This window comes from Streptomyces griseus, assembly GCF_001715295.1.
GTDB lineage: Bacteria > Actinomycetota > Actinomycetes > Streptomycetales > Streptomycetaceae > Streptomyces > Streptomyces griseus_G.
Window position 1 is genome coordinate 233,323 of record NZ_MDKB01000005.1, and the last position, 57,671, is coordinate 290,993.

36 protein-coding genes and 4 pseudogenes (2 of these 40 only partly in view) are annotated in these 57,671 nt (G+C 72.6%); 19 read left to right on the top strand and 21 right to left on the bottom strand.

The genetic code is table 11. The features are described 5' to 3' along the window. The 4 genes and pseudogenes from BA175_RS25895 to BA175_RS25910 form a co-directional block, all read left to right on the top strand. Positions 1-1,501, top strand: partial view of an FAD-dependent oxidoreductase gene (locus tag BA175_RS25895; protein WP_069173934.1) — the 3' portion only. 149 nt of this gene lie to the left of the window's left edge; the window shows 1,501 of its 1,650 coding nt (coding positions 150-1,650); its start codon lies off the left edge, out of view; it ends in the stop codon at positions 1,499-1,501. A gap of 202 nt (positions 1,502-1,703) precedes the next feature. Further along, a pseudogene (locus BA175_RS25900) lies at positions 1,704-2,461 on the top strand (ZIP family metal transporter). Positions 2,462-2,641: 180 nt separating this feature from the next. Continuing rightward, entirely contained in the window at positions 2,642-4,087 is a 1,446-nt protein-coding gene (locus BA175_RS25905) for a glyceraldehyde-3-phosphate dehydrogenase (RefSeq protein ID WP_069173935.1), read from the top strand. 229 nt (positions 4,088-4,316) lie between these two features. Then, positions 4,317-4,829 carry a hypothetical protein gene (locus BA175_RS25910; protein ID WP_069173936.1) on the top strand — a complete coding sequence of 171 codons (513 nt, stop codon included), beginning with the start codon at positions 4,317-4,319 and terminating at the stop codon, positions 4,827-4,829. 446 nt (positions 4,830-5,275) lie between these two features. On the opposite strand, the gene BA175_RS25915 is transcribed toward BA175_RS25910, so the two are convergent. After that, a complete protein-coding gene (locus BA175_RS25915; protein WP_069173937.1) occupies positions 5,276-5,758 on the bottom strand; it encodes an MSMEG_6728 family protein in 483 nt (160 codons plus the stop codon). Positions 5,759-5,862: 104 nt separating this feature from the next. On the opposite strand from BA175_RS25915, the gene argG reads away from it, so the two are divergent. Continuing rightward, a complete protein-coding gene (gene argG / locus BA175_RS25920) occupies positions 5,863-7,314 on the top strand; it encodes an argininosuccinate synthase (protein ID WP_069173938.1) in 1,452 nt (483 codons plus the stop codon). 114 nt (positions 7,315-7,428) lie between these two features. Here argG and ppk2 read toward each other — a convergent pair whose 3' ends face one another. After that, positions 7,429-8,379: a polyphosphate kinase 2 gene (gene ppk2 / locus BA175_RS25925; protein WP_069173939.1), complete on the bottom strand. Its 951-nt coding sequence runs from the start codon at positions 8,377-8,379 to the stop codon at positions 7,429-7,431. Positions 8,380-8,605: 226 nt separating this feature from the next. Here ppk2 and BA175_RS25930 point away from each other — a divergent pair, with 226 nt between their 5' ends. From BA175_RS25930 to argB, 7 genes are all read left to right on the top strand, one after another. After that, positions 8,606-10,816: a HelD family protein gene (locus BA175_RS25930; RefSeq protein ID WP_069174270.1), complete on the top strand. Its 2,211-nt coding sequence runs from the start codon at positions 8,606-8,608 to the stop codon at positions 10,814-10,816. Positions 10,817-10,997: 181 nt separating this feature from the next. Then, the gene (locus BA175_RS25935) at positions 10,998-11,537 is read left to right on the top strand and encodes a tellurite resistance TerB family protein (RefSeq protein WP_069173940.1); all 540 of its coding nucleotides are present in this window, start codon (positions 10,998-11,000) and stop codon (positions 11,535-11,537) included. Positions 11,538-11,815: 278 nt separating this feature from the next. Then, complete coding sequence (locus BA175_RS25940) at positions 11,816-13,411, top strand: alkaline phosphatase D family protein (protein WP_069174271.1); 1,596 nt, start codon at positions 11,816-11,818, stop codon at positions 13,409-13,411. An 11-nt stretch (positions 13,412-13,422) separates the two neighbouring features. Then, positions 13,423-14,310: a galactose-binding domain-containing protein gene (locus tag BA175_RS25945; RefSeq protein ID WP_069173941.1), complete on the top strand. Its 888-nt coding sequence runs from the start codon at positions 13,423-13,425 to the stop codon at positions 14,308-14,310. 549 nt (positions 14,311-14,859) lie between these two features. Continuing rightward, positions 14,860-16,299, top strand: coding sequence for a glycosyltransferase (locus BA175_RS25950; protein ID WP_069173942.1), 1,440 nt, complete (start codon positions 14,860-14,862; stop codon positions 16,297-16,299). Between the two features lie 45 nt (positions 16,300-16,344). Then, the gene (locus tag BA175_RS25955) at positions 16,345-17,889 is read left to right on the top strand and encodes a DUF6056 family protein (protein ID WP_069173943.1); all 1,545 of its coding nucleotides are present in this window, start codon (positions 16,345-16,347) and stop codon (positions 17,887-17,889) included. A 197-nt stretch (positions 17,890-18,086) separates the two neighbouring features. Continuing rightward, positions 18,087-18,995 (top strand): acetylglutamate kinase, encoded by a 909-nt coding sequence (gene argB / locus BA175_RS25960; protein WP_079159813.1) that lies wholly within the window; start codon positions 18,087-18,089, stop codon positions 18,993-18,995. Positions 18,996-19,076: 81 nt separating this feature from the next. On the opposite strand, the gene BA175_RS25965 is transcribed toward argB, so the two are convergent. Beyond that, positions 19,077-19,592 (bottom strand): GNAT family N-acetyltransferase, encoded by a 516-nt coding sequence (locus tag BA175_RS25965; protein ID WP_069173944.1) that lies wholly within the window; start codon positions 19,590-19,592, stop codon positions 19,077-19,079. A 99-nt stretch (positions 19,593-19,691) separates the two neighbouring features. Further along, a complete protein-coding gene (locus BA175_RS25970; protein WP_069173945.1) occupies positions 19,692-19,904 on the bottom strand; it encodes an MbtH family protein in 213 nt (70 codons plus the stop codon). A gap of 245 nt (positions 19,905-20,149) precedes the next feature. Here BA175_RS25970 and BA175_RS25975 point away from each other — a divergent pair, with 245 nt between their 5' ends. Next, positions 20,150-21,262, top strand: coding sequence for an alpha/beta hydrolase-fold protein (locus BA175_RS25975; RefSeq protein ID WP_069173946.1), 1,113 nt, complete (start codon positions 20,150-20,152; stop codon positions 21,260-21,262). 157 nt (positions 21,263-21,419) lie between these two features. Here the strand turns inward: BA175_RS25975 and BA175_RS25980 are convergent, their stop codons facing one another. The 8 genes from BA175_RS25980 to BA175_RS26015 form a co-directional block, all read right to left on the bottom strand. Continuing rightward, the gene (locus tag BA175_RS25980) at positions 21,420-23,117 is read right to left on the bottom strand and encodes an ABC transporter ATP-binding protein (RefSeq protein ID WP_069174273.1); all 1,698 of its coding nucleotides are present in this window, start codon (positions 23,115-23,117) and stop codon (positions 21,420-21,422) included. Beyond that, positions 23,107-34,038 carry a non-ribosomal peptide synthetase gene (locus tag BA175_RS25985; protein ID WP_069173947.1) on the bottom strand — a complete coding sequence of 3,644 codons (10,932 nt, stop codon included), beginning with the start codon at positions 34,036-34,038 and terminating at the stop codon, positions 23,107-23,109. The genes BA175_RS25980 and BA175_RS25985 overlap by 11 nt, the downstream gene beginning before the upstream one ends. Positions 34,039-34,094: 56 nt before the next feature. Further along, positions 34,095-35,882, bottom strand: coding sequence for an ABC transporter ATP-binding protein (locus BA175_RS25990; RefSeq protein WP_069173948.1), 1,788 nt, complete (start codon positions 35,880-35,882; stop codon positions 34,095-34,097). Positions 35,883-35,919: 37 nt separating this feature from the next. Further along, entirely contained in the window at positions 35,920-36,966 is a 1,047-nt protein-coding gene (locus BA175_RS25995; RefSeq protein WP_069173949.1) for an iron-siderophore ABC transporter substrate-binding protein, read from the bottom strand. Between the two features lie 97 nt (positions 36,967-37,063). Next, positions 37,064-37,921: an ABC transporter ATP-binding protein gene (locus BA175_RS26000; protein ID WP_069173950.1), complete on the bottom strand. Its 858-nt coding sequence runs from the start codon at positions 37,919-37,921 to the stop codon at positions 37,064-37,066. Positions 37,922-37,961: 40 nt separating this feature from the next. Then, entirely contained in the window at positions 37,962-39,023 is a 1,062-nt protein-coding gene (locus BA175_RS26005; RefSeq protein WP_069173951.1) for a FecCD family ABC transporter permease, read from the bottom strand. Continuing rightward, on the bottom strand, positions 39,020-40,078 hold the full coding sequence (locus BA175_RS26010) for a FecCD family ABC transporter permease (protein WP_069173952.1): 1,059 nt from the start codon (positions 40,076-40,078) through the stop codon (positions 39,020-39,022). The genes BA175_RS26005 and BA175_RS26010 overlap by 4 nt, the downstream gene beginning before the upstream one ends. A 54-nt stretch (positions 40,079-40,132) precedes the next feature. After that, the gene (locus BA175_RS26015; protein ID WP_069173953.1) at positions 40,133-41,530 is read right to left on the bottom strand and encodes a lysine N(6)-hydroxylase/L-ornithine N(5)-oxygenase family protein; all 1,398 of its coding nucleotides are present in this window, start codon (positions 41,528-41,530) and stop codon (positions 40,133-40,135) included. A 251-nt stretch (positions 41,531-41,781) separates the two neighbouring features. On the opposite strand from BA175_RS26015, the gene BA175_RS26020 reads away from it, so the two are divergent. After that, on the top strand, positions 41,782-42,729 hold the full coding sequence (locus tag BA175_RS26020; protein WP_069173954.1) for a methionyl-tRNA formyltransferase: 948 nt from the start codon (positions 41,782-41,784) through the stop codon (positions 42,727-42,729). Between the two features lie 608 nt (positions 42,730-43,337). Here the strand turns inward: BA175_RS26020 and BA175_RS26025 are convergent. Both BA175_RS26025 and BA175_RS26030 read right to left on the bottom strand, forming a co-directional pair. Next, positions 43,338-44,177 (bottom strand): NAD(P)H-binding protein, encoded by an 840-nt coding sequence (locus BA175_RS26025; RefSeq protein ID WP_069173955.1) that lies wholly within the window; start codon positions 44,175-44,177, stop codon positions 43,338-43,340. Continuing rightward, positions 44,174-44,599, bottom strand: a complete 426-nt coding sequence (locus tag BA175_RS26030; RefSeq protein ID WP_069173956.1) for a nuclear transport factor 2 family protein — start codon at positions 44,597-44,599, stop codon at positions 44,174-44,176. The genes BA175_RS26025 and BA175_RS26030 overlap by 4 nt, the downstream gene beginning before the upstream one ends. Before the next feature lie 85 nt (positions 44,600-44,684). Here BA175_RS26030 and BA175_RS26035 point away from each other — a divergent pair, with 85 nt between their 5' ends. Next, positions 44,685-45,317, top strand: a complete 633-nt coding sequence (locus BA175_RS26035) for a TetR/AcrR family transcriptional regulator (protein ID WP_069173957.1) — start codon at positions 44,685-44,687, stop codon at positions 45,315-45,317. A 73-nt stretch (positions 45,318-45,390) separates the two neighbouring features. Here BA175_RS26035 and BA175_RS32030 read toward each other — a convergent pair. Then, positions 45,391-45,516, bottom strand: a pseudogene (locus tag BA175_RS32030) (IS256 family transposase); the annotation flags it as partial. Positions 45,517-45,677: 161 nt separating this feature from the next. Here BA175_RS32030 and BA175_RS30200 point away from each other — a divergent pair. Beyond that, positions 45,678-45,803, top strand: a pseudogene (locus tag BA175_RS30200) (IS5 family transposase); the annotation flags it as partial. Here the strand turns inward: BA175_RS30200 and BA175_RS32035 are convergent. The 3 genes and pseudogenes from BA175_RS32035 to BA175_RS26050 all read right to left on the bottom strand — a co-directional run. Next, positions 45,787-45,933: pseudogene (locus BA175_RS32035) on the bottom strand (GNAT family N-acetyltransferase); the annotation flags it as partial. The pseudogenes BA175_RS30200 and BA175_RS32035 sit on opposite strands and share 17 nt — an antisense overlap. A 193-nt stretch (positions 45,934-46,126) precedes the next feature. Beyond that, positions 46,127-47,392 (bottom strand): glycoside hydrolase family 16 protein, encoded by a 1,266-nt coding sequence (locus BA175_RS26045; protein ID WP_069173959.1) that lies wholly within the window; start codon positions 47,390-47,392, stop codon positions 46,127-46,129. A gap of 507 nt (positions 47,393-47,899) precedes the next feature. Further along, positions 47,900-48,433, bottom strand: a complete 534-nt coding sequence (locus tag BA175_RS26050) for a DoxX family protein (RefSeq protein ID WP_069173960.1) — start codon at positions 48,431-48,433, stop codon at positions 47,900-47,902. Between the two features lie 412 nt (positions 48,434-48,845). Here BA175_RS26050 and BA175_RS26055 point away from each other — a divergent pair, with 412 nt between their 5' ends. From BA175_RS26055 to BA175_RS26065, 3 genes are all read left to right on the top strand, one after another. Beyond that, the gene (locus tag BA175_RS26055; protein WP_069173961.1) at positions 48,846-49,640 is read left to right on the top strand and encodes a PP2C family protein-serine/threonine phosphatase; all 795 of its coding nucleotides are present in this window, start codon (positions 48,846-48,848) and stop codon (positions 49,638-49,640) included. After that, positions 49,640-50,749 carry a CapA family protein gene (locus BA175_RS26060; protein WP_079159840.1) on the top strand — a complete coding sequence of 370 codons (1,110 nt, stop codon included), beginning with the start codon at positions 49,640-49,642 and terminating at the stop codon, positions 50,747-50,749. The genes BA175_RS26055 and BA175_RS26060 overlap by 1 nt, the downstream gene beginning before the upstream one ends. Positions 50,750-50,846: 97 nt before the next feature. Beyond that, positions 50,847-51,377, top strand: coding sequence for a GNAT family N-acetyltransferase (locus tag BA175_RS26065; RefSeq protein ID WP_069173962.1), 531 nt, complete (start codon positions 50,847-50,849; stop codon positions 51,375-51,377). Between the two features lie 63 nt (positions 51,378-51,440). Here BA175_RS26065 and BA175_RS26070 read toward each other — a convergent pair whose 3' ends face one another. The 3 genes from BA175_RS26070 to BA175_RS26080 all read right to left on the bottom strand — a co-directional run. Then, positions 51,441-53,567 carry a heavy metal translocating P-type ATPase gene (locus BA175_RS26070; RefSeq protein ID WP_069174275.1) on the bottom strand — a complete coding sequence of 709 codons (2,127 nt, stop codon included), beginning with the start codon at positions 53,565-53,567 and terminating at the stop codon, positions 51,441-51,443. Positions 53,568-54,023: 456 nt separating this feature from the next. Next, positions 54,024-55,055: an alcohol dehydrogenase catalytic domain-containing protein gene (locus BA175_RS26075; RefSeq protein WP_069174276.1), complete on the bottom strand. Its 1,032-nt coding sequence runs from the start codon at positions 55,053-55,055 to the stop codon at positions 54,024-54,026. A gap of 5 nt (positions 55,056-55,060) precedes the next feature. Further along, positions 55,061-57,671: the 3' portion of a cation-translocating P-type ATPase gene (locus BA175_RS26080; protein WP_069173963.1), read on the bottom strand. It continues 95 nt past the right edge of the window; 2,611 of the gene's 2,706 nt are visible here — the last part of the coding sequence; its start codon lies beyond the right edge, outside the window; it ends in the stop codon at positions 55,061-55,063.

A 57,671-nucleotide genomic window follows, 5' to 3' on the forward strand; every position in this document is an offset into this window, starting at 1 on the left:
GGCCTGCGCCGACGCCTGCCCGGTCGACGCGGTCTTCCCCGTGGACACGCTGTCCGGGGCGCAGAAGGAGTACGGGCCGATCAACGCGGCGTACTTCGCCGGCCGGGAGCCCGCACCGGTCGACGAGGGCCCGAACTTCCACGCCTGGGGCGCACCCGCCTTCGCCCGCAGCCTCCCCTCCGACTTCCCGCCGATCCGGGTCGCGGTGGTCGGTACGGGCCCGGCCGGGATGTACGCCGCGGAGGACCTGCTGCTGCACACCGGTGCCGAGGTGACGCTGATCGACCGGCTGCCCGTCGCGGGCGGGCTCCTGCGCTACGGCGTGGCGCCCGACCACCTGTCGACCAAGAAGGCGGGCGACGCCTTCGCCAGGTTCCACACCCATCCGCGCGTGCGCATGTACCTCGGCCTCGACGTGGGAGAGGACATCACGCCGGAGGAACTCGCCGAGCACCACGACGCGGTCGTCTACGCCGTCGGCGCCTCCACCGGTCGCCGGCTCGGGATCCCGGGCGAGGACCTGGCCGGCAGCCTCTGCGCGACGACGTTCGTGTCCTGGTACAACGCCCACCCCGAGACCCCTGCGGACACCGTCGCTCCCGCCACGGACCGGGTGGTCGTGGTCGGTAACGGCAACGTCGCCCTGGACGCGGCCCGCATCCTGGTGTCGGACCCGGACGCGCTGGCCGGCAGCGACATCGCCGACCACGCACTCGACGCCCTGCGCTCCGGCGGGGTGCGCGAGGTGGTGGTGCTCGGCCGGCGGGGCCCGCAGGACGCGGCGTACACCCGCTCGGAACTGCTGGCCCTCACACACCTGCCGGGCGTCGAGCTGGTCGTCGACGACCACGACCCGCGGATCGGCGCGGCCGTCGACGCGGCCGGCGAGGACGACAAGGCGGCGGTCCTGCGGGGAGTCACCCGCGAGCAGGTGGACTGGTCGCTCGCCCCGGGGGCGGGCCGGCGCATCGTGTTCCGCTTCCACTCGGAGGCGGTGGAGATGCTGGGCGAGGACGGCGTGCGTGCCGTACGGGTCACGGGCGGCCCCGACGGCCCGGAGATCGCGGCGGGAATGGTGCTGCGGGCCGTCGGCTACCGCGGGGTACCGGTCGCGGGGCTGCCGTTCGACGAGTCGACGGGCACCGTCCCGCACGAGGGCGGCCGCGTGGCGGGCCGGCCCGGCACGTACGTCGTGGGATGGATCAAGCGGGGCCCCTCCGGCGGGATCGGCGCCAACCGGGTCTGCGCGGCCGAGACCGTCGGCACGCTGCTGGCCGACGCGGTGGAGGGCGCGCTGCCCGCGCCCCGGCACGCACCGAGGGCCTTCCGGCGGCTGGTGCGGGGTCGCACGCGCGCGGTCGTCGACGCCCGTGGGCTGGCGGAGATCGACCGGGCCGAGCTGGCCAGGGGGCGCCTGGAAGGACGGCCCCGGGTGAAGTTCGCGACGGTGGCGGAGCTGGTGGCGGCGTCGAAGCGCGGCCGCTTGCGACTCACCCGCTGACGGCCTGATCCGGCTCCGGCCCGCCGCCCCGACCGGCTGAACGCGGCGGGCGCGCCGGGCCGGCGCCCGGGGAGTTCCGGGCCCGAGCAGAAGCGGACAGCCCCTCCTCCCGCGGCGGACGATTGCGGGGCACCGCGCCGGCCGTGCGGCCGGGACCTGCCGGCCGGGCTGTGATCACGGCCGTCCGGGGTACGGGGACTGCGTGGACGAAGTGGCACAGGCAGGTCTGTGGGGGCTGGTGGCCGGTTCGGCACTGCTCCTCGGCGCGGCGGCCGGTTACGGCGTGCGGGTACCGCAGCGGGTGATCGCGACCGTCATGGCCTTCGGCGCGGGGGTCCTGATCTCCGCCGTCTCCTTCGAACTGGTCGGGGAGGCGTACGACCAGGCAGGGCTGGCACCCGCCGCCGTGGGGACGCTCGGCGGGGCCGTCGCCTACACGGTGGGGAACCTGTGGCCGGCCCGCCGCGGGGCGCGGCACCGCAAGAGGTCCGGGTAGGGGCAGGTTCAGCCGTCCGAGGCCGAGCAGGGCGGTTCCGGGCTGGCGCTCGCCCGGGGGGGGCGCTGCTCGACGGCGTGCCGGAGTCCGCGGTCATCGGGGTGAGCCTCCTCGACGGCGGTGCGGTGAGTCTGGTGACGGTGGCTGCCGTGTTCATCAGCAACGTCCCGGAGGGATTGTCGAGCGCGGCGGGTATGCGGAAGGCCGGCCGCGGCAAGACGTACGTCTTCGGCGTCTGGGGGGCGATCGCCGCGACGTGCGCCGTGTCCGCGGTCCTCGGCTACACCGTCGTCGGCGGTTTCTCACCGGCCGTGATCGCCGCGGTCACCGCCGTCGCCGCAGGCGCCGTACTCGCCATGATCGCGGACACGATGATCCCCGAGGCCTTCGAGGACACGCACCTCGCCATGGGTCTGATCATCGTCAGCGGCTTCCTGGTGTCCTTCGCGCTCTCCCACGCCTGACCTGTCCGTTCCCGCCCGCCCTGCGGCGCGGCCGACTCGCGTGACCCCTGCCCCGCCCGGCTCCGGATCCCGCTCCGGGCGCCCTCGGCCGGGCAGGGGAACCGCTCGGCGGGACCGTCCGGATGATCAGAAAATCGAGGGGCTAACATATGAGCACCGCCTAGCTCGAAAGATGGACCTGTGACTGTCAACGAAGACGCGTTCACGAACTGGAAGACCCGCGAGGAGATCGCGGAGTCGATGATCCCGATCATCGGGAAGCTGCACCGGGAGCGGGACGTCACGGTCCTCCTCCACAGCCGCTCCCTGGTGAACAGGTCGGTGGTCAGCCTCCTGAAGATCCACCGGTTCGCCCGCCAGATAGCCGGCGAGGAACTCTCGGTCACGGAGACGATGCCTTTCCTGCAGGCGCTCACCACCCTGGACCTCGGCCCGGCCCAGATCGACATCGGCATGCTCGCCGCCACCTACCGGTCCGACGGTCACGGCCTGTCCGTCGCCGAGTTCACCGCCGAGGCGGTCGCCGGCGCGACGGGCGCCAACAAGATCGAGCGCCGCGAGCCGCGCGATGTCGTGCTCTACGGATTCGGCCGCATCGGCCGCCTCGTCGCCCGTCTGCTGATCGAGAAGGCCGGTTCCGGCAACGGCCTGCGGCTGCGTGCCATCGTCGTCCGCAGGGCGGCCGGACAGGACCTGGTCAAGCGCGCCTCGCTGCTGCGGCGCGACTCCATCCACGGCCAGTTCCAGGGGACGATCACGGTCGACGAGGCGAACAGCCGGATCGTCGCCAACGGCAACGAGATCAAGGTGATCTACTCCGACGACCCGGCCTCGCTGGACTACACGGAGCACGGGATCAAGGACGCCATCCTCATCGACAACACCGGCCGGTGGCGCGACCGCGAGGGCCTGTCCCAGCACCTGCGTCCCGGGATCGCCAAGGTCGTCCTCACCGCGCCGGGCAAGGGCGACGTCCCCAACATCGTGCACGGTGTCAACCACGACACGATCAAGCCGGACGAGCAGATCCTGTCCTGCGCGTCCTGCACGACCAATGCCATCGTGCCGCCGCTGAAGGCGATGGACGACGAGTACGGCGTCCTGCGGGGCCACGTGGAGACCGTCCACTCGTTCACCAACGACCAGAACCTGCTGGACAATTACCACGCGTCCGACCGCCGGGGCCGTTCGGCACCGCTGAACATGGTCATCACCGAGACCGGCGCCGCCTCCGCCGTCGCGAAGGCGCTGCCCGACCTCGACGCGAAGATCACCGGCAGCTCCATCCGCGTACCCGTGCCGGACGTCTCGATCGCGATCCTCAATCTGCAGCTCGGCCGGGAGACCACCCGCGAGGACGTCCTCGACTACCTGCGCAACGTGTCCCTGACCTCGCCGCTCAAGCGGCAGATCGACTTCATCAGCGCCCCCGACGCCGTGTCGAGCGACTTCATCGGCTCGCGCCACGCCTCGATCGTCGACGCCGGCGCCACCAAGGTCGAGGGTGACAACGCGATCCTGTACCTCTGGTACGACAACGAGTTCGGCTACTCCTGCCAGGTCATCCGGGTCGTCCAGCACGTCTCGGGCGTCGAGTACCCCACCTACCCGGCGCCCGCTCCCTGAGCCCGCTCGCGGACCTTGCCGGCCCGGTGGTCGGCCGGCAGGGTCCGCGTGCCGCCGTGCGGTGTGGGCTCCCTGCTGTCACCTCGTCAGCGGCCACTGCCGGACCGCACAGCGGTCCGGCAGTGGCGTACGACACCGCTCGTCTGTGGTCTGCGTCATGCGGGGTACGGACGTCCCGGGCGTAGCGTCGGCCCCCCTGACTCCGTGGCGACTAAACGGGTGGCCGGCAGTGCACGTTGATCTCTCCCCGCTGATTTCCGCGACGACGCAGTGGCTCACGCGTGCCTACCCGGCCCGCGGGGCCTTCTCCTCGGCGCTGTCGCAGGCGCAGGCGCGGCAGGCCGTCACGGTCGCCGCGTGGCTGCGGTACCCGAGCGCGATGGACGCCGCTCTGGTCGCCCTGGCCGGGCCGGGCGGCTCCGCCCGGCTCGACCGGGTGACCGGTGCTCCGGGCCCGGAAGAGGCCCACCCGTGGTGTTCCTGGGTGGACGAGGTCGTGGCCAGCTGGGCCGCCTGCCTGCTCGCCCGTCCGGCGCTGGCCGAGACCGCGGTGGCGGCGCTCGCCGACGGCGAGCACACGGGCGGCGGGCCGGTGGACTTCCGGCGCCTGGTCTCACCGGACGTCCACGACCTCGAAGCGGCGGCCCTGCTGCGCCACCCCGATCTTCTGCAGCCGATAGCGGCCCTCCACGGGGCCGGCCTCCTCGACCGGCTCGGCCAGGACTCCGGCGTCGCCCACTGACCCGCACCGCCCGAGCCGGACCGGGGCGGCCACGCGTGGCGCGCCCGCCCGTCCCCGGTGGACCGGCGCCGGACCCGCAACCCGCCACCGCCAGGACCCCCGCGATCGCCAGCGGCCCGCACCGTCCCCCGGAGATCGTTCGCGGGCCTTTCCGGTGGTCGCCCGGCAGCGTGAACGCGGGGAACGGGTGTCGGCCGAATTGCCCGCACCACCCGCGAGGACGGGTGTGCGGAGCCCGAGGCGTCACCGGCCGGGCCGGGAGTCCGGACAGCGGGTGGTCGCGAGGCCCGGAAACAGGCCCCGGTGACTCGAAGGAGCCGGTACGCGGACCGGGCGGGGTCCATGACGACCCGGGCACCGCGTTCCGCCCCTTTACCGGGCGTCGGCCCTTCGGCGGGGTGGGATGTCCGGCCGCACGGGAGCACCTTCCCCCTCACGGGTACGGGTCAGCCGGGTCCCTGCTCGGGGTCGCGGTCCGATCCGGGCCAGACGTAGGGCATGTCGTCGGGGACGTCGGGAAAGCGGCCGCGGTAGAAGTCCGGGTCCTTCCGCAGCAGTGCCGACCGGTGACTGCGATGGAACTCCGGGAGGCCGAGCCAGGGCGGGAGCTCCCCCGCCGTGGCCAGCTCCTCCTGACTCCGGACGGCCGCGCCCGGGCGCCAGGCGCCGTAGTCCCGGGTCAGGGTGGCCGCACAGGTGTCGGAGCGCCCCTCCCCCGTCCACGCCGCACAGATGTCCAGCCCGTACCGCACGAGCGCTTCCTCGTAGCCGGTCCACATGCGCACGGCCGGGTGCCTGCGCCAGCCGTATCCCGGGACGGTCAGCCCGCGCAGCACCTGGAGCGCCTCCACCCGCTGCTTGCCGAGCCGTCGCGGGTCCAGGGTCACCGCCGATTCCGCGAAGCACGCGAAGGGGAGGAAAGTCTGCATATGACCTTCCTACCCCTGCGCGCCCCGTCCGCAGACGCCCTTCGGCCCGCACCGCCGCACGAGGCGACTTTGCATGATCATGCGATCTGGCGCATACTCTTCCTATGTCTAAGGTTCTCACCTCCCTGCCCACCGGCGAGCGCGTCGGCATCGCTTTCTCCGGCGGCCTCGACACCTCCGTCGCGGTCGCGTGGATGCGCGACAAGGGCGCCGTCCCGTGCACCTACACCGCCGACATCGGCCAGTACGACGAGCCCGACATCGCGTCGGTGCCCGGCCGCGCGACGGCGTACGGAGCCGAGATCGCGCGCCTGGTCGACTGCCGCACGGCGCTCGTCGAGGAGGGCCTGGCCGCGCTCACCTGCGGCGCGTTCCACATCCGCTCGGGCGGACGCGCGTACTTCAACACGACTCCGCTGGGCCGGGCCGTCACGGGCACCCTGCTGGTGCGGGCCATGCTCGAGGACGACGTGCAGATCTGGGGTGACGGATCGACGTTCAAGGGCAACGACATCGAGCGGTTCTACCGCTACGGGCTGCTCGCCAACCCGCACCTGCGCATCTACAAGCCGTGGCTCGACGCCGACTTCGTCTCCGAACTCGGTGGCCGCAAGGAGATGTCGGAGTGGCTGCTCGCCCACGGCCTCCCCTACCGGGACAGCACGGAGAAGGCGTACTCCACCGACGCCAACATCTGGGGCGCCACGCACGAGGCGAAGACGCTGGAGCACCTCGACACCGGCGTCGAGACGGTCGACCCGATCATGGGAGTGCGGTTCTGGGACCCCTCGGTCGAGATCGCCGCCGAGGACGTGACGATCGGCTTCGACCAGGGCCGCCCGGTCACCATCAACGGCAAGGAGTTCGCCACGCCGGTCGACCTGGTGATGGAGGCCAACGCCATCGGCGGCCGGCACGGCATGGGCATGTCCGACCAGATCGAGAACCGGATCATCGAGGCCAAGAGCCGCGGCATCTACGAGGCACCGGGCATGGCACTGCTGCACGCCGTGTACGAGCGCCTCGTCAACGCCATCCACAACGAGGACACGGTCGCGCAGTACCACAACGAGGGCCGGCGCCTCGGCCGGCTCATGTACGAGGGCCGCTGGCTCGACCCGCAGGCCCTGATGGTCCGCGAGTCGCTGCAGCGGTGGGTGGGCGCGGCCGTCACCGGGGAGGTGACGCTGCGCCTGCGGCGCGGTGAGGACTACTCGGTCATGAACACCTCCGGCCCGGCGTTCAGCTACCACCCGGACAAGCTGTCCATGGAGCGGACCGACAACTCGGCCTTCGGGCCGGTCGACCGGATCGGCCAGCTCACCATGCGCAACCTCGACATCGCCGACTCCCGGGCGAAGCTGGAGCAGTACGCCGGTCTCGGCATCGTCGGCACCACCCACGCGGCGCTTCTCGGTGCCGCCAAGACCGACTCGACGAAGCTGATCGGCGAGATGCCGGAAGGCGGCGCCGAGGTCATCGCCTCGCGCGGCCCGGCCGAGGGCGACGCCGACCAGATGCTCGACCGCGCCGCGATGGAGTTCGGCACCGACTGACCCGGTCCGGCGTCCCGTACGCCCTCGGGGAACCGAGGGCGACGCCGACCACACCCGGCATGAGGGCGCCCGGTGGCCGTACGGCCACCGGGCGCCCTCATGCCGGGACAAGGCTCAGGGGTGCTCGCCCGGGCCCTCGGCATGGGAGGCGAGGCGGGTCGGCGAGAGCGCGGTGTCCTCCTCCCCCGGCTCCAGCAGCGTGGCGGCGGCCCCCACGATCAGCGGGTCCGGCCTGCCGACCGCCTCCGGATCCTTCGCCGCGTAGTCGATCCGGGCGAGGATGCTGCGCATCGCTTCGAGACGGGCACGGCGCTTGTCGTTGCTCTTCACCACCGTCCACGGCGCGTGCGGGGTGTCGGTGGCGCGGAACATGTCGATCTTCGCCGTGGTGTAGTCGTCCCAGCGGTCGAGGGAGTCGATGTCGGTCGGCGAGAGTTTCCACTGACGTACCGGATCGACCTGGCGGATGGCGAAGCGGGTGCGCTGCTCGGCCCGGGAGACGGAGAACCAGAACTTCACCAGGATGATGCCGTCGTCGACGAGCATCTGCTCGAAGTCAGGCGCCTGACGGAGGAACAGTTCGTACTCGGCCTGGGTGCAGAACCCCATCACGCGTTCGACACCGGCCCGGTTGTACCAGGAGCGGTCGAAGAAGACTATCTCGCCCGGCGCCGGAAGATGGGAGACGTAACGCTGGAAGTACCACTGGCCGCGCTCGCGGTCCGTGGGCTTGTCCAGGGCCACGATGCGGGCGCCGCGCGGGTTGAGGCGTTCCGTGAACCGCTGGATGGTGCCGCCCTTGCCGGCCGCGTCCCGCCCCTCGCACACCACGACGATCCGCGCGCCGGTGTCCTTCGTCCAGCGCTGCAGCTTGAGCATCTCGATCTGGAGCACGCGCTTGACCCGCTCGTACTCCCTGCGGCCGACCTTGCGCGCGTAGGGGTAGTTCTCACGCCAGGTCTTGATCGGCCTGCCCGCCTCGTCGAGGAGGATCGGCTGCTCCGGTCTGCTCGTGTCGACGGTCAGACCGTCCAGCAGCTGCTTGCCCACCTGATCACGGTCCACGGAGGGGAGCCTTTCACTCGTTCGCCCGGTGCGCCACCCGGCGTGCGGCGTCGAACACGCGACCGCGCCGGACAGCGGAAATCCCCGGTCCGCAATTGCGGGTCGGGGATTTCCTCGCGTATATTTGTTGTTTCTGTGCGCACACAAATATACCCCCATAACGGGGGTCAACAAGGTTTACAATATCGGTCAGGGAGCCACTTTGTCAACCCGCGAAAATGCCGACCTGCAGGCGGAGCAGGAATTCGTCCGGCGGCTCCACGATCGCGTGGACGTGCTGCGCGGTGCCGCCGCGCAGCACGTCCAGGACGCGTTGGCACCGGTCGGGACCGGTGCGCAGGCGCGCCTGGAACGCGATGTGCTCGTCGCCGAACGTTCGGGGCTGCTGGCCGCGCTCGACGCGGTGGACGGCTCGTTGTGTTTCGGCCGGATCGACCTCTCCGACGGCACCACGCACCATATCGGCAGGGTGGGAATTCGGGAGGACGACACCGCGCACACGCCTCTTCTGATCGACTGGCGGGCGCCGGTCGCCCGCCCCTTCTATCTCGCGACCGGGTACACGCCCATGGGTCTGCGCCGGCGTCGGCACATCACCACCGAGGGCCGTCGGGTGACCGAGTTGCACGACGAGATCCTCGACCTCGGTGACCGCGAGCGCAGCGGCTTCGAGGACCCGAGCGGCGACGCCGTCCTGCTCGCCGCGCTCGGCGCCGCCCGCACGGGCCGCATGGGCGATATCGTGCGCACCATCCAGGCGGAGCAGGACCGCGTCATCCGCGCCCCGCACCGCGGTGTGCTCGTCGTCGAGGGCGGCCCCGGCACGGGCAAGACGGCCGTGGCGCTCCACCGTGCCGCCTTCCTGCTCTACGAGCACCGTGAACTGCTCGCCAAGCGTGCCGTCCTGGTGGTGGGCCCCAACCCGGCCTTCCTGCGCTACATCGGCGAGGTCCTGCCGTCGCTCGGCGAGACCGGCGTCATGCTGGCCACACAGGCCGAGCTCTTCCCCGGGGTCCACGCCCGCGGCACCGACACGCCCCGCGCCGCCGCCGTCAAGGGCGGCGCGCACATGGCGGAGGCCCTCGCCCTCGCCGTACGCGACCGGCAGCGGCTGCCCGAGCCCGGTGCCCCGCTGGTCGTCCCGCACGACGACGGGGATCTCGTCCTGGACTGGGAGATCGCCTACGAGGCCCGGCAGGCGGCCCGCGACACGCACCTGCCGCACAACCTCGCCCGCCCGTACTTCGCCTTCCACGTCATCGACGCCCTCACCGCGCAGCTCGCCGAGCGCATCGGGGCCGACCCGTACGGGGGCCCCAACTTCCTCGGCCCCGACGACATCGCCCAGCTGGGCAAGGCCGTCGCCGCGAGCGAGGAGGTGCATGCCTGTGTCGCCGACCTGTGGCCCACGCTCACCCCGGAGGGATTCCTCGGCGACTACCTGGCCGAGCCCGTGTACGTACCGGAGGAGGACGCCGCCGCGATCCGGCGCACGGCCGGGGACACCCGGTGGACCCCCGCCGACGTGCCGCTCCTCGACGAGGTGGCCGAACTGCTCGGCGTGGACGACAGCGCCGAACGGGCGGCCGCCGAGGCCGAGCGCCAGGAGCGGATCGCCTACGCGCAGGGGGTGCTGGAGCTGTCGCGGGGGTCGGAGACGTACGAGTTCGAGGACGAGGAGTCCGAGATCCTCTCCGCCCACGACATCGTCGACGCGGAACGGATGGCGGAGCGGCACGAGGAGGCCGATCACCGCAGCGCGGCCGAGCGCGCCGCCGCCGACCGGACGTGGGCCTTCGGGCACATCATCGTCGACGAGGCCCAGGAGCTGTCCCCGATGGCGTGGCGGCTGCTGATGCGCCGGTCGCCCACCCGCTCGCTGACCCTGGTCGGCGACCCCGCGCAGACCTCCGAGGAGGCCGGTGTCGGCTCGTGGGAGCGCATCCTGGAGCCGTACGTCGGTGACCGCTTCGAGCACGTCCGGCTCGCGGTCAACTACCGCACACCCGCCGAGATCATGGAACTGGCCGCGAAGGTCGTCCGGGCCGCCGATCCCTCCTTCGAGCCGCCGGGCTCGGTGCGGTCCACCGGCGAGGTGCCGTGGACGCGGGACGCGGGAGCGGACCTGGCGGACGCGGTGGCGCGCGCGGTCGAGGAGCTGACGCCCGGGGAGGGGCGCCTCGCGGTGATCGCCCCGCGCGCCCTCCACGAGGAGATCGCCGCCCCGCTCGCCGGCGTCACGGCCGGGGCCGCGCCGGACCTCACCCTGCCGGTGGTGCTGCTCGACCCGCGCGAGGCCAAGGGGCTGGAGTTCGACAACGTGCTCGTCGTGGAGCCGGCCCGGTACGGGACAAGCGACCTGTACGTGGCGCTGACCCGGGCCACACAGCGTCTCGGCATCGTCCACCGGGAGCCGCTGCCCGAAGCACTGCGCTGACGGGGCGCGAAGCCCGCCGCCTCCCCGGCGGCCGTCCCCGCCGGGGAGGGGCCGGTGAGCCGGAAGGGCGCCTGCGACGGCTCCCGGCTTTGCGGAACCTTTACCCGGAGCGGGCCGTTGGACGGATGCGGACGCGCGGACGCGCGACCGGTGTACCGGACGACTACCGAGGTGACGTCACATGGCGGTGTGGGACCGGCTCAAGGACCAGGCCAGGACGCTGCAGCAGTCCTCCCGGGGCGAAAGCGGGCGGAGCGGGGCGCCGGGCTCGGGCGGTGGTTCGCGCGCCCAGCTCGTGAGCACGCTGAAGACACAGCTCGGTTCCCTCAAGACCGAGCTGAAGAGCGGTGCGTACCGGGACGCGAGCATGGCGATGTGCGCGCTGGTGGCGGCGGCCGACGGGCAGGTGGACCCGGCCGAGCGGCAGCACGTCGAGTCCCTGATCGTCAGCAACGACGTGCTGCGGAACTTCCCGCCCGAGCAGTTGCGTCAGCGCTTCGACAAGCACGTGGACGCACTGACGCGCGACTTCCCGCAGGGGAAGGCCGAGGCGATGCAGGACATCGCGAAGACCCTCAAGAAGCCGACGGAGGCACGGGCGGTGATCCAGACGGGCATCGTCATCGCCGGCGCGGACGGGGACTTCTCCCCCGCCGAGCAGTCGGTCCTGCGGGAGGTGTGCGTGGCACTCAACCTCTCCCCGGGGGAATTCCAGCTCTGATCTCCGCTCACCTGCCGGGCGGCGGCCCGGCGTGCGTGCGCCCCGGCACCCGGGCGGCCACCGCCCCGGCCGTCCGGGAGGCGGCCGTCGCGCACCGAGGGCGCGCGGAACGAAGGCCGGCGGCCCCGCGGGACCGGACCGGATCGCTTCCTCGATGCGCCGGCCCGGGCCACGGGGATACCGGGAGGCCCTCGGGGTGGCACGGACGTTGTCCAGCCGCCCGCCCGCGGATCGGTGTGGTACGCCCTTCGTTCATCGCCCTTTGATTCTGTGTGCGGGTGACTTCCAGACCCGCTCCGCCCCCAGCGTTCACGGCAGCCACACGCCGACGGTTCCTGACCGTCACGGGCGCTGCCGCCGCCCTCGCCCTCTCCGGCGCCCTGCCCGGAACCGGACCGGCCTCCGCCCTGACCACGGCACGCCCCGTGGACGACCCGTTCACCCTCGGCGTCGCCTCCGGTGACCCGCTCCCCGACGGTGTCGTCCTGTGGACGCGCCTGGCTCCCGACCCCCTGGACCCGTTCGGCGGGATGGACCGGCGGACGTACCCGGTGCAGTGGGAAGTGGCCACCGACGAGCGGTTCGGCAGGGTCGTCAGGCGCGGCACGACCCGGGTCGGCCCCGAGTTCGGGCACACCGCCCATGTGGACGTCCGCGGTCTGAAGCCGTGGCGTGAGTACTTCTACCGGTTCCGCTGCGGAGGATTCATCAGCCCGGTGGGGCGGACGAGAACCGCGCCCTCCCCCGAGCAGCTCGTGCCCCGCATGTCGCTCGCGTTCGCCTCGTGCCAGGCGATCTGGGAGGGCTGGTACACCGCACACCGGGACCTGGCCTCGCGCCGGCACGACGTCGTGCTCTTCCTCGGCGACTACATCTACGAGTTCGGCAACGACCGGGGGATCCGCCCGGGCGACGGCGAGGAGCACAACACCCGTCAGGCGGTCACGCTGGACGACTACCGCCGGCGCTACGCCACCTACAAGCTCGACCCGGACCTCCAGGCCGCCCACGCGTCCGCCCCCTGGATCGTGGTCCTCGACGACCACGAGGTCGTCGACAACTGGGCGGGTCCCCACGCGGGAAGCACCCCGCCGGCCGAGTTCCTGGTGCGCAGGGCCAATGCCCTGCGCGCCTACTGGGAGCACATGCCGCTCCGCGCGCCCCAGTTGCCGCAAGGCCCTGACATGCGGCTCCACCGGCGGCTGCGGTACGGACGGCTCGCCGAGTTCTCGATGCTCGACACCCGCCAGTACCGCGACGACCAGGCCAACGGTGACGGGACGAAGGCGCCGAACGCGGCGACCGCCGATCCGGCACGCTCGCTCCTCGGCTTCCCCCAGGAGCGCTGGCTGCTCGACGGGCTCACCGCCTCACCGGCCCGCTGGAACGTCCTGGGCCACCAGACCGCCATCACCCTGCTCGACACCGTGTCCGGGCCGGACGTGGCCGTGCCGATGGACACCTGGGACGGCTACAGCGCCTCCCGCGACCGCCTGCTCGGCGGCATCGCCGCGCGCGGGATCCGCAACGTCGTCAGTCTCGCCGGGGACCTGCACCGCAGCGTGGTCAGCGACCTCGCCCTGGACTTCCACGACCCGGACTCCCGGGTCGTGGCGACCGAGTTCGTCGGGACGTCGATCACGTCAGGACGGGACGGGCAGGACCTCGACGCCGGAGGGCAGGTGCTCCTCGACGAGAATCCGCACATGAGGTTCGGCAACTTCAAGCGCGGTTACGTCAGCTGTGAGATCACTCCGGAACTGTGGCTGTCCGACTTCCGCGTGTGCGACAAGGTCACCGTCCCTGACGGCACCGTCAGCAGCCGTGCCGTGTTCGCCGTCGAGAACGGTGTCGCCGCCGTTCAGCAGGCTTGAGGAGACCACCGGTGAAGAAGATCCTCCCTCTCACGGCCGTCGTGGGCATGGCCGCCGCCGCCGTGGCGGCCGGCCTCCCCTCGGACGAGGCGCGTGCCGTCACGAGCCGGCCGGGGGCGAAGAGTCCGCGGTCCACTGTCACCCTCTCGGTCGCGCCGGGGAGCCTGACCGCGAGCGAGCTCCCCTGTCTGCCCACCAGGCTCGCCGTCAGCATGACCAACACGGGGAACGAGCCCGTCTTCGCCGACGCCACGCTGGCCGCCGACGCGCCGATCGTCCTGACGGACGAGGTCTTCTCGACCTACCTCCCGGCCACCGACCCCGACCAGCCGGTGACCCGCTCCGTGGGCGTCCGGGTGCCGCACGGCACGGCGCCGGGCACGTACGACCTGACCGTGACCGCCGGCAAGCAGCGCGTCGTCGTGCCCCTCACCGTCGAGGCCGTACCGGAGCCCGCCCCCGGAACGAATCTGGCGTTCGGCCGGCTGGCGACCGCGTCCTCCACGCATGGCAACTTCCGTACCTGCGGGGCGGTGGACGGCGACAGCGACTACCGCAACTGGTCGACCGGGAGCGGGTGGAACGACGCCGACAAGGGGGTCTTCCCGGACTGGCTGGCGGTCACCTGGCCCGAGCCGGTTCAGCTCGGGCGGATCGAGGTCGTCACCTACGGCACCCCGTCGCGGCCCGCGGCCCTCCAGGGCGTCAAGGACTTCGACGTCCAGGTGAGGACCGGCGGTGACTGGCTGACCGTGGGCTCCTACCGTGCCAACACCCGTGAACGTGTCGTGACCACGTTCGATCCGGTCACCACCGACTCGATCAGAGTGGTCGTGCACGCGTCCAACAGCAGCGACTACTCACGCATCCTGGAGGTCGAGGCGTTCGCACCGCGGTAGCTCCTGTCCCGGGGCCCGTCCCCGCCCGGCGGACCCTGCCCGTCCCCGGACCGGCAGGGGCCGCCCGCTTCCCGCCACCGGCGCGCCCGGACCGCCCACCACATCCCCGTACGCCTGGGCGACCAGGGGCACCACGGCACACCGCCCCGGCCGTGCCGCCGCCGACACCGAGCGGTCCGGCCCCGCGGGGGACGAGCGGCCCTCCCCCACCACCGTGACCGCGCGCGTCCCACCCCACGCCGTTCGCCGCGCCGCTCGCCGGGTCCGCGGGCCCGTCGCCCGGATCACCGGGCGCCTTCCCGGTCCCGCGCCGACGGGGTCGTGACCGCGGAGCAGCGGTCCGGCCCGCCGGGGCGGTCCGCCGGCGCGTGCGGACGACGCGCACGCCCGGAGCGCGTGTGTCCGCCGTTCGCGTGAAAGAGGGCGGCGTTCGCCGCGTCCGGCACCCGAGCCGGCGGTACGCACCGGCGGCGACCGCCACAGTGGTCGGGGGCCCGGGACGCTGCCCGTCGCCCGGGACGGGTGTCAGCCGATGTCGGAGAGCGTGGAATGACTGCCTTTCAGCTGTCGGTCGTGGTGCCGTGTTTCAACGAGGCCGAGGCGATCGAGACCTTTCACGCCACCCTGCTCTCCGTCCTCGAACCCCTCGGGGACGGCCTGGAGATCTGCTACGTGGACGACGGCAGCAGTGACGGGACACGGCTGCTGCTGCACGGTTTCGCAGCGGCGGACGCACGCGTCCGGTACACCGCGTTCAGCCGGAACTTCGGCAAGGAGGCGGCCATGCTGGCCGGACTCCGGATGTCCAGGGGTGCCGCGGTGGTGCTCATGGACGCGGACCTCCAGCACCCGCCCGAGCTCATCCCCCGCATGCTGGAACTGCACCGGCACGGATACGACCAGGTGATTCCGCGGCGCGACCGGCGGGGCGACGGGGTACTGCGCAACGCCCTCACCCACACCTACTACGCCCTGGTCCGACGCTGCATGGACGTGGAGGTCATCGACGGCTCCGGGGACTTCCGGCTGCTGTCGCGACGGGCGGTGGACAGTGTGCTCCTGCTGCCGGAGAGCAACCGCTTCTCGAAGGGGATCTTCTCCTGGATCGGCTTCGACACGGTCAGCTTCAGGTACCGCAACAGCGAGCGCGCGGCCGGACAGTCGAAGTGGGGCAGCAGACGCCTGCTGAACTACGGCATCGACGGATTGCTCTCCTTCAACAACCGCCCCTTGCGCCTTGCCATCTACACGGGATTCTGGGTCTTCTTCTCAGCGCTCGCCTACGCCCTGTGGACGGTCGTGAACGTGGCGCTCAACGGCGCCGAGACACCCGGCTACGCCACCCTCCTCACCGCCGTCGTGGCGCTGAGCGGAATCCAGCTGATGACGCTCGGGGTCATCGGCGAGTACGTCGGCCGGATCTACCACGAGGCGAAGCACCGCCCGCCCTACGTGGTGCGGGAGACCAGCGAGACGTGCCGTACGCCGCCGGCCGGGCCGCCGCCGGCCGGCCAGGAAGCCCTGGGCGAGCGCGCGGCCGGACGGTCGCGCACCGTGCGGCAGTTCGCCTCGTTCCTGCTGATCGGCTGCGTGAACACGGCGGTGTACCTGGGCGTCTACTACACGCTGAACCGATGGATGCCGTACCTGGCCGCCCATGTGGTGGGCTTCACGGTGAGCGTCATCGGCTCGTTCCTGCTCAACTCCTACATCACGGTGGGCACGAGGCCGACCTGGCGGGCCTTCGTGCGCTATCCCCTCTCCAGCGCGGTGAACCTGGTGGCCTCGGGTGTCCTGCTCTATCTCGCGGTCACCGGTCTCGGCATGGACAAGAACCTCGCCGCCCTGGCCGCCGGGGTGCTGGTCACACCGGTCTCCTTCCTGCTGGCCCGGTGGGCGATCACGTCGGGCCGGGCAGCCGGCGCCCCGCAGAACCGGCCGGCCGGTGCCCGGCCCGAGCGGTCGATGAGCCGGTCCGACAGCCTCTGAACGACGGCTCCGTACCCCCTCCGGTGACGAAAGGCGGTCGCGCACATGGGTGGCAGCGTCCCGGGAACCGCCGTTCCCGAACAGCCGGAGGAGCGGGGGCGGCCGGACGGGGCGGGGTGTGCGGGCGGTGAGGAGCGCCTCCCCCCGGAACGGCGCTGTGGACGTGCGGACGCACGGCCGTGGACGGACCTGTGGGTGCCGGCGCTCGCGGTGCCGTTCCTCGTGCTGCTCGGCGCCGCCTCCTGGTTCGGGCGCTGGGTCCGCCCCGGCGCCGACGACTGGTGCTTCCTGCCCGTCGTACGGGACGAGGGCCTCGCCGGTATCGTCGGCACGTTCTATCTCGAGGACAACGGCAGGATCGCGAACGGACTGCTGGTGGGCGCGTACGCGGTGTTCGGGGTCGCGGGTCACCAGTGGTTCGCCCTGGTCAGCGGGGTGCTGACGCTGGGTGTCCTGTGGGCGGTGACCGCCTCCGTGCTGCGCGGGGCGGCCCTCACGGTGCCGCGTGGCACGGCCCTGCTGACCGCGTCCGTGGTCACCGTGCTCTTCCTCTTCGTGACGGCCAACACCTACAAGACCTTCTACTGGCCCGCGGCCTCGGTCTCCCACACCCTGCCTCCCGTGCTCGCCTGCGCGGCGACGCTCCCGCTCCTGCGGGCCCGTTCGCGCCGGGGCAGGGGTGTCGCCCTGGCCGTGGCCCTGCTGGCCGGCCTGTTCATCGGCACCCTGTCCGAGGAGAGCGCGGTCGTCGTCCTGGTCGTCCTGTGCACCGCCGTGCTGGTCGGCCGCCGCGTCTTCCCGGCCCCTGTCCGGCGTTTCGGGTGGGCGTGGTGCGCGGCCGGCATCGCAGGGACGGGGATCGGGGCGCTCGTCCTGCTCACCTCACCCGGCTCCCGGGCCCGGCGGGAGCGGTACGGTGCGCAGGACGCCGCCCTCCTCGCCCCCGACTCGCTCATCGGGTCGCTGCGCGGGTTCGGAGAGGTCGTCGTCACGGTGGCCTCGACCTGGCAGTACGTCGGAGCGCTGGCCGTCGGACTCCTGCTCGGCCTGACCGCCCGCCGCGCCGACGGACACCCGCCGGGTCCGCCGGCGCACCGCCTCCTGATCGCCGCCGCGGGCGTGCTCGCGCTGCTCCTCTCCGGTTACCTCTGCACGGTCATCACCTATCCGGCCTTCGGTGCGCGCGTGGGGACCACCAACCGGCTGTGGAACGACTACCTGTTGCTGTACATCGCCCTGCTCGTCGGCGCCGGTTTCCTCCTCGGGCAGGCGATCCGGCTGCGCACCCGGCACACCGGACCGGCCACGGCCCTCTGTGCCGCGCTCTGCCTGCTGGTGTGCGTCGGGCCGGCCGTCTCGCTCAGCCGCCTCGGGAGCAGCATGGAAGCCCGGGCCCAGCGGTGGGACCACCAGGACCGGTGGCTGCGCGAGCGATCGGCGGCCGGCGCCGAGGTGCTGCCGTACAAGGCGGTGACGGTCAGCGGGATGCTGGAGCCGTTCGGGCGGCAGGGGCGCAACCCGTGGCCCGCCGGGTGCGTGGCCGACTACTACCACCTCGAACGCGTCACCTACTCGACCCGGCTCCCCTGAGGCCTGCCTCGCTCCTGGTCCATGGCCGCGGCCGGAAGGGGACGGGACGGCGCGCGGGCCGGCGGCGCCCGTCCCGGGGCTGATACCGGCCTTCCGTTCCGGAGCCCACCCCCCCCATACGGCTTATTAGGTTAGGCTTAGCTAACAATCCGGCAGGGGGCGTGCTGCTGCCGGTCCGTCCGGAGGTGGGGGCAGCGATGGGACCGGTCGTCACGGAGCGCGCGGAGACGGATCCGGCCGGCGGGCCACTCGCGCGGCCGGGGCGGCGGCGTGCCGGTACGGTCGTCGTCAAGTTCGGCGGGAACGCCATGGTGGACGCGTCCCTTCTGCGGGCCTTCGCCCGGGACGTCGTGGAGTTGCGGCAGGCCGGCCTGCGCCCGGTCGTCGTGCACGGCGGCGGCCCGCAGATCGACGCGACGCTCGACCGCCTGGGCCTGGAGACGCGGTTCGAGGCGGGCCTGCGGGTCACCACACGGGAGACCATGGACGTCGTGCGCATGGTGCTGACCGGCCGGGTCCAGCGGGAGCTGGTCGGTCACATCAACGCCCACGGTCCGTACGCGGTGGGGATGACGGGTGAGGACGCGCACACGATGACGGCCGTACGGCGGCCGGCCGTGGTGGACGGGCGGCCGGTGGACATCGGGCTCGTCGGCGACGTCGTGGACGTCAACCCGGACACGGTGCGGACGCTCCTCGACCAGGGGCGCATACCCGTGGTCTCCCCCGTGGCCCGCGGCGAGGACGGGCAGGTCTACAACGTCAACGCCGATCTCGCGGCCTCGGCCCTGGCCGTGGCCCTCGACGCCGAGCGTCTGGTGGTGCTCACCGACGTCGAGGGGCTGTACGCGAACTGGCCGCACAGCACCGAGGTCGTCGAGCGCCTCACGGCCGACGCGCTGGACGCCCTGCTGCCGGGGCTCGACGGCGGGATGCTGCCGAAGATGGAGGGCTGCATACGGGCCGTCCGCGGCGGCGTGCGCAGCGCCCGCGTACTCGACGGCCGCAGGCCGCACGCGGTACTGCGAGGCGCCCTCGCCGAGACCGGCTACGGCACCACGGTGGTGGCCGGCACGGCGGCGGACCGCGGGACCGGCCCGGGATGACCGCGGCGGGAGGGCACCCTCCCTGGCGCCGGACGGCCGGCGGCAGCGTCGGGACCGCTGCCCCGGAGCCCGGACGGATGGTCACAGGAGCCTGGCGAGAACCCGGGCGTTGCGCCGCGGGTCCAGTGACTCCGTCCAGGACCGGGGCGCCGGGAGAGCGGCCGAGGGGGTGAAGCCGTAGCGGAGGAACAGGCCGCCCTCGCCCGTCGTCGCGGCGAACAGGGCGACGAGCGACCGGGCGCGCGCGTCGGCCAGGGCCGCGCGCAGCAGTGCCGCTCCCACTCCGCGCCCCTGACTGTGCGCGGCCACGCAGAAGTTGTACAGCACGCCCGCCGGCCCGGAGTGCTCCCCCGGCCCGGACGGGTACGCCCGCACCCCCACGCAGCCGTCGATCCGGCCTCCGGACGTCTGCGCCACGAGGAAGTCGCCGGCCCGGGTGGCGTAGAGGGACACCGGGCGCTCCCGCAGCGCCCCGGAGTGGACGAAGGGCCGGGAGAGGCCGGCGAGGGCGTCGGCGTCCTCCTCGCGGGCGCGCCGCACGCGTGGCGCCGGGAAGAGGGGCGCGGGCGGCAGCGGAGCAGGCGCGGCCGTGGACAAGGAGTGCCTTTCGTCGGTCGGTGGTCGGGGACGGCTCGCCGGGGTGTCCCCCCGGCCCGGGCCACGGGCGGTCCGGGGCGGAAGCGCACCCGGGGCGGCTCAGGCGTCCACGGACTCCGCGAGGGAACGGGGGCGCAGGTCGGTCCAGTGGGCCTCGACGAAGTCCAGGCACGCCTGACGGGTGGTCTCCTCGAGAACGGTCGTCCACCCCCCGGGCACCTCGGCGAAGGACGGCCAGAGGGAGTGCTGGCCCTCGTCGTTCACCAGGACCAGGAAACGGCCGTCGGGGTCGTCGAAAGGGTTGGTGCTCATGGGTCGTCATCTCCGTGTACGTCGCACTCGGCAAGGAACATGGCGGGCACCCGGAAGCACACCCAGCCACAACCTTCTTAGGTTAGGCTCACCTAACAAGCAATGAGCTTAACCTGTCGATTTCCCCCTCACAAGGAGACGTTCATGCGCCAGGTGAACGAACGCGCCCCCCGCACACCCGACATGGCGGTGCCCGCCCGGGCAGGCAGGTGGACCGTGGCCGACGGCCTCGTCAGGGGCCGGCGATGACGGGCCCCGCCTCCGGCCTCCGGGCCGACGGGAAGCACGCTTTCGCCGCGTACGGGCTGCCCGGCGAACCGGGGACCGACGCGTTCTGGGCGTCCGCCCGGTCACCCGCGTCGGTGCCCACCGAGGGCGGCGGCTGGGTCACCCTGTTCCTCCGGCGGGGGTCCGCCGCGAGCATCGCCTTCGAGAGCTGGTCGGAGCCCGTACCCCTGCGGCGGTGGGGCGGTACGGACTGCTGGTACGCCGAGGTCCGCATGCCCGCGCGGCTGCGGGTGACCTACCGGTTCCTGGCGGACGGCCAGGCGTACGCCGACCCGTTGAACCCGGTCGGGGCGGGCGGTGACCGGTCCATCGCCGCGCCCCCGGACGCCCCGGCCCATCCGCACTGGCCGGCCGTCGGCCCCGGCGACGTCCTGCCCGTCCCGCGCATCCGCGTCCGCTGGGCCGGCGGCCGGCTCGGCGGGCGCCGCACCGTGCGCGTCCACCCGGCGGGAGGCGGTGGGCCGGTGGTCCTCCTCCTCGACGGGGACGACTGGCTGTATCTGCACCCGGCCATGACCGCGTTCGACTCGGCCGTCGCCTGCGGCGAGATGCCGCCCGTCACCCTCGTCTTCGTACCGGCCCGGGACAGGGCGGCCGAGTTCGGGTGCGAGCCCGCGCTGTGGGAGGCGATCCGGGACGAACTGCTGCCGCTGGTCGCCGAGTCCGGAGTACCCGCCGGCCGGGACAGGCTCGTGGTCGCCGGGCAGAGCCTCGGCGGGCTGAGCGCGATGTACGCGGCACTGGAGTTCCCGGACCTGGTGTCCCGGGTCGCCTGCCAGTCGCCGTCGTTCTGGTGGACCCCCACGTCCGGGGGAACGGCCGATCCCCTGGCCGGCCCGGTCGGCGGCGCCGTCGCCGCACGCCTGCGGGAGCGTCCCGATCTGTCCGGTCTGCGGGTCGCGTTCGACGTCGGGGAACACGAGACGAGGATGCTGCCCCACTGCGAGCTGGCCGAGGATCTGGCCGGGCGCGCCGGTGCGACCGTACGGGTGTCCCGGTCCCCGTCGGGGCACGACCGGGCGGGCTGGCGGCACGCCCTGCTGAGGGATGTCGCCTGGGCGCTGGCCTGAGGGCGGTTCCGGGCAACCCGGCGGGCGCGCCGACCGGCCGGAGGGGGACGGCCGGGTGGCCCCGAAGGGTTCCTCCCTTCGGGGCCACCGGCCGGGGGCTCGGTGCCCCTCCTGGCCGCCGCCGGACGACGCTTCCAGCCGGGCCGGCCGCCGGGGCTCAGCGGGCCACGGCCAGGCAGTAACCCTCGTCCTTGGCAAGGAGGTTGCGATGGGTGTCCTCCGCGGTGACGGCCCCCTCGTCCAGGACCAGGACACGGTCGGCGGCGTCCAGGAGCGCGGGGCTGCTGGTGATCACCACGGTGGTGCGGCCCCGGCGCAGACCGGCGATGTTGCGCGCGACGATCTGCTCGGTCACGGCGTCGACCGCCGTCGTCGGGTCGTGCAGGACCAGGACGTCGGTGTCGGCGGCGAGGGCACGGGCCAGGGACAGGCGCTGGCGCTGGCCACCGGACAGGTTGGCGCCGCGGTCGCGGACGACGTGGTCGAGCCCGTCGCGGTGGAGGGCGACGACATCGGTGAGCATGGACGCCTCCACGGCCTCGGGAACCGTCCGGCTGGTGCCCGACGGGTCGATGTTCGTACGGAACGTCCCCGCGAAGATCTCACCGTCGTACGGGTTGACGAGCATGTGCGCGCGGACCGCCTCGGCCGACAGGTCCCCGATCTCCCGCCCGCTCACCCGCACCACCCCCTCGTACGCCTCGGGCGGGGTGTTCACGGCCAGAATCGACGCCAGGTCGGCCGCCGCGCGCGGCTGGTAGGCGGTGATCGCCACGAACTCCCCCCCGTGCACCTGGAACTTCAGCCCGCGCAGGGAGCCGTACCGGACGCCGTCGATCTCCAGGTCTCCCCCGGGGGCCGGGTGCTCCCGGCCCGGGGTGGTCACCGGTGGTGCGGCCAGCACGAGGGCCATGCGGTCGGCCGACGCGCGCGCCGTCATCACGTACTTCGGCATCTCCGAGAACAGTCTGAGCGGCTCCATGATGAACTGCGCCAGGCCGACGGCCGTCACGAGCTCTCCGATGGTGATCCGGCCCTCGAACGCCAGCAGGCCCGCGGTCAGGGTCACGGCGGCGGCCAGCACCGCGTTGAGCGCCAGGGCCGTCCCCGCGTACACGCCGTTCACCCGGGCGACGGTGACCGCCTGCTGCTTCGCCTCGGTGCTGAGGGCCCGGTAGGAGCGGAACGCCGCGTGGTTGCCGCCGAAGCCGTGCAGCGGGCGCAGGCCGGTGATCAGGTCGGCGACCTTGGCGCCCGCCCGTGCGACCCGGGCCTGCTGTTCGCGGGTGCCGGAGCCGATCCGCCGTGACATGACGCTCAGGACCGAGAGGATCGCGACGGTCCCCACGATCACCAGCAGGCCGAGCCGGACGTCGGCCAGGCCCAGCGCGACCGCCGCGACCAGCACCGCGACCAGGGAACTGATCAGCAGGGGGACCACCTCGATGATGTCGGCGGTCTGGTCCGCGTCCTCGGTGGCGACGGTCAGCACCTCGCCGGACTTCAGGCCGACGTCCCTGGGCACCGGCTGGAGCCCGCAGGCCGCGACCCGTACCCGCCAGCGGTGTGCCTCGGTCGTGTTGGCCTTCTGCAGGATGCGCATCCCGAACCGCCAGGAGAGCGACACGGTCGTGATGATCACGGCCAGCGCCGCGATCGAGAGACCGAGCGAGCCGGGGTCGCGGTCCTGCATCGTGTGCTCGACGATGAGGCCGAGGGCGATGGGGAAGGCGGTCTCGCCCGCCTGGTACAGGCCCATGAGGGCGGTACCCGACGTCATGGCGCCGAGGTTCCGGCGCAGGGCGGTCCGCAGGATGTCGGAGCCCGTGCGGAGCCCTCGCGGGTCAGTGGTCATCGAGGTGGCGGGCAATCGCTTCCGGGGTCCGCAGGGTGAGCACGTCGCGGATCGTGATCACGGGGCCGAACTCCCGGCGGAGCAGGCCGATCAGCCGCACCGCCGGCATCGAGTGTCCGCCGAGCAGCACGAAGTCGCTCACCGCGCTCACCTCCTCGTCGTCCAGGTCCAGCGCCTCGGCGAAGAACGCGCAGACCGCGCTCTCGGTACCGGTCGCGGGCCCGCGCTCGCCTCCCGTGGTCAGCACGCCCAGCGGTCTGGCCTCCGGCAGGGCCTTGGTGTCGGCCTTGCCGTTCACGGTCAGCGGGATGCCGTCGACCTGGGCGTAGTGCGTCGGGCGCAGGAAGTCCGGGAGCCGGGCGCCCACTTCGGCAGCGACCGCCGCCAGGGGGGCGCCGTCCAGCACGAGGTAGGCGGCCAGCCGGTACGCCCCGTCGACGCGCGGGTCGGGCTGTGCGACGGCGGCGGCGAACCGTACCGCCGGATGCGCCGCGAACGCGGCCTCGACCTCGCCGGGTTCGACCCGGTGACCCCGGATCTTCACCTGCTGATCGGTGCGGCCCAGGTACATCAGGTGTCCGTCGGGGCGCCGGACCATCAGGTCCCCCGTGCGGTACATGCGCTCGCCCGGCCCGCCGAAGGGGCAGGCGACGAACCGCTCGGCGGTCAGGCCGGGCCGACCGAGGTAGCCCCGCGCGATACCGGTCCCCGAGACGTACAGCTCACCGGGGACCCCGTCGGGCAGCGGCCGCAGCCACGGGTCCAGCAGGTAGACGTCGGTGTTGTCGATGGGCACGCCCACCACCGGGTCCGCGCACTCGAAGGTGCCGGCACCGAGGGTGTTGATGGTGTATTCGGTGGGCCCGTAGAGGTTGTAACCGGCCGTCCCCTCCGTCTCGGCGAGTCTCCGCCACAGCGCCGGGGGTACGGCCTCGCCGCCGAGCAGCACCAGCGCGGGCCGGCGCGCGGGGTCGTCGAGCAGCCCCTCGGCCACCAGGTGCTGCGCGTAGGTCGGAGTCACGTTGACGACGTCGATCCCGTGTTCCACGCAGTACTCGACCAGCCGGGGCGCGTCGCGGCGCAGTTCCTCGTCGCAGATGTGCACCTCGTGGCCGTCGGCGAGCCACAGCAGTTCCTCCCACGACATGTCGAACGCGAACGACACGGTGTGGGCGATCCGGAAGACGCGGTCACCGTGCTCGGCCAGCACCGGCCCGAAGATCCGGCGCCGGTGGTTGACCAGCATGTTGGTGAGTCCCGCGTACTCGGTTACCACGCCCTTGGGCTCCCCGGTGGAGCCGGAGGTGTAGATCGTGTACGCCGGGTGCCGCAGGCGGTCCGGGTCGTCCGGCGCGAACGTCACGTACGGCCGGGCCTCGGGCAGCGGGCGGTCGAGCTCGATCAGTTCGCCGGTCAGCCGGGGGGACACGGCGCTGACGGTGAGGATCACGTGCGGCCGTGCGTGGCCGACGACGGCGGCGATCCGCTCGTCCGGGTGGTCCAGCTCCAGCGGCACGTACGCGGCGCCGACGCGCAGCACGGCGAACAGCGCCACGATGGAGTCGAGCGAGCGGGGGATCGCGAGGCCCACCGTCGTCTCCGGCCCGAGACCGCGGCCGGCGAGTACCCCCGCCAGCGCCCGGCTGCGGTCCCGGAGCCCGGCGAACGTCAGCGTCGATCCGTGGGCGACGAGGGCGATCCGGTGCGGGTCGCGGTCCGCGGCCCGGTCGAACCGGTCGACGACCGTGTCCGTGCCGATGCCGGTGCGCCCCGCGGGCCCGGGCTCGGGCCCCAGCCCCTTCAGCGCTCCCACCGGCCCGGTCGAGCGGGCCACGTCGTCGAGGACGCGCAGGTAGTCGTCGAGGAGACGGCGGGCACGGGCGGTGTCGTCGTCGCGGTACTCGAGTGTGACGGTGAGCCGCTCGCCGGGGGTGACGACCCAGGTGAAGGGGTAGTGCGTCGAGTCGTCCGCCGTCACCGAGGTGATGCCGTGACGGGCGTTCATCTCGGCGAAGGCGTCCGGGTTCAGGAAGTTCTGGAGGACGAAGAGGTTGTCGAACAGGCTGTCGTGGCCACCGGCCCGCTGGATCTCCCCGAGTCCCAGGTGCTCGTGCTCCATCGCCTCGACCCGGGCCGCCTGGACGGCGGACAGGTACTCCCCCACCGTGTCGCCCGGCCGCGGCCGGGTCCACAGGGGCACGGTGTTCAGGAGCACACCGACGATGCCGGACAGGCCCTCGCCCTCCCGGCCGGAGACCGTCACACCGAACACGGCGTCGCCGCGGCCGGTGTGCGCGCCGAGCAGCAGCCCGAACGCGCCGGTCAGTACGGTGTTCAGCGTGACGCCGTGCGCCTTGGCCGCGTCCCTCAGGAGCCTCGACCGCCCGGCGGAGAGGGTGTGCACGAGGGCGCGTGGCAGGTCGTCCGTGAGGGCCGGCTCCGGTCCGGCGAGCAGCGTGGGGCCGGTGAGGCCGGCCAGGTGCCCGGCCCAGAAGCGTTCCGCCGCGGCGGCGTCCTTGGAGGCGAGCGCACGGGCGTAGTCCTCGAAGCCCGGGGTGAGCGGGACCGGGACCAGCGGCTCGCCCGCCACGGCTGCCCGGTAGGCGTCGAACAGGTCCCGCAGCACGATCTCGCGGGACCAGCCGTCCCACAGCAGCAGGTGGTAGCTGAGCAGCAGGCCGTCGCGGCCGTCGGGCCGCCGCAGCACGGTCAGCCGGATCAGGGGCGGTGCGCCGAGGTCGAATCCGGTGTCGCGGTCCCGGGCGCGCAGGGCCTCGACGTCCGCCTCCGTCCGTGGGACGGTCGTGCGCACGGGCACCCGCCGGCCGGCTGCGAGGAGCTGCACCGGGTTTCCGTCGTCGTCCGTGGTGAAGCCGGCGCCGACGGCCGGGTGGCGCCCGGTCACGTACGCCATCGCCTCGGCCAGCGCGTCGGTGTCCAGGCGCCGGTCGAAGGTGAAGTAGCTCTGCGCGACGTAGTGTCCGGCCGCCCCCGCGATCTGGGCCTGGAAGTACAGGCCCCGCTGGAGCGGGGTGACCGGGGCGGTGCGTTCGGCGGTCGTGGAGGCGTCCGCGATGCGTTCCAGCGCGTTCCGCCAGTGCGCGGTGATCGCGTCGGGGATGCCGTCCGCGAGGGTGAAGTCGGCGTGCAGGCTTCCGGTGGCGTCGTCGGTCCACGCGTTGACCTCGACGGCGTAGGGGCTGTTCCCGTCCCCGCCGGTCAGGCGTGGTGCCCGGGACTCGCCGCCCCGGCCGAGGTAGTTGAACAGTACCTGCGGACGGGTGCGCAGCAGCGGGGCCGTCTGCGGGTTGAGGTAGCGGAGCTGACCGTAGGCGACGTGCCCGCGTTCGTCCGGCTGGCGTGCGGTGACTTCGCGTGCCGCGGCCACGGGGTCGGTGTGCGCGGTGAGCCGTACCGGGGCGATGGAGGTGAACCAGCCGACCGTGCGGGTGTAGTCGTGGTGTTCCCGTACGGGGACCCGGCCGTGCCGTTCCAGCTCGACCGCGAGGTCGGTGGGTGAGGTCTGGACGTGTGTCAGAGCGGTCCGCAGCGCGCCGCACAGCAGCTCGGTGAGGCCGAGCCCGAGTGCGGCCGGCGCGGTACGCGTCACCTGTGTGCTCACGCCGGGCGGGAGAACGACGGTGGTCGTGCGCAGCGGGCCGGGTTCGTCGCCGGGCAGCAGGGCGGGGGCATCGAGGGTGTCCGTCCAGTGTCCGAGACGGTCGGTCACCAGGACGGACCGGGCGTGCAGGGCCTCGGCGTACTCGGCGTACGGCGTGGTCGGGGGTGCGGGGGCGGTGCCGCGCAGGGCGGCGGCCAGGTCGTCGAGCAGGATCAGCCAGGACACCGCGTCGACCGCGAGGTGGTGCGCGGTGACCACCAGGGTGCGGCTCGCCTCCAGCCAGGAGAAGGCGATGACGTCGCCGGCCTCGGGATCGAGGCGGCCGGCGGCCTCCTCCGCGGCGGCCGTCGGATCGGCCACGTCCGACCGGACCACGGTCGCCACGCGCGCGGGCCCGGTACGCAGGGACCACACGCCGTGCTCGACGTGCAGCCGCAGCCGCAGGACGGGGTGCGTGGCGACGACGGCGTCGGCGGCGCGCCGGGCATCGGCGAAGCCGGTACCCTCCGGCGCCGTCACGGTTCTGGCCTGGGCGAACCGGGCGAGCGAGCCGCCCAGTTCCCGTCGGCGCAGGATGATGGGCGTCGGTGCCAGTGGACCGTCCCCGGCGGGGGCGGCGGCGGGTGCCGGGGCGTGCGGCGCGGTGTGCGCCGCCAGGTGCGCGGCGAGCGCACGCGGCGTCCTGAGGAGGAACACGTCCCGGGGTGCGATCGGCAGTCCGAGCGCCCTGGCCCGGTTGATCACGGTGATGGCGACGATGCTGTCGCCGCCGGCCACGAAGAAGTCGGTGTCGGCGTCGACGGTGACGGAGCCGGGCAGGGTGCCGGCGAAGATGCCGACGAGTGCGGCGAGCGCGGAGCCGGCGGGGGCCGCCGGGGTCCCGTCCTCGGCGGCACGCTCGGTCAGGGCCTTGCGGTCCAGCTTGCCGTTGACCGTCAGCGGCAGGGCGTCGGTGCGCAGCACCCGGCCCGGCACCATGTGCGCGGGCAGGCGCGCGGACAGGAGGCCGGTGAGGCCGTCCGGCAGCTCGCCCACGACGTGCGCGACCAGGTGGTCGCCGTCGGCGGAGACGGTGACCGCGGCGTCGGTCACCCCGTCGACCGCCCTGACGGCGGACTCCACCTCGCCGAGCTCGACGCGGAAACCCTTGAGCTGTACCTGGTCGTCGGCGCGGCCGGCGAACTCCAGCTCGCCGTCGAGCGTACGGCGGGCGAGGTCGCCCGTGTGGTACATGCGGGATCCGTCACCGGCGAAGGGGTCGGCCACGAACCGGGCGGCGGTGAGCCCGTGCCTGCCGAGGTAGCCGAGGGAGAGCTGGTCACCGGCGACGTAGACCGCGCCCACCCGGCCCGGCGGCACCGGCCGGAGCCGGTCGTCGAGCAGACGGGTCGTCAGGCCGGGGATGGGCCCGCCGATCGGGCTGGCGTCGTGGCCCAGGTCCTCCTCGGTGAGGACCCGGTGGGTGACGTGGACGGTGGTCTCGGTGATGCCGTACATGTTGACCAGCTGGGGGGAGGCGGTGCCGTGCCGCTCGGCCCAGGGGCGCAGCCGGCCCGGGTCGAGGGCCTCGCCGCCGAAGATGATCCGGCGCAGGGCGGGGAGCGGCACACCGGCCTGCCGGTCGGCCTCGACGAACTGGTAGAAGGCCGACGGGGTCTGGTTCAGTACGGTCACTCCCCGTTCGCGCACCAGCCGGTGGAAGTCCACCGGGGAGCGGGTCAGTCCGTACTCCGGCACCAGCAGCTCCGCACCGTGCGTCAGTGCTCCCCACAGCTCCCAGACCGCGAAGTCGAAGGAGTACGAGTGGAACTGCACCCACACGTCGTGCGGGCCGAAGTCCATGTCCGGCCGGGTGTGCGCGAGGAGCGACACCACGGCGGAGTGCGGGACGACGACGCCCTTGGGACGGCCGGTCGATCCGGAGGTGTAGATCACGTACGCGGGGTCGTGCGGGGCGGCCTGCGACGAGGGCCGGTCGCCCCGCGGGAGCTCGGCCGCCTGCGGCTGCTCCTCCGCGTGCGGTCGTTCCTCTCCCAGCACGAGCACGCGGGCCGGCGCGCCGTCCAGGCCGCTCAGCAGCCGCGTGAAGCGGTCCCGCTGCTCACGGGCCACGAGGACGACCTGCGGGGCGGCGTCGGCGAGGACGTACGCGAGCCGTTCGTCCGGGTACGCCGGGTCGAGCGGGACGTACGCGGCTCCGGCGGTGACGACGGCGACGAGGGCCACCACCTGTTCCGTCGAGCGGGGGACCGCCACCGCGACCCGTCCGCCCGGTCCGGCACCGGCGGCGCGCAGGACCGAGGCCAGCGCGTTCTTCGACCGGGCGAGTGCGCCGTAGGTCAGCGACCTGGTCCCGCCGTCGAGGCGGCACAGGGTGACGGCGGTGGCGGCCGGGTCCCGGTCGGCCGCGGAGTCGAACAGGCGGTCCAGGGTCGTCGGTGCGACCGGTCCGGGGCGCGGGCTCTCCTCGGGCACCAGGTCGCCGAGCGGGGTGTCGGGCCGGGTGAGCAGACCGGTGAGGGTACGGGTGAACGTGCGCAGGATCGCCCGGGCGCCCGCCTCCCGCAGGATCTCCCCGTCGTGGATCAGGCGGAAGCGCGGGGCCTTGCCGGCTGTGCGCTCGACCACCAGCGTCAGCGGGTAGTGCGGGGCGCCCTCGTTCGCGATGCCGGTCACGACCAGCTCGTCGCCGGTCCCGCGCAGCTCCTCCACATCGGTGGGGATGTCGAACACCACCAGGGTGTCGAAGAGGCCGCCGGCGCCTGCCAGGCGGCCGGTCCGGGCCAGGGAGACGTGCTGGTGCGGCAGCACCGCGCTCTGATGTTCCCGTACCGAGGCCAGCAGGCCGCCCGCCGTGGTGGAGCCGTCCCACCGGGCGCGCACGGGAATCGTGTTGATGAACAGGCCCACCATGTCCTCGATGCCGGGCACCTCGGCGTCGCGCCCGGACACGGTCGAGCCGAACACCACGTCGTGGGTGTGCAGGAGGCCGCCCAGGGTCACCGCCCAGGCGCTGTGCACGGCCACGCTCAGCGGCACGCCGGCCGCGCGGGCGGCCGCGTCGATGTCGTCCGAGGGGTCCACGGCCGTGTCGGCGAACCGCTCGGACGGGGTGTGGCCCTCGGCGACCAGCGACGGGCCGGGAAGCCCGGCGAGCTGGTCCCGCCACACCCGGTCGCTCTCGTCGTGGTCGCGGCCGGCGAGCCGGCGCACGTAGTCGGGGAAGCCGCCGCCGAGCGGGTGCAGGGTTCCCGGTGCGTGGTACTCGGTCAGCAGCGCGCGGAGCATCGGCGGCACCGACCAGCCGTCGGCGACGAGGTGGTGCACGGTCTGCACCAGCACGTCGCGCCCCGGGCCCCCGCGGACGAGCGTGTACCGCATCAGCGGGCCGGTGGCCAGGTCGAACCCGGCGCGGCGGTCCCGCTCGGCGAGTTCGCGGACCTCGGCGTCGGTGATGCCGGGGCGTTCGAGGGTGGTGAAGGGCGCGCGGACGCCGCTCTCCAGCACGGAGACCACACGGCCGTCGGCGAGGACGGCGAAGCGCGCGGCCAGGTTCGGGTACAGCGTGAGGAGCCGGGTGGCCGCCGCCGCGAGGCGGTCGGCGTCCACCTCGCCCTCCAGCGTCATCACCTGCTGCTCGACGTAGCTGCCGGACGCGTCGTCGTCGAAGACGGAGTGGAAGTACAGGCCCTCCTGCAAGGGGGTCAGCGGCAGGATGTCACGCAGTCCGGGGCCGTCCAGGGCGTCGACGTCGGCCTGGGTGAGCCGCACCGGAAGGAAGTCGCCGGGCGAGTGGCCGCCCCGCTCCAGTGCGGCCAGCCCCGCCAGTGCCTCCTGGAAGTACGCGCCGACGGCGGTGATGTCCTCGTCGGTGAACATGCCGTCGGGCCAGGAGATCGCGGTGACGAGCTCGTGGCCGCCGGTGGGTGCGGGTTCGGCGATCGCGTTGAACTCCAGGGCGCGCGGCAGGCGCATCCTCGGGTCGCGCTTCTCCCCCAGCTGTCCCGTGGAACCGGCGAACTGCCAGTCCCCGGAGGTGTACGGGCCGAAACGGCCCAGGTAGTTGAAGAGCACCTGCGGTGCGGGTACGTCGAAGGCGGTGCCGGCCAGGTAGCGCAGTGCGCCGTAGGAGACACCGTTGCCCGGTACCCGCGCGAGGTCGTCCTTGACCGCCTTGAGGGCGGCGGCGAGGTACTCGGGTGCGGTGGGATCGGCCGCCGGGCCGGGGTCCACGGTCACCGGGAAGAGGGTGGTGAACCAGCCCACGGTCCGCGACAGCTCCGGTTCGAAGCCGGCGGTGTCCGCCACGGAACGCCCTTCGCGGCCGTGGCCCTCCAGTTCGACGTGGGCGAAGGTCTGGTCCTGCCCGAGGTGGCGTCGCCATCGCGCGAGAGTGACCGCGAGCGCCGTCAGCAGCACGTCGTTGACGCCCGCGTGGAACTTCGCGGGGATCTCGCCGAGCAGCGCGGCCGTGACCTCGGGGCCGACCGTGACGGTCCTGACCCGTTCCCGGGCGACGGTGTCGGCGGCGGACAGGGCGCGCCTGCCCAGCGGTGCGTCGGGGCCGGGCAGCGGGCGCCGGAAGCAGGCACGGTCGGCGCTGAAGTCCGTGCGCTCCAGCAGCTGCGTCCAGCGCCGGAAAGAGGTGCCCACGGGGGGAAGGCCGATCGGCTCGCCCGCGGCGAACTGACGCCACGCGGTGGCCAGGTCCTCCGCCAGGATCCGCCAGGACACGCCGTCGATCACCACGTGGTGGACGACGACGACCAGCTGCCGTGCTGCGCGCCGCCAGACGGCGTGCAGCATCACGCCGTCGTCCGGGTCGAGCTCGCCGGCGGCGAGCGCGGCACACGCGTCCGGTTCCAGCTCGCTCTCCTGCCACCGCGCGCGGGCGCCGTCGGCCTCGGGGATGTCGAAGCCCCAGCGGTCGCCCCGCACCAGCCTGGCGCGCAGCATGTCGTGCCGGTGGACCACGGCGGTGAGGACCGCGTCCAGAGCGGCGGGAGTCAGCTCCGCCGGGGTGTTCAGCACCACCGACTGCACGAAGCCGTCGATGGTGTCCGTGGTCTCGCCGAGCCACCGCACGACGGGGGATCCGGCGACCGGTCCGGTCGCCGCGTCGCCGTGGTCCGCCGGGGGCGGCTCCTCGCGGCTCGCCACCGCGGCGAGGGCGCCCACGACGCTGTGGGTGAAGATCTGCCGTGCCGTGACGTGGAGGCCCGCGTCGCGCAACGCGCTCAGCAGCGAGATCGCCAGAATGCTGTCTCCACCGAGCCGGAAGAAGTCCTGGTCCGCCCCGACCGCGTCCAGCCGCAGCACCTCGGCCACCGCCGCGCACACGAGGCGCTCGTTCTCGGTGGCGGGCGCGACGAGCGGTCCCGTGCCGGTCCCGGGCTCCGGCAGTGCTGCCCGGTCGAGCTTGCCGTTGGCGGTGAGCGGGAACTCCCGCATGACGACGAGGTGGGTGGGCACCATGTACTCCACCATGTGGGCGACGGCCCATGCCCTGATCTCGTCCGCGCTCAGATGCTCGCTCCCGGCGGCCGGGATGGCGTAGCCCACCAGGTAGGTGCCGCCCGCGGTGTTCTTCTTCGCGACGACGCAGGTGTGGCGCAGCCCCGGGTGCTCCGCGAGTGCGGCCTCGACGTCCTCGATCTCCAGCCGCATGCCGCGGATCTTGACCTGGTTGTCGGCCCGGCCGAGGAAGTCCAGCGTCCCGTCGGGGGCGAAGCGCGCGAGGTCGCCGGTCCGGTACAGCCGGGAGCCGTCCCCGGCGAAGGGGTCGGCCACGAACCGGGACGCCGTCAGACCCGGCGCGTTGACGTACCCGCGTCCGAGGAGGAAGCCTCCGACGTACAGTTCGCCGCCCACCCCGACGGGGACCTGGCGCAGCTCGTCGTCCAGCACGTACAGGCGCGTGTGGGGGTTGGCCCTGCCGATCGAGGTCGACAGGCGTTCGGCCGCGCCCCGGTAGATGACGTGCGAGACCCCGATCGTCGTCTCGGCGGGGCCGTATCCGTGGTACAGGGGGATGTCGAGCCGGGTGCGGAAGCGCTCGTAGAGCTCGGGGGTCAGCACCTCGCCGCCGCACCAGACGTGTCGCAGGCTGTCCAGCTGCCCGGAGTCGCCGGTGATCTCCAGGAGCACGTCCAGCATGGACGGGACGAGGTAGGTGAAGGTGACGCGTTGTGCGGCGATGACGCTCAGCAGGTGGTGCGGGTCGCGTTCGCCGCCGGGCCGCAGGACCACCAGCCGGCCGCCGCGGACCAGGGGGAGGAATATCTCGTTGACGGAGATGTCGAAGGACAGCGGAGCCTTGAAGAGTGACGCGTCGTCGGTTCCGAAGCCGAGGATCTCCCGGGACTGCCAGAGCAGGCGTTCGCTGATCGCCTCGTGCCGGATCATCGCGCCCTTGGGCCGGCCGGTGGAGCCGGAGGTGAAGATGACGTAGGCCAGGGCGGCACCGGGGACGGTGACCTCGGGCCCTTCCACGGGATAGGAGCCGAAGCGCCAGTCGTCGAGGTCGACGGCCACGGCCTCCGGTTCGTCCTGCGCGTGCGCGCCGGAGTCGTTGAGCTGCAGCACGGCGCCGGCGTCCTCGACGACGACGGTCCGTCGCGCGGCGGGCCATTGCGGATCGAGCGGCACGAAGGCGCACCCCGCCCGGAGTACGCCGAGGAGTCCGACCACCATGTCGGCGGAGCGGGCCAGGGAGATGCCGACGACCTGTTCGGGTGTGAGTCCGCGGCGTAGCAGGTGGTGAGCCAGCTGGGCGGAGAGCTCGTCCACCTGACGGTAGGTCAGAATCCGTCGCTCGTCCACGACGGCGACGGCGTCCGGCCTCGCCCGCGCCTGTGCGCGGAACATCTCCATCAGGGTCGGGCGGACCCGCTCGGCGTACGTGTCGTTCCGCTCGGCCGGCAGCCCGGCTCTCGCGGCCGCACCGGCCGGGCCGAGGGTGCCGAGCGGCCGGTCGGGGAAGTCCGCGAGGTCGTCGAGGGCGAGCTGCGCCTCTGCGGGTACGACCCCCGCGGGGACGGTGATGCTCCGCCCGTCCCCGCCGGTCTCCCAGCCTCCGGGCGCGCGGCCGCCGTTGCCGGCCCAGCCGAGGACATCGGCGAACAGGGTGCGGGGGTTCAGGTCCAGTCCGGCGGGGCTCAGACCTGCCGCCCAGTAGGCCAGTCCGATGGCACACGCCTCGGCGATGGTCCTGTCGGAGTAGTCACCGATCCGCCGGCGTACGCCTGCCAGGCCCGCCGGGGAGAGCCGCACCTGACGGGCACTCGGTTCCGTCGTCATCGAAGACCCCTCGCCTTTCCGAAGTGAATGGTTAGCCTAACCTAAGTAAGGGTGACCTAACTACCCTCGCGCCAGGCCTGCCACAGTCGCGCGTACCGGCCGCCGAGGGAGACCAGTTCCTCGTGGGTCCCCTCCTCGGCCACACGCCCCGCGTCCAGCACGGCGATCCGGTCCGCCGCCATCGCCTGGGTCAGCCGGTGGGCCACGAACAGCGTGGTACGGCCGGCGCACGCCGCGAGCACGGCCCGCTCCAGCGCGGCGGCGCCCTCGCTGCCCGCCTCGGCGGTCGACTCGTCGAGCACCACCACGGGCGCCCGGCCCAGCACCAGCCGGGCCAGGGCTGTCTGGGCGACCTTGGTGACGTCGAGCCGCTCGCCGCCCTCGCCGACCATGGTGTCCAGCCCGTCGGGCAGGGCCTCGGCCCATCCGCCGGCACCGACGACGCGCAACGCGTCCATCAGTTCGGCGTCGTCCGCCTCCGGCGCGGCCAGCCGCAGGTCGTCGCCGAGCGAGCCGGAGAACACGTGTGTCTCCTGCGTCAGGATGCTCACCAGCGCCCGCGCCCCGGCCTCGTCGAGACCGGCGAGGTCCTGCGCACCGATGCGCACCGAACCCGCCTGCGGCGTTCCGATGCCCGCGATCAGCGCGGCCAGGGTGGACTTGCCCGCGCCCGTCGCCCCCACCAGGGCGAGCGAACCCCCCGCCGGGATGGTCAGGCTGACGTCCCGCAGGACCGGCTCCTCGGCGTCGGGATAACTGAACGTCACCCCCTCCACCCGCACCGGGTACGGCGCAGCGTCCGCCGGCGGGACGGACGTGTCCCCCACCAGCCGCTCGTCCGCGGCCTCCCCCAGCACCCCGACCAGGCGGGTCAGGCTCGCTCCCGACTTCTGCGCCTCGTCGAAGGTGAACATGATGGCGCCCAGCGGGGTGAACAGCCGGTGGAACATCAGCGGGGCCGCCGACACCTCACCGAGAGTGGCCGCGCCGGCCTCCAGCAGGAGGTACCCCACCACGAGGATCAGGACGAGCCCGATGAACTCCGCGCGGTTCTCCCGGCCGACGAACCGGCCGAAGAACCGGAAGACCTCGATGCCGAGATCCCGTACCCGCCACGACTCGGCCGTGACCTTCTCGCGGAAGGCGTTCTCCAGGCGGTAGGCCCGGACGGTGTCGATCCCGTTCAGCCCGCTGATCAGCGCCTGGGCCCGGTCGGCCTGCGCCGCCCGCTGCTTCCGGTAGAGCGGGGCGGACCGGGGGAGGTACCAGCGCAGGGCCAGGCCGTACGCCGGCAGCGCGCCGGCGCCCGCCAGGCCGAGCCGCCAGTCGAGTCCGAACATGCCGATCGTCGCGACGGCGACCAGGACCCCTGCCGTGAACACCGTGGGGACTGCCGTCCGGATACCCCGGGACAGCACGGCCACGTCGTCGCCGACCCGGGAGAGCACGTCGCCCCGGCCGACCTGTTCGATCCGCGCGCTCGGCATCCCGAGGACCGCACGGACGGCGTTCTCCCGCAGCCGGGCGAGCAGATCCGCGCCGAGCCGCCCGATCAGGTACGTCGACACGGCGGTGGCCGCCGCACCGAGCAGCGCGGCCGCCACCAGCTGGACGCCGACCGTGACCAGGACCGAGCGCGACGTGCCCTCGGCCACCGCGTCGACCACCTGGCCGAGGAGGAGCACCGGAAGCACCTGGAGAACGGCCCCGGCCACCGTGGTGAGCAGGGTGGTGGCCGTCAGCCAGGGCACCTCGCGGCAGTGTGCCGCGACCCAGCCGGTGGCCACGCGTCCCGTCGCCGTGCGCAGGACCGCGGGGGCGGCGCGCGTGCCGGTGGCACTCACACGCGGGCCCGGGCGGGGCGGGAGGGTACGGGCGCGGTCACCGGCCGACCGACCGGACGAGTTCGTCGATCGCGTACGGCAGCGAGAGCAGGGTGCTCTGGGACATGGCGGCGCCGACGGCGGGGCCCTCGCTGTCCAGCAGGTAGGACACCTTCCCGTTCCTGGCCGCCGACAGGTTGGCGAACAGTTCGAACTTCTTCAGCGCTTCCTGGTCGGCCTTGTCGTTGATGACGAAGATGTGGTCGACGTCGACCAGGTCGACGCGCTCCGGTGAGAGCCGGGTGTAGAACGAGCCGCCCGCGATCTCGTCGATCTTCGTCGCGCCCTTGAAGCCGATGCCGGTGACCAGACGTCCGCGCACGTCGGTGGTGGTGAAGGGCGCGACCGAGTTCTCGTACCAGGACAGCGCGACGGCGGTCCGGTCCGCGAACTCCGGGTGGGCCTCACGGACCGCGTCGAGCTTGTCCTGGACGCCCTTGACCAGTGCGGCGCCTTCGGGCTCCTTGCCGAGCGCCTTGGCGATGTGGAGCGCGTTGTCCTGCCACGGGGCGCTGAACGGTTCCTTCTCGGCCTCGGTGCGGCCCACCGTCGGAGCGATGGCCGTGAGCTTGCCGTAGGCGTCCTGGTCGATCTCGGAGTAGACCGCGACGATGAGGTCGGGCCGCAGGGCCGCGATCTTCTCGTAGTTGGGGCCCGCGTCGCCGTTGCTCATGACGACCTCGGGGCGGGTGCCGCCCCACTTGTCCTTGACCCAGGGCCACTGGGTGTTGACGTCGGGGGACCTGCCCGCCGGGTTCGGGTACTGGTCGACCATGCCGACCGGCTTGATGCCGAGCGCGAGGACGGTCTGGTCGTCGGTGTAGCCGACGGAGACGATCCGTCGGGGGGCCTTCGTGATCTCCGTGCGGCCGAAGGCGTGCTCCACCGTGACCGGGAACGCGCCCGCGGCGGCGGGGGCTCCGGCGTCCGTCGGGTCCGGGGAGCCGGAACCGCATCCCGCGAGGAGGCCGACGGCGAGGAGCACCGCCGACAGTGCCGCTGCCGGCCTCCACGGCCGGCTGTGGGTCGTTCTGTGGAGGAGCATCAGGGCATCCCTTGCTTTCACGCTGTCCGCGACGCCCCGGACTCAGGGCGGGCACCCTCGCCCGATGAAGTGAGGTTAGCCTAACCTAATCACATCATCAGCGTTGCGGGGAAGCCCAGTTGGGCTGTACATGGGTCCGGCCGATGGGCACGATGAGCGGCCGGTCACCGACCGGGTCCTCGACCACCCGGGCGCGCAGCCCGAAGGCCTCCTGCAGCAGTTCGGCGGTGATCACGTCGCGCGGGTGCCCCTGCGCGAGGATCTCCCCCGCCCGCATCACGACGAGGTTGTCGCTGTAGCGCGTGGCCAGGTTGAGGTCGTGCAGGACCATGACCACGGTGCGTCCCGACTCGTGCAGGTCGTCCACGAGGTCGAGTACGTCGATGGCGTGCGCCAGATCGAGATAGGTGGTCGGCTCGTCCAGGAGCAGCAGGTCGGTGCCCTGGGCGAGGGTCATGGAGATCCAGACCCGCTGGCGCTGCCCGCCCGACAGCGAGTCGACCGGACGGTCCGCCAGTTCGGACACCCCGGTCATGGCCAGCGCCCGCTCCACCACGGACGCGTCGTCCGACGACCACTGCCGCAGCCAGCTCTGGTGCGGATGGCGGCCCCGGGCGACCAGGTCGGCGACCGTCAGCCCGTCGGGCGCGACCGGCGCCTGCGGCAGCAGCCCGAGTTTCCTGGCCACCTCCCGCGTCCTGAGTCTGCCGATGTCCTCGCCGTCGAGCACGACCGTCCCCTCGTCCGGCTTGAGCAGCCGCGTCAGGGTCCGCAGCAGGGTCGACTTCCCGCAGCCGTTGGGGCCGATGATCGTGGTGACCACCCCCGGCGGGATCACCACGTCGAGTCCCTCGATGACGGTCCGGCCGCCGTACCCGACCGTGACGGACCTGGCCGCCAGTCGCGCCGTGCCGTCGGTCCCTGATCGGGTCCCGGTGATGTGCTGAGCGGTCATGGGCCCCCCTCCGTGTCGGTTGTCCGGCTGTTCGGTCGCTTCACCGCAGGTTCGCCCTCACCAGCAGGTACACGAGGAAGGGGCCGCCGATCGCGGCGGTGATCACGCCGACCGGGAGGGTGACGGGCAGCGCTGTACGCGCCACCACGTCGGAGCCGGTCAGCAGCAGCGCGCCCACCAGGCCGGAGGCCACCATGGGCGGGGTCGGGTACCTCGTGAGCCGCATCGCCACCTGCGGGGCCACCAGCGCGACGAACGGCACGGGGCCCGCCGCGCTCACCGCCAGCGCGGCCAGCAGCACCGCGCACAGCAGCAGGAGCGCCCGCACCCCGGCGTAGCGGACGCCCAGGCCGGCCGCCACGTCGTCGCCGAGGTGCAGGGGCTTGAACTGGAACGCGGCACAGGCCACGACGGCCAGCAGGACGAGGGTGCCCCGGAGTGCCGTTCCGACCTCGTCCCACGACCGGTTGTCCAGCGAGCCGACCAGCCACGCCTGGGCCCGGGTCACGTCCCTGATGTCCGCGGTGACCAGCAGCCAGGTCGTGATCGCCTCCATCACGGCGCTCACGGAGATGCCGATGAGGATGAGCCGGAAGCCGTCGATCCCGCGGCGCCACGCCAGGAAGTACACCAGCAGTCCCGTACCGAGCCCTCCGGCGAGCGCCGCCGCGGACAGGCCGACCGAGCCGGCGACCGCGGCGGCGGTCCCGCCCGACACCGTCACCAGGAAGACCGCCACCGCGCCGGCGCCCACGGTGATCCCCAGGACGTCGGGGCTGGCCAGCGGATTGCGCGCGACGGACTGCGTGACGGCCCCCGACACCCCGAGCGCGACCCCGACGACGAGTCCGGCCAGGGCCCGCGGCATCCGCAGGTCCATGATGACGAACGCGTCGACCCGCTCCCCCCGGCCGAGGAGCGTGGCGATCACCCGGGTCAGACCCACGGGGAAGTCCCCGATGCCGATGGACAGGCAGAACACCAGGAAGGTCGCCGCCAGCAGCAGCAGCGTGACGCACACCGGCCAGGGCCGCCATACGAAGGACAGGGGTCCGACCCGCACGCCGGGCACCATCGGTGGTGTCACTTCGGTCCCGTTCACGCGCTCCTGATCCTTCCCCGCCACACCAGCACCGCGAAGAAGGGTGCGCCGAGGAGGGCGACGACGACACCGGCGTCCAACTCGCCGGGCCGTACCACCAGTCGGCCCACGATGTCGCAGACCAGCAGGACCAGCGCTCCGAGCAACCCCGCGTAGGGCACCAGCCAGCGGTGGTCGGGCCCGGTCAGATACCGGGCCACGTGGGCCACCATCAGGCCGAGGAAGGCGATGGGGCCGCACGCCGCCGTCGCCGCGCCCGCCAGCAGGGTGACGGCGGCGATGCCGACGGTCCGGCTCAGCGCGAGGTTGACCCCGAGCCCCCGTGCCACGTCGGCACCCAGGTCGAGCAGGTTGAGGGAGGGCAGCGTGGTCAGCGCCAGAAGCAGACCGACGGCGACGAACGCCGCCACCGGCCGGATCACGTCGAAGCCGACACCGGCCGGGGATCCCGCGTTCCAGAACCTCAGCGCGTTCAGCGACTTCTGGTCCGACAGTGCGACGGCGGTGGTCATCGCGGCGAGGAACACCGTGACTCCCTGCCCCGCCAGCGCGAGGGTCAGCGGATTGCCGGCCCCCCGCCCGATGCTCGACAGCCCGAAGACGACCACACCGGCGACCGCCGCCCCCAGGAAGGCGAACCAGACGTACCGGAAGGGGTCGGTGACGCCGAACACGGCGATCACGGTCACCACGGCGAACGAGGCCCCGCTGTTCACGCCGAGCAGGCCCGTGTCCGCGACGGGATTGCGGGTGAACCCCTGGATCAGCGCCCCGCCGACGCCCAGGGCGATACCCGCCACGACCGCGAGCACCGTGCGGGGCAGCCGCACGGTCCGCACGATGAGCCTGATCCCGGTGAGCCCCTGATCGGGATCGGGTGCCGCGAACAGCCCGTGCCACACCTCGGCGGGGCTCAGGGCGCGCGCGCCGACGGCCAGCGACACCGCCCCGGTGGCGGCGAGGACCACCACCAGGACGCCGAGGCCCACGACCCGCCCTCGGCGGGCCTCCACCACGGCCCCCGGTGCCGGACGTTCAACCACAGCTGTGCTCATGTCGGCGTACGCAGTCCCTCGTGGTCCATGGGCGAAGGCGCCGGTGCGGGGTGCTCACGCCCGGGGAGGGCGAGGCGGCGCAGCGGTGCGGTGGGCCGGGCCGGCGACCGGCGGGGCCTCGTCGGACGCGGCCGTGACGGCCCGGTCCAGCAGCGAGTCCAGGATCTCCCCCACCCGGACCGCCGTGTTGGAGAGCAGCGCCGACGTGATGCCGTGCGTGTGCTCCGTTCCCCCCTGGAGGTACAGGCCGCAGCGCAGGGCGGGGTCGGTAGCGATGCGGTAGTCGCGCTCGACACGGAGGCGGCCCTCCGCGTCGCGCAGGCAGCGGTCCCCGACCTCACCGAGGAGGCCGAGGGGGTCGACGGGGCTGTAGCCCGTGGCGAGTACCACGACGTCGGCGTCGAGGAGCGTCTCCTCCCCCGTGACGAGGGACGTCACGGTGGCCCGGACCTTGTCCGGGGTCTCCTCGAGGTCGGCGAGCCGCGACACGTTGAGGAAGCGCAGCCGTTCGGTGCCCAGGACCTTCTCCTGGTACATCAGCCGGTACAGGTCGTCGATCAGGTCGATGTCCACCACGGAGTAGTTGGTGTTGCCGTGGTAGTCCATCAGCCGGCGTTTGACGCTCTCGGGCGCGGCGAAGTACTCGTCGACGGCGCCCGGGTCGAAGATCCGGTTGGCGAATCCGCTGTCGTCGGCGGGGCTGTAGCCGTAGCGGGAGAAGACGGCGCAGATCTCGGCCCGGGGGAAGCGCCGGTGCAGGTAGGCGACGTTCTCCGCGGCGCTCTGACCGGCGCCCACGACGACGAACCGGGAGGGCGAGGTGCCTTCGAGGCTGTCGACCTTCGCCAGCAGTTCGGAGGTGTGCCAGACGCGGTCGCCGCGCTCCACGCCCTCCGGCAGGAGAGGGCGCAGCCCGGTCCCGATGGCGAGGTTGCGGGCCCGGTGGACCGCGAGCCCGTCCCCGGAGCGGACGGTGACGTCCAGGTACTCCACGGTTCCGTCGCCGACGACGGGCGTGACGCCGACGACCTCGTGACCGTAGGAGACCATCGCCCCGACCTTGGCCGCGGCCCACTCCAGGTAGTCGTGGAACTCCACCCGCAGCGGGAAGAGGTTCTTGTGGTTGATGAAGTCGACCAGCCGGTCCTTGCCTTTGAGGTAGCAGAGGAAGCTGTAGTCGCTGGTCGGGTTCCGCAGCGTCACCAGGTCCTTGAGGAAGGACACCTGCATGGTCGCGTCGTCGATCAGCATGCCGCGGTGCCAGCCGAAGCGCGGCTGCTGCTCGAAGAAGTGGGCGCTGACCGGCTCCGGTGGGCCGTTCCGAGCACCGCCCTGGGCGCCGGTACGGGCGTTGTGCTCGCTGATCGCGATCGCCAGGGCCACGTTGGACGGCCCGAAGCCGATGCCAATGAGGTCGTGGACGGGTACGTCGCCAGGATGAACCGGTGACATGTCACTCCCATCGTGCGGGGAAGCCGCCTGTCAGGCGCGCAGAAGGCGGAGAGGTACGGGAACGGAGCACGCAGGCGGAGCGGCCCGCTGAACTTAGGTGAGCCTAAGCTAATCACGGGGAGCTGTCGATAGGACAACCTCACGGCCGGCCGTCGAGCACCCCTCAACTGCCGCCAGGAGTCGCCGCGTTGCATAGTAAGGTAAGCCTTGCTTTACTGAGCGGGCCATTCCCTGCTCTGAGGAGGAACCCCATGCGGGTCGTCATGTTCGGATACCAGACCTGGGGCCACCGCACCCTGCGAGCCCTCCTGGACTCCGAACACGACGTGGCGCTCGTCGTGACCCACCCTCGGAGCGAGCACGCGTACGAGAAGATCTGGAGCGACTCCGTCGCCGACCTGGCCGACCGGCACGACGTCCCGGTGCTCATCCGCAACCGCCCCGACGACGAGGAGCTGTTCGCGCGTCTTCAGGAGGCCGAGCCGGACGTCATCGTGGCCAACAACTGGCGGACCTGGATCCCCCGCCGGATCTTCGCCCTCCCGCGCCACGGCACCCTGAACATCCACGACTCGCTGCTGCCGAAGTACGCCGGCTTCTCCCCGCTGATCTGGGCCTTGATCAACGGGGAGTCCGAAGTGGGCGTCACCGCGCACATGATGAACGACGAACTCGACGCGGGTGACATCGTCCGTCAGGAGGCGGTTCCGGTCGGACCGACGGACACCGCCACCGACCTCTTCCACAAGACCGTCGACCTGATCGCCCCGGTCACCCTCGGCGCACTGGGTCTCATCGCCGCCGGGCAGACGCAGTTCACCCCGCAGGACCGCTCCCGGGCCACCTTCTTCCACAAGCGGTCCGCCGAGGACGTCCGCATCGACTGGACCTGGCCGGCCGAGGACCTCGAACGCCTGGTCCGCGCCCAGTCGGAGCCGTACCCCAGTGCCTTCACGTTCCACCGGGGCAGGCGGCTGGAGATCCTGAACTCGGTGGTGTCCGAGGGTCGCTACGGCGGAACGCCCGGCCGGATCTTCTACCGGGAGGGCGACGGCGTGGTGATCGTCGCCGGGGCCGACGCCCGCACCGGCCGCAACCGGGGGCTGGCCGTCACCCGGGTACGGACCGAGGACGGCCGGGAGATGCCCGCGACGGAGTACTTCACCTCCATGGGCGGCTATCTGACCGGCCGTCCCTGACCTGAGGGCTGTCCCGCGATTCCCGGTGAATCGGCGTGCGGCGTCGGATGCGGGGCATCGCACGGCGGAGGGACGTCCGCATACGGGATGTATGGGGACGACGTTCCGACAAGGCGGCGAGGGGCCGTAGCTGTCGTCGCGCGCCCGCCGGGACGTGCGGGACAGCCCTCAGGTGGGAAGCCGCGCCCCACACCGAGGGTGAACCGGCCACCCGACCATCGGTCGAGCGCCGGCCCGGTCGGAGACGGATGGCGAGCTCCGACGTTCAGCGCATCACTGCTGCGCAGGCGGTCGGCGTACTCACCCATGCGTGGCGTGGCCGCCGTGCGACCACGCCGGTGGCCGCCGCGCTCTCCCGCACCACGCGTCCGCGCAAGACGGGCCGTAAGCCGACCTGGCGTGCACGGGCCAAGGCGCTTCGGACGGTCACTCGCACGGGCCGGATCGCGCGGACGGCCTGCTGCCGATGTCCGGCCGCGAAGGCCGTCCTGCCCGCCGGGCGACGTTCGCCGAGTACGGAGCTCGGCGGGACCCGTGCGTCTACCGACACTCGTCGGCCCGATGGGCGGCGGGCGGTGAGGAGGTGACGATGCCGATGCCGAGCCGCCTCACCTCCTCTCCCGTTCGAGGAGGGCCTCGAAGGTGCCTGCGGGTCGCCCCGTGAGGCGCTGGACGGTGTCGGTGACGCGGTCCTCCGCCCCCTCGGCGATGGCACGGTCCATGCCGGCCAGCAGTGAGGCGAACTCCTTCGGCACGTGCGCCGCGAGACGGTCGCGCATCTGTTCGTAGGACAAGCGGTGGTGCTTCACGGGCCGGCCGGTGGCCCGGGTGAGGGCGGCGGCGATGTCGTCGTAGCTGAGCGCCTCCGGCCCGGTGAGGACGAGATCGGCGTTGGGGGCGGGTTCGCCGGTCAGCGCACGGACGGCCACGGCCGCGATGTCCTCGACGTCGACGAAGCCGACCCGGCCACTCCCGGTCGCGCTCCGGACGACCCCTTCTTCGCGGATGCTCAAGGCATGTGCATGGGTTCCGGTGAAGTTCTGCATGAACCACGAAGGCCGCAACACCGCCCACTGTTCGAACAGATCGGGCAGCGCCCGGTGGACTGCGCCCACCGCCGGGCCGCCCTCGGGGACGGCCGAGGAACTGAGGAGCACCGCACGGTGCACGCCGGCCGTACGAGCCTGCCGGAGGAACGGCACCATGACCGCCGCCGGGTCCGCGTCGCCCACGGGCGGTACCAGGTAGACGCGGTCGGTTCCGTCGAGGGCCGCGGCGTGGGTGGCGGGGTCGTACCAGTCGAATGCGACCGGCTCCGCGCCGGGGACGCCGACGGCTTTGCGGCTGGCGGCTTTGACCCGGTGGCCGGCGGCTGACAGCTGCGCCGCGGTGCGGCTCCCGGTGGTGCCGGTGGCGCCGATGACCAACGTGGTACCGGTGGCCGTCATCGGCCGCTCCCGGTGAAGTCGATGCCGGGTTCGAGGACCGCGAGCGGGTTCCAGTAGTCGCGGTAGGAGGTGATGCGCCCGCCCCGGACCGTTACGACGGCGATGTAGGTCATCTCGAAGGGGTGATCCGACTCCACCAGGCGGCCGACGCCTCGCATCTCGACCACGATGGTCTCCGGATCGTCGGTCAGGTGGATCCTCACGTCGGGGAAGTCGTGCAGATCGACGTGGTCCGGATAGCGGCGCATGTACGCGGCGATGGCCTCCCTGCTCTCCAGGCGCTTCGGCCAGCCGTCAGGGGCGAAGGGGAACTCCATGAGGCCGTCCTCGGCCCACAGGGCGACCCACGCGGACATGTCCTTGTCCAGCAGCAGACGCAGACTGTGGCGGTAGAGGTCCGCCGGAGAAGTCGGTGCAGACATGGGTATCCTCCATCACATAATATGGACCCGGGGTCCGCTTTAACGATACGGACCCCGGGTCCGTTTAGCAATCGGAAGGCGCAGCATGCCCGAGCGCAAACCCCGTAAGGACGCCGTCCGCAACCGGCAGGCCGTCCTCGAGGCCGCAGACGCTCTCTTCGCCCGGGACGAGAGCCCGGAGGGCGTGACCCTGGCCGCCGTCGCAGCGGCGGCCGGCGTCGGCAAAGGCACGCTCTTCCGGGCCTTCGGCGATCGCCCCGGACTGCTGCGCGCCCTGTACGAAGCGCGGCTGGACCCGGTCAGGGAGGCCGTGGAAACCGGACCTCCGCCCTTGGGACCCGCGACTCCGCCGCGGCAGCGCGTACCCGCCCTGCTCGACACCCTCCTGTGTTTCAAACTGGACAACCGCCCCCTGATGCTTGCTCTGGAAGAGGGGGGGAGCAGCAGCCCGTACCAGGCGGATCACTACGCGCGCTGGCACGGCCTGCTCGCCACCGTGCTGCGGCAGATCCCCGGTCTGGCCGACAGCGATTTCACGGCACACGCCCTGCTGGCAGCCATCCGAGCCGATCTGGTCGAGCATCTGGCCGGGCACGAGTGTGTGCCACGCGAGAGGATGCGGGAGCAGTTGGCGGACTTCACGGCCGGAGTCCTGGACTCCGGCCCCGCGCGGCCCGGGGAACGGAGGGTGATCAGGGGCCGGGGAGCCGGCGAGTGATCGTCGTGCCGAGCCGGCGGCCCGTGCTTCGGCGTCGGGAACAGGCGCGGAGCAGTCGGTCCGGACCGTCCCTGTTCTTCCCGGCGGGATCGTGCTTGTCATAGCCGAGGTGGTCGGTGATCTCCCCCTCGACAGCGGACTCCAGGAGCCGCTTGGTCAGCTGCTGGAGCAGGCCGCCCTCGCCGGTCAGCTGCAGGCCCTAAGGACTGTCCCATCAGCCGGTCGTCCATGGGCGTCGGCACCACAGCCTCGGACGGCTCGACGGTCCCGGCCTCGGTCACGTTGTGTCTGGTCATCGATGCATCTTCCATGATCGGGAGTTACACCGAACCATTTACTGTCACTCAACCGGCTTCATTCCGTCATGCGGTCGAGTGCGGGATCAACCGCCTCAAGAGGAACCGTGCCGTAGCCACGCGATACGACAAGCTCGCGGTCCGCTACGAGGCAACCGTTCTCATCGCGGCCATCAACGAATGGTTGTGACCACTCGGGCAGCGCGTTGCGTGCACACCAGCTGATCCCGCTCATCCCACGAGTTGGTGACAGTGAAGCCGAGTCGTTCGTACAGGGCGATGGCCCCGGTCCGCCATTTCCACACGGAGAGCCGGACGGACCGTGGGAGCCCTGGAAAGGCACTTCCGACACGCGCCCCAAGGGCCGCCCCGGGCCCGCCGGGACCGGGTGCGGCCCGCGGAGGCGGCGGCCCCTGCCCGGGCGTGGGCAGGGGCCGCCCGTCAGGCGTCCTGGACCGCGCGTGTACTCACGGCCTCCGTCAGGTCCGGGCGGATGTCAGCCCGGCGTCGCGGTCACCGGGTCACCGTCCACTTCTGGTTGGCGGCGCCGGTGCAGGTCCAGATCTGAAGCCGGGTGCCGTTGGCGCTGCTGCTCCCGCTCACGTCGAGGCACTTGTTCGCCTGCGGGTTGACGATGTCCCGGGCAGCCGGCGTCGCCCACTGCTGCGCCGCCGTCCCGTTGCAGTCCCACAACTGCACCCGGGTACCGTCCGCCGTACCGCCGGAGGCGACGTCCAGGCACTTGCCCAGTGCCCGTATCGTTCCGTCGGCGCCCACGGTCCACTGCTGCGCGGCCGTCCCGTTGCAGTCGTACAGCTGCACCGCCGTACCGTTGGCCACCGCGCCGCCGGCCACGTCCACGCATTTGCCCGCGAGGCCGGTGATGGGACCGCCACCGCCCTGCTGACCGCTGCCGGAGCTCACCCGGACGTAGTCGACGAGGAGTTGCTGCGGGAACACCGTGCTCCCGTCGGGGTCGCCCGGCCAGTAGCCGCCGACCGCCAGGTTGAGGATCACGAAGAACGGCTTGTCGAAGACCCACTGCTTGCCGCCGAGGTCGGCGGGGGTACGCCGCTGGTAGACCGTCCCGTCCACGGACCACGTGATGGAGTTCGGGCTCCAGTCGACCGCGAACGTGTGGAACGCGTCGGCGAACGCCTGCCCGCCGGGCAGGGTGTAGCCCGCGCCAATGCCACCGCTGCCGGAGTAGCCGGGGCCGTGCAGGGTGCCGTGCACGGTGGACGGCTCGAAGCCGACGTTCTCCATGACGTCGATCTCGCCGGAGGCAGGCCAGCCCACCTGGCCGATGTCGTCGCCCAGCATCCAGAAGGCCGGCCACATGCCCTGCCCGCGCGGGACTTTCATCCGCGCCTCGACCCGGCCGTACGTGGTGGTGAACCTGCCCGCCGTGTTCAGCCGGGCGGAGGTGTACTCGCACCGCCCGTACCAGCACTGGTAGTTGCCCGGGTTCTCCTTCCGCGCGGTGACGACCAGGTGGCCCTGTCCGTCGAGCGCGGCGTTGCTGTTTCCGGCGGTGTAGTACTGCCGTTCGTGGTTGTTGACGTTGTCGCCGGTCTCGGTCTGCCACTTGCCGCCGTCGACGGCCGAGCCGGCGGGGCCGTCGAACTCGTCGGAGAACGTGACGGCGGCCGGTGCGGCCGCGGCGGCCGTACGCACCGGTGCGGGCGCGCTCTGCGCGAGTCCGGTGGACAGCGACGCGAGGCCGAGCGCCATGACGAGGGACAGGACCAGACGTCGGGGATGACGCGTGGAACTCATTCCTTCTCCCTTCGGGGAGCGTGGGGGGCGCACACCCAGATTGACGCGCACATGTCACATACGGGCGAGTCGGACAGGGTGGACGGGTGAGCGAGGGGGGCGGACCTGACCGTTACTTCATTACGTGATTTAAGGAATGAACGCCTGGCCTGTCAAGGCTTTGGTCTGGACCGGAGTTGCGTTCATCTTCTGACGCCACGTCTCCCCGTCCCCGCCCGGGAGACATGGCGTCAGCCGGAAACCCGGACGGCGCACCGCCCTCCGTGCCCGGGCGTGGGCGTGGGCGACTCCCCGCTCACCGCCGACGACTGCGCCGGCCCCGGGACCCGTGGCCTCCGGTGCCCGCACGGCCCGGCGGAGCAGGCAGGAGACGCCGCGCCGCGGCCTGCGCACCCGGAGCGCTGCCGCACACGCCCGGGCGCGCCCACGCGTCGGACGTGGGTGCGCCCGGGAACACACCCACGTCCGACGCGGCACGGTCCCGTGCCCCGCGGTGACGGTCCCGTTTCAGACACCCAGCTTGGCCCGGACACCGCCGGCCACCGCCGCGGGACGTGCGGTCGCCCGGACCGAACGGCGTACCACGCGCGCGTCGTGCCGCAGGCCCCGGGCGGCGTGACGGCCGCGCCACAGCAGCGACGGGGCGCCGCCGGTGTCACCGGCCGCGATCAGCAGACCGCCCAGCATGGACACGTTCTTGAGGAAGTGGATGCGCTGCTGGACCCGGTCGGAGGGCTCCTCCGCCTCCCAGAAGCGATGGCCCGCCAGCGTGGTCGGCACCAGCGTCACGGCGAGGGCGAGTGCGGACAGCCGGGGCCATCGGCCGAGCCCGAGCAGGACACCGCCCACCACCTGGACGGCGCCGTTGATCCGTACGAGGTGTTCGGTGCGGTCCGGCAGCACGGCCACGCGGTCGGCGACCGGCCGGACCACCGGTTCCGCCGCCGGGGCCACGGCCTCCGGACTGCGCAGGGAGTTCATGCCGCCCGCGACGAACATCGAGGCGAGCATGGGACGGCCGGCGAAACGCAGAAGACTCATGGCGCTGCCTCCAAGGACGACCAACAGGTGGTCAGGGGTGCGGGGTTTCTGTTCGGATCAATCATCGGGTGCCCCGTGAGCCCGGCGCCATTCGGCGCCGCCGGGCTAACCGGCCCGCCGGCGCGTCGGGAACGCGCGTGACACACGCGCCGCGAGCAGCCGCGGGTACATGGAGACGGCGGGAGGACGACCCGACGGGGACGACCGACGGCGCAGGCGGGCCCGTCCGGTACGCACGGTTCCCCGTCATCCGGTGTCCGTCACCGCGCCGGAACGGCCGCGGCCCTCCTCGGCCGCTTCCCGGCGGCGGGCAGGAACGTCACGGGCCACGGGCTCCGACCGGGCCGGATGCCGCGCGCCGCGCGAGAATGGAGGTACGGAACACGCCCGCCGTGCGGAGAGGCGGCCGAACATGCCGTTCATCACGGTCACGGCCCTGAGCCACCCGGGGCTCGTGCGCGATCACAACGAGGACAGCCTGGCAGCGGGACCGTGGACACTGTGCGGAACGGTGACCGAGAACCCGCAGACACTCGGGTTCCCCCTCGGTTCCCCGCTCGTCGTCGCGGTCGCCGACGGCCTGGGAGGGCAGCCCGCCGGTGAGGTGGCGAGCAGCCTCGTGGTCCGCCGGCTGGCAGCGCTGAGCCCCGCACTCGACAGCGAGCAGGCCGTCCGGGACGCGCTGGACGTCTGCAACCGGGCGGTGTACGCGGACGCCGAGCGCGACCCCGACCTCACCGGCATGGGGACGACGGTGGCGGGTGTCGTCATCCTGGGCCGGGACGTCATCGTGTTCAACGTCGGTGACAGCCGGGTGCTCGACGCTCCCGCCACGCACGCGGCGCTGCGCAGGGTCAGTGTCGACGACAGCCCGCCGCCGGCTCCGGGCCGGCGCACCACGCCGGTCGTCACCCAGGCGCTCGGCGGTGCCTCCCGGTTCAGCGCGATCACACCGCATGTCAGGACGGAACCGCTCACCACCGGAGAGCGCTACCTCGTGTGCACCGACGGCCTGACCGACCCGGTGCCCGAGCACACGCTCGACACCGTGCTGCGCGCCCACGACGGCGGCCATGCGGCCTTCCGGCTGTGGAAGTCCGCCATCGACGCGGGCGGCCCCGACAACATCACCCTGGCCCTGATCGACGTCATCGACAACGCGAGCAGCCTGTCCGACGGGCCGGAACCTTCCGGAGGGCCGGCGTGATCACACTGGCCTTCTGCGGGGACGTCATGCTCGGCCGTGGCGTGGACCAGATCCTTCCGCACCCCAACGACCCAGAGCTCCAGGAGAGTTACGTACGCGACGCCCGGGACTACGTCCGCCTCGCCGAGGGGGAGAACGGGCCTGTCCCGCAACCCGCGGGCTTCCGATGGCCCTGGGGGGACGCGTTGGATGTCCTGGACGCGGCAGCACCCGACGCCCGTGTCATCAACCTGGAGACCGCCGTCACCCGCAGCGACCGGTTCGCACCCGGCAAGGAGATCCACTACCGGATGCATCCCGCCAACCTTCCCTGCCTCGCCGCCGCCCGCCCCGACGTGTGCGTCCTGGCCAACAACCACACGCTGGACTTCGCCCGCCCCGGTCTGGCGGAGACCCTCGACTCGCTCTCCGCCGCCCGGCTGCGGACGGCCGGGGCGGGACGGGACGCCACCACGGCACACCTCCCCGCGGTCGTTCCCCTCGCCGGAGACCGCCGGCTGCTGGTCTTCGCCTTCGGTATGCCGTCCAGCGGCGTCCCACGGGACTGGGCGGCGACCGAGGACCGGAGCGGGGTGAGCTTCGTGTCCGGCCCTCGCGATGCCAGCGCGGCCGCCCTGGCGGAACGCGTCCGGGGGACGAAGCGCGAGGGCGACATCGCGGTGGTCTCGGTCCACTGGGGCACCAACTGGGGTTACCGCCTGCCGCAGGAGCAGGTCGCCCTCGCCCACGCTCTGATCGATGCCGGAGCGGACGTCGTCCACGGCCACTCCTCCCACCATCCCCGCCCCCTGGAGACGTACCGCGGCAAACTCGTCCTGCACGGCTGCGGCGACCTGATCAACGACTACGAAGGCATCACCGGTTACGCGTACTACCGCGACGACCTGCGGCTCCTTTACCTCGTCTCGCTCGAACCCGACACCGGCCGCCTCGCCGAGGTCCGCATCGCTCCCTTCCAGGCCCGCCGCATGCGTCTGTCCCACGCCTCGGCCACGGACTCCCGATGGCTGCGGATGCTCCTGGACCGGCTCGCCGTGGGATTCGGGCCGTGCGACGTGGCTGGCCCGCACGACGCGCGGGGAGTCACCCTGTCCCTCCGGGCCGCGTGACGGCCGGTGCGTGGGCAGCCTCCGGTTGCTCGCCGCGCACCCTGCCTGCCTGCGTAGGCTGGCCGTCCACGCCCACGCCCCGCGACGAGGACCAGCCATGCGCAGCGCCACCACCGGGATCCGCCTGATCGAGCCCACCGACGCCGCGACGATCGCCGCGCACAGGGTGCGGGACTTCGAGGCCTTCCGACGGTGGGAACCGGCGCAGCCTGCCGAGTTCTTCACCCCCGAGGGCCAGGCGAAGCGGATCGACGGCCTGCTGGCCGGACACCGCGCCGGTACGGCCTGGCCGGGCGTGGTGCTCGCCGACGACCAGGTGGTCGGGCAGGTCACCGTCGGAGGCATACTGCCCCAGCCGCACCTGCGCCGCGCCTCCGTCGGGTACTGGATCACGGGCCTCGCCCAGAACCAGGGGCACGCCGGGCGCGCCGTCGCTCTGGCCCTGCGGGTGATGGAGGAGGACCTCGGGCTGCACCGTGTCGAAGCCTCCACCGGCCCGGAGAACCTGCCGTCGCAGCGGGTCCTGCGCCGTAACGGGTTCAGCCCGTACGGCGTCGCTCACTCCTCGATCCTTCTCGACGGGAGCTGGCGCGACGGCCTGCTGTGGGAGCGGCTCCTCGGCGACTGACGGGGGCTCGGCCGTGCGGGCCGGTGCCCGCGCCCCCGCCGTCCGGAACGTCGGGGCCGTGCCTCACGGAGCGAGCGAGAAGTAGTTCTCCTCCTCCTGGATGAAGTGCAGCCGCAGGACGCTGTGCAGACCGTAGAGGCAGGCGCGCAGGTCGTCGATCTGTTCCGGGCGGAGGCGCCCCTCGCTGTCGACGAGTTCGAGATGGGTGCTGATGCGGCGGGCGAGGCGGTGGATCTCGGTGTGCGCGCGGCTCATGGTGGCGGTGGCTTCGGGGCCGCCGAGCGCGTGGGCCAAGGCGGGGTAGAGCTGCTCCTCCTCGGCGCGTTCGTGCGGCAGCAGGCGTTCGGTGAGGAGCCGGTCGACGTGTCGCACCGTTTCCAGAGCCGCCGGGTCGGTGGTGCTGGTGAGCCGGTCGGCGGCTTCGTGGATGGCTTCGAGGACCTCCCGCAGGTCGGTGTGCTCCGCGGCGAAGCGCTGGATCATCTGTTCGGTGGCCGACCCGACGGCGACCTGAGCAGTGCGGCCGAGCCGGAGAGCGCGCAGTGCGTTGAGGATGACGGCGACGTCGATGGCTTCCTGGAGCAGGGCGCCCGCGGCCGGAGGCAACAGGCCGAACGCCGCGACGCCCATCGCCGCCAGGGACATCGCCATGCCGCTCAGCGCGCTCTGGACGGCGATGGCACGCGCGCGGACGGCTATGGCGGCCGCGTCGGCAAGCCGGTCGACACGGTCGGTGGTGAGAACGATGTCCGCGGCCTCGGAGGAGGCGCTGGAGCCGTGCGCCCCCATGGCGACGCCGACATCGGCGGCGGCGAGGGCGGGGGCGTCGTTGACACCGTCGCCGACCATGACGGTGACCGCCTTCTCGCCCTCGCCGCGGACGGCGGCGACCTTGTCGGCCGGACTCTGGCGGGAGAACACGTCGTCCAGGCCGAGGACGGCCGCGACCTCACGGGCGGGCTCGGGCCGGTCCCCGGTGAGCATGAGCAGACGCCGGAAACCCACCCCGCGCAGGCGTCGCAGGGCGCGCGGGGCGTCGGTGCGCAACGGGTCGCGCAGCAGGACCGCCCCGACGAGCGCGCCGTCCACGGTGATCCAGGCCACGGCGGCGCCGTCCAGGGTGGCCCGGTTGTCGGCTGCGCTCGCCCAGTCCGGCAGAGCCGTGTCCTCGTGCTTGCCGACGCCGACCACGCGGGTGCCGATCCGTCCGGTCGCCCCCCGCCCCGGCTCCTCGGCCACGTCGTGCACCGCGTGGAGGGTCAGGTGGCGCGCGTGTGCCTCGTCGGTGATGGCACGCGCGAGGACGTGCGGGGAGTACTGGTCGACGGAGGCGGCCAGGGCCAGCATCTCGTCGGGGGTGTGGCCGGGCGCGGTGGCGATGTCGATGACGCGGGGGCGGCCGGTCGTCAGGGTGCCGGTCTTGTCGAGCACCAGGGTGCGGGCGCGTCCGAGGGTCTCCAGCGCGGCACCGTCGCGGATCACCACGCCCTGGCGGGCGGCACGCGAAAGGCCGGAGACGATCGCCACCGGTGCCGCGAGCAGGAGGGGGCAGGGGGTGGCCACCACCAGGACGGCCACCGCCCGCACGGCCGACCCGCTGGCCAGCCAGGCGAGACCCGCCACGGCCAGCGACAGGGGCAGGAACCAGGCGGCATAGCGGTCGGCCAGGCGGATCACCGGGGCGCTCTCCGCACCGGCCTGGCGCGCCAGGCGGACGATCTCCGCGTACGTGCTGTCCTGCTCGGTCGCACCGGCCCGCAGTTCGAAGGCGGTGCCGGCGTTGACACCACCGCTGCGGACCGTCCGACCCGCAGTGCGTTCGACCTGCTGGGACTCGCCGGTCAGTACGGACTCGTCGAGAACGGCCGTGCCGCCTTCGACGCGCCCGTCGACCGGTACGACCTCGCCGGGGCCGACGATCAGCAGGTCGCCCACCCGGACCTCGGAGAGCGGCACGAGGCGGACCTCGCCCGCGGCGCGGCGGCGGGCGGTTCGCGGGGCGTGTTCCAGGAGGTGACTCAGGTCGTGCGAGGCACGCCGTTCGGCTGTGGCGTCCAGCCAGCGGCCGGTGGCGAGCATCAGGCCGATCAACGCCCCGGCCAGGTATTCGCCGGTGGCCAGGGTGCCGGCCAGCGCGAGTACGGCGATCAGGTCCACCCCGGCCCGCCCACGGCGCAGCGCACCGATCATCCAGACCACGGACGGCACGATCGCCACGCCGGTGCCCACCGCCCAGAACACGTCGGCGAGCGTCTGTGCACCGGCCAGCCAGGACGCGCCGCCCGCTGTGAGGGCCGCGGCGGTCACCGCGAGCAGTACCGGCTCCGGTGACCACCGGCCGGTGGTCGCTGGCGTCCTCACTCGCTCACCGCCCGTCCCTCGACCCGCACCGCCCCTTTCCACCATCGGCCGTCCGGCGCGCCTGGGCCAGTCGGCCCCCGGTGCCCGGCGGGCCCGCGAGGACCGGCAGCGGATGTCCTCGCACGCACCGGCGCGGTCGCCCGCCTCCGAGTCGGCGGAAGCCACTGCGGACGTGCCTCCACCCGCTCGCGGGGCGGCGAGGCGTGATCACTTCTCCGCAGCCGTGTCCTCCCCCGTCCCCCGTCCCCCGTCCCCCGTTCGCCGGGCGGTTGTCTCGGCACCCGTCTACGCGGGCTGCAGAAGAGTCTTCAGCGCTCCGTCGTCCACGGCGGTGGAGAGAAGCTCGTAGGCCCGGCCGGTTTCGGCGAGATCGAGTTTCCGGGTGACGATCCGCGACAGGCGCTCCAGCTGGCCGGGGGCCAGGGACTCCAGGAGCCAGTGCGTGGAGGACGTGTCGACCTGGCCGATACTGATCGTGACGTTCTTGTGCCACAGCTCTTCCAGATGCAGGGTGACCGACGTGCCGTGCATACCGATGTTCGCGATGTGCCCACCCGAACGCACGGCCCGCGTGCACAGGGTGAAGCTGTCGGGAGTCCCCGCCGCCTCGATGACCACATCGGCTCCGGGCCCGTCCGAGAGGTCCGCGATCAGCTGGCCGGGGAGTTCCGCGGCGTCGGCGCCGAGGCCGGCGGCGATCTCCAGCCGGCGGGGCGACAGGTCGACCGCTATGACCCTGGCCGGGGTGTAGAGCCCCGCGATGATCAGAGCGGCCACACCGACGGGCCCGGCCCCGACCACGGCGACCGTGGTTCCGGGCCCGACCTTCCCGTTGCGCACCCCGAGCTCGAAGGCGGCGGGAAGGACTTCGGAGAACAGGACCGCGGTGCTCTCCGCCATGGCGTAGGGCAGTTTGTGCGTCGAGTGGTCGGCGAAGGGGATCCGGGCGAACTCCGCCTGGGTGCCGTTCACTTCGTGTCCGAGGAGCCACCCTCCTCCGTGTGCGCACCGGCCGTACGTCCCTTCCTTGCACGGTACGCAGTGACCGCAGGCGGAAATGGACGACACGATCACCTCGTCCCCCGGGGCCACGGCATGCACTTCCGGTCCGACCTCGACGATCTCGCCGACGGCTTCGTGCCCCAGGACCGTGCCGGGCTTCACGTCTGCGGTGTCTCCACGCAACGTGTGGAGATCACCCGTGCACACGGAGGTCGCCGTCACCCGCACGAGTGCGTCGGTCGGCTGCTCGATGACCGGATCGCCGATGGACTCCCAGCGGCCTCGGCCAGGACCGTGGTAAACGAATGCGTGCACCGTACTCACCTCTCTGAAGCCTGTTGACCGCGGACCCTCCGTCGCCGCGCGCGGCGCAGTTCGTCGGTCCCCCACACCACGAAGGGGAAGAACACGATGATCAGAAGCACGTCGGGGGACAGCGCGGCGGTACCGAACAGGCCCTGCAGCGGCGTCAGGTAGATCAGGGCGCCGGTGAAGGCGAGCTCGAAGGCGATGCCCCACAGCAGGAGCGGGTTGGTCCACAGGCCGATGGCCCGCAGGGACGCATGGTCCGTCCGGGCGGCGAAAGCCGTGCCCACCTGGCACATCACGATGCCCGCGAAGGTCGCGGTGGTGGCCGTCACGTACGCTCCGTGCAGTTCGCTTCCCGAGGCTGTGGGACTGCCGGGATGCCAGCCGGCGCGCCACAGGACGTAGAAGAAGGCCCCCGTGGAGAGGGCTGCGGAGACCACGCCCAGGTAACCCCAGCTGCGGATCAGCATGTCCCGGGAGATGACGCTCTGCGTGCTCTCCCGCGGCGGTCTGCTCATGACTCCGGGCTCGGCCTTCTCCCGTCCCAGCGCCAGGGCGGGCAACGTCTCGGTCCCCAGGTCCACGGCGAGGATCTGGAGCACGGTCAGGGGCAGCGGAACGGCCCCGCCGGACAGAGCGAAGACGGCGAAGGGCACGACCTCGGGCACCAGGTGGGCGAAGATGTAGACGATGAACTTGCGGACGTTGTCGTACACGCGCCGGCCCGACTCGATCGCCGTGACGATGGTGGCGAAGTTGTCGTCCGTGAGCACCATGGTGGCGGCCTCACGGGCCACGTCGGTTCCTGAGAGCCCCATGGCGACGCCGATGTGGGCGCGGTGGAGTGCGGGAGCGTCGTTGACACCGTCGCCTGTCATCGCGACGATCCGGCCGTGATGACGGAGGGTGTCCGCGATCCTCAGCTTGGTCTCGGGCGACGAGCGGGCGAAGACCGTCTCCGCGCTGCTCTCCGGTCCCAGCAGTTCGTCGAGTTGCTGCTCGGTGAGTCCTTCCGCCGCCGCCACCACCCGTAGTTCCGGCCGGCCGATGCCTACCTGCCGGGCCACCGCTGCCGCGGTCGAGCCGTTGTCCCCCGTCACGATGTGGACCCGGAGTCCGGCGTCGTGGCACCGGCCCACCGCCGCGGCCACCTCCGGGCGGGGAGGGTCGTACAGTCCGACCAGCCCCAGGATCTCCAGATCGGATTCCGCCTCCTCCCGGCCGAGCGGCAAGGAGCCGGACGGGAACGCGCGGGTGGCGACCGCCAGGACGCGCATGCCCTCGCGCGCCATGTCCTCCGCCGCGCGTGTGGTGCGGACGACCTCTTCGGAACGTGCACCCCCGCTGCCGGCGACTCGCGCCAGCACGGCTTCGGGCGCGCCCTTGGTGATGAGGAGGGATCGGTCACCCGGACCGGGCGGCGAGGTGAGGACGCTCATCAGCCGGATCCGTGGATCGAACCGGTACAACGCCCGCCTGCGCTCGTCCCGCTCGCCGAGGTCGGGGCCGACCCCCAGGGCCGTGGCTCCGTCGACCAGCGCGGTTTCCGTACCGTCGCCGTGCAGGACGCCTTCGGCGTCCCGGCTGACCGTCGTGCAGTCCGCCGTCAGGCGCATCAGGTTCCGCGCCTCCGCTCCCGTCCCCGTCCCGGCCTGCGGGGTCCACAGGCGCTGCATCCGCATTCTGTTCCGGGTCAGGGTGCCCGTCTTGTCCGTGCAGATGACGTTGGTGGACCCCAGGGTCTCCACCGCGCTGAGCCGTTTGACGACGGCGCCCTGCCGGGCCAGTGCGCGTACACCCACCGCCAGAGCCAGGGTGATGATGGGCAGGAGCCCCTCGGGTACGTTCGCCACGAGCAGTCCGATGGCGAACGTGAGCGCGTCGGAGAGGGGCAGCCCCACCGCGACGCCGACGACGAGGAAGACCGCGCCCATCACGACGGCCGCCGCGGCGATGAACCAGGCCACCCTCTTGACCTGGCGCTCCAGCGGGCTCTGCTCCCGGCGCGTGCGCTGGCTGAGCGCTGCGATACGGCCCAGTTCGGTACGGCTTCCGGTGGCGTAGACGATGCCCCGGGCCCGGCCACCGGTGCAGGTCGTACCGCTGAACACCAGATCCGGCTCCTGCAGCAGCGGCACGTCCTGGACCGCGGGGCCCGCCACCCTTTCGGCGGGGGCCGACTCCCCCGTGAGCATCGACAGATCGGCTTGTATGCCGCCCTCGGTCAACCGGGCGTCGGCGGGGACCTTGTTCCCCTCGTCGAGGATGACGAGGTCTCCCGGTACGAGGGTGCGCGCCTCGACGCTCTGCTCCTGGCCGTCCCGGACCACCTCGGCGCGGTCGGGCAGGTAGCGGGCGAGCGTCTCCACCGCCCGTTCGGCCTGCCGCTCCTGCATCAGGGCGAAGCCCGCGTTCACCATGATCACGGCGATGATGGCCCAGCCCAGGACCGCGATCCCGGCCAGGAAGGCCAGGAGGGCGGCCGCCCAGAGCAACAGGGCGAGCGGATGGGCAAGCTGCCGGACGAGCTCCCGACCGATGGACGACTCCGCCTTGACCGGGACCTCGTTGGCTCCGTACACGGCCAGCCGCCGAGCCGCCTCCCTGCCGGACAGCCCCCGG

Bases quoted from the DNA above. Each gene is read 5' to 3' on its own strand.
- BA175_RS25915 (WP_069173937.1), bottom strand. From the start codon at position 5,758: ATGCAGACTTTCCTCCCCTTCGCGTGCTTCGCGGAATCGGCGGTGACC.
- argG (WP_069173938.1), top strand. From the start codon at position 5,863: ATGTCTAAGGTTCTCACCTCCCTGCCCACCGGCGAGCGCGTCGGCATC.
- BA175_RS25935 (WP_069173940.1), top strand. From the start codon at position 10,998: ATGGCGGTGTGGGACCGGCTCAAGGACCAGGCCAGGACGCTGCAGCAG.
- BA175_RS25950 (WP_069173942.1), top strand. From the start codon at position 14,860: ATGACTGCCTTTCAGCTGTCGGTCGTGGTGCCGTGTTTCAACGAGGCC.
- BA175_RS25955 (WP_069173943.1), top strand. From the start codon at position 16,345: ATGGGTGGCAGCGTCCCGGGAACCGCCGTTCCCGAACAGCCGGAGGAG.
- argB (WP_079159813.1), top strand. From the start codon at position 18,087: ATGGGACCGGTCGTCACGGAGCGCGCGGAGACGGATCCGGCCGGCGGG.
- BA175_RS25970 (WP_069173945.1), bottom strand. From the start codon at position 19,904: ATGAGCACCAACCCTTTCGACGACCCCGACGGCCGTTTCCTGGTCCTG.
- BA175_RS25975 (WP_069173946.1), top strand. From the start codon at position 20,150: ATGACGGGCCCCGCCTCCGGCCTCCGGGCCGACGGGAAGCACGCTTTC.
- BA175_RS25980 (WP_069174273.1), bottom strand. From the start codon at position 23,117: ATGACCACTGACCCGCGAGGGCTCCGCACGGGCTCCGACATCCTGCGG.
- BA175_RS25985 (WP_069173947.1), bottom strand. From the start codon at position 34,038: ATGACGACGGAACCGAGTGCCCGTCAGGTGCGGCTCTCCCCGGCGGGC.
- BA175_RS25995 (WP_069173949.1), bottom strand. From the start codon at position 36,966: ATGCTCCTCCACAGAACGACCCACAGCCGGCCGTGGAGGCCGGCAGCG.
- BA175_RS26000 (WP_069173950.1), bottom strand. From the start codon at position 37,921: ATGACCGCTCAGCACATCACCGGGACCCGATCAGGGACCGACGGCACG.
- BA175_RS26010 (WP_069173952.1), bottom strand. From the start codon at position 40,078: ATGAGCACAGCTGTGGTTGAACGTCCGGCACCGGGGGCCGTGGTGGAG.
- BA175_RS26015 (WP_069173953.1), bottom strand. From the start codon at position 41,530: ATGTCACCGGTTCATCCTGGCGACGTACCCGTCCACGACCTCATTGGC.
- BA175_RS26020 (WP_069173954.1), top strand. From the start codon at position 41,782: ATGCGGGTCGTCATGTTCGGATACCAGACCTGGGGCCACCGCACCCTG.
- BA175_RS26025 (WP_069173955.1), bottom strand. From the start codon at position 44,177: ATGACGGCCACCGGTACCACGTTGGTCATCGGCGCCACCGGCACCACC.
- BA175_RS26030 (WP_069173956.1), bottom strand. From the start codon at position 44,599: ATGTCTGCACCGACTTCTCCGGCGGACCTCTACCGCCACAGTCTGCGT.
- BA175_RS26035 (WP_069173957.1), top strand. From the start codon at position 44,685: ATGCCCGAGCGCAAACCCCGTAAGGACGCCGTCCGCAACCGGCAGGCC.
- BA175_RS26045 (WP_069173959.1), bottom strand. From the start codon at position 47,392: ATGAGTTCCACGCGTCATCCCCGACGTCTGGTCCTGTCCCTCGTCATG.
- BA175_RS26050 (WP_069173960.1), bottom strand. From the start codon at position 48,433: ATGAGTCTTCTGCGTTTCGCCGGCCGTCCCATGCTCGCCTCGATGTTC.
- BA175_RS26055 (WP_069173961.1), top strand. From the start codon at position 48,846: ATGCCGTTCATCACGGTCACGGCCCTGAGCCACCCGGGGCTCGTGCGC.
- BA175_RS26065 (WP_069173962.1), top strand. From the start codon at position 50,847: ATGCGCAGCGCCACCACCGGGATCCGCCTGATCGAGCCCACCGACGCC.
- BA175_RS26070 (WP_069174275.1), bottom strand. From the start codon at position 53,567: ATGATCGGTGCGCTGCGCCGTGGGCGGGCCGGGGTGGACCTGATCGCC.